Raw genomic sequence first — 56584 nt, 5'->3', positions numbered from 1 at the left:
ATGAAGACATTGCCGAATGATTCCAGCAGAGACATGTGCAGAAACGCATCGGCCGAGCGGTAGAGCATTGGCATATCCGCCGCAGCCAGGCTGAGCCGCTTGAAGCGGCCAGGAAGGAGCGCGTCAGCGAGGGCCTGGCCTTCGTCACGAAGAGGGCCATCGCCAGCGACAACAAGAAAGGCATCATCGAGTTTTGCGACCGCGCGAATGGCGTCCATCACCCGCTTGGTCGCTATGAAGGCGCTGACCATCAAGATGATCGGCCGATCCGCCGGAAGGCCAAAACGAGCACGATCAGCAGGGCCAGGGTGAAACCGCGATAGGTCGGCACCATTCGGTATCAGCGCGCAATTCCATTGCTGCTGATTGCGAGTCAAATAATCGGGATTGGTGCACACGAGACCGTCGCACGCAAAGGTGCGATATTCGGAATTCGATGCAAAGGCCGGCCAGTCCCCGTTCTGGGTGACGAAAATCTGCAAGGGCTTCGCAGCCGAAGGGCGTCTTAACGCCCAATGCGTGAACGGAAAGGAGCAGGTTACGACTGCATCGTAAGCGGCGGGCGCGTAAACCGCGAGCAACCCCGGTGCAAAACTGGCATCCTCCCAAGCTGTCTCGCTGCGGAATGGCGGCAATTGAGGGAAGCGCTCAAAGCGTTCGCGTCGTATCGCTGGCACATGCCTAAATTTATACGCGACGTCTGGTCGGTCGTCGCCAGAGCCCATAACCGTGACGTCCTCACCATCGCGTGCGAGCGCATCGGCTACTGATAGGAGGGCGACCTCCGCGCCGCGATCGTAGCGGTGGAAGCCTGGTAGTGCGAATAACAGTCTCATATCTGTTCCATACTCCGTTGGCCGCTACCGCTGTTGCACCGGGCCCGCATGAACGATCGCAACCCGTCGGCTGTCCAACCGCTTACGGCAGGCGCTCGTTTTGAAGCAGAGCGTTAATGTCGCGGGCAACAGGCGAGGGGGCAGGGTAGCCGCCCTTAGATCCGACCGTCCTGAAATCTCCACCTGTGGAGCACTCCCCAGGTCTCATTTTTTGGTCGGGCTACCCTTTGGAGCCGCCGGGGCGAAGCCGGGCTGATACTGAATTTCCGCACTGGTCCGGCTTTGTTTCAGCCGCTGCTGCATCGTCTCGCTCAACTGCTTGTTGCGAAGAGCCTGGACGGCGAGCGGACGCGCATTCGCGGCGGGAATAGGCTCGGCTCGCTCGCCGGTCACGACGCCAACCGTGACGACGCCATTCTCCGGAACCACAAATGGTTCACCCGCGGGCAAAGCGCGAATCTGTTGTAGACGTTGCTGACCGAGCGCAGCGGAATCTATCTGCGTCGTATCCCGGCGAAACTCTATCCCCCTCTGTTTGAGGCGAGCTGCGACGGCCTCCATCGAATGATCGCTCTCGAGCGCCTTCAGCTGGTCCACATTCTTCGGCATCGCGAACTGAATCCGATCGACAGTCAATATCTTCCGCTCAGAGAACATCACGGGATTTTCCGCAATGAACTTGTCGATTTCTTGCTCGCCAGGGACTTTCAGAGCGCGTTCAGCGCGCTGACCCATGAGCTGGACCAGAAGCGCGTCGCGCAATTGGCGTTCCCGCAGAAGATAATCAGAGGTCTTGTCGAGTTCGTCGTCTCGCGCGGCCTGGGCGAGCAGTCGCCGTTCGACGATCCTCTGGAGGGCAGCCTGTTGTACGACCTTCTTATCGATACCTTCCGGGATCGGAGTGCTGCCCAGTTCGGCATTGATTTCCTGAAGGGTAATTTCTTCCCCATTGACGACGGCCGCGACCTGTCCGGTCGCTTCCTTGTCGCACGCCGAGAGCGAAAGTGCGACCAATGCGCAGGTGAAGCTGATTGTCCGGTTCATTGCCTTATCCTCTTGGGTCTTGTCCCAGGAGCAAGCGCTGCATCCGTGGGTTCGAGCTTTCGATAAATTGGCTTGAGAAACCTGCCAGGAGTGGCTCCGCCTGTCGCTGGTCAATACCCAAGGCGGAGACCCGCATCATCATACCGTCGGGGACTTCTCCCGCCAGATTGGCGCGCATGACAGCTACGCGTTGCTCTATCCACTTTCGCGGATACGCAGTTCCGAGCCGGGTGAAATAGGCAACCTGTTCGACGCGACCGGGCGCCGAGGCGGTGAACATGTTGGCTGGAACGACCTGACCGGCCCCATTAAGCGTGATGTCCCGAGTGGCGCTGAGTTCGAAGCCGCCGACAGGATAACAGACTTCGGGGCGGTGAACCTGAAGCACGCCATCCTGCGCATTGTTGTAGGCAAGGAGTAGCATCACGGCTGGAAGGTTGGGCGCTACATAGACGCGGGTCACCAGATTATCGTAAAGGCGGTCGCGCAGCGTATCAGGTGGCGGGAGAACAACGCCACTTTGCGACACCGTTTTCCAGTCCCCAAACGCGGACGGAACCCAACTCTCAAAATCCTTCTCAGGAACTACGGGATGAGCGATCGCCGGCTGTCGCGCATATGCGAACCCGGAGGCGCCAGCGAGAACCGCGCCCAAAAGCATGTTACGCCGGGAGAGCTTGGGCGCGGACAAGCGTGCGTCTTCACTCATGCAGCGGCCCTTTCCGTTTTGCCGACATAACGGTCCCAGACGGGCTTCAGCAATGTATCGAGAGCGAAAATCGAAATTAGCGCTATCCCGAACATCAAGATCCCAGCAAAATTATGCAGAAACCCCTGAGCGGCGGCTTCGCCGGCATGATATGTCAGCAGAATCAGGATGAGGACGCGAAAGAAATTCGCGACCAAGGCCACGGGAATGATGAAGAGGACGAGCAACAAGGCATATTGCCAACGCGCTTGGTGACGCATGTAAATATAGAAAAGTGAGATCGCCGAAAGCGATATGATTGAGTTGATCCCGGAACATGCCGCTGCAACGAGCAACTCATACTGGCCAATATAGATTCTGACGCCTTCGCCGCCGATCGGGTAGCCGAGCAGGCTCAAAAACCAGATCGCCGCTTCAGAAAGCCACATCTTCATCGGAACCGTGACGACTGCCACAAAGGTGTCCGGCGGGGGGAATATGAAGGCGAGATAGAATAGCGGAAACCAGAGGCGCTTCATCACTTCCAGGCCGACTAGACTATAGAGCACCACGAGCAACGTGAAGTACATCAGATAGCCTTCAAGTTCGACGATCTGGGTGATGCGCGCAAATATCTCTAGAGGGACGAGGATGGCTAGGAGGACCCACACGGAGGTCGATGGCGCAGGAGTCGCTATCTCCTTGGTCTCTTTCCACTGGCGAAAGAGCAGCCACAGCCCGGTCACGAGGACGATCGGACCATGCGCCCCTTCTTCGCCCGTCCAGGACTGACGCACCACGAACATCATCGTCGGAATGCAGAACAAGGCAACGCCGAGCGCCAACGCGATCGATCCGAGCGGAATCGCTCGGGAGGCGGGCCCCGGCATGTCTGACATGATCTTGGCGTCGGCGGCAGTGGCCATTAACTACTCGATTATTGAAGAATGTAAGTCCGAATAGACGAAACTGGTCTTCATGCCAATGTCGCTGATGTTGTAAAACGTTTCACGGCGGGACAATTATGCCGGGCCGTCGAGCGACTATGGACCGCGGACTTGCTTTGGCATAGCAGCGTTTTTTTCCGTGTTTGGAACAGCCCCGGATAAGATGGACCATACAGCAAACCAAAAACGGCGGGACCGTCGCCAAGCTTTGGGCGTCCTGGCGGTTTCCGTCGCGGCGCTCGGGCTTGTGTTTGCCTTCTGGTGGCTGCTTGCGGAGGGTGCCGGGCACGGGAGATTGACGCCGGCGGACATTCGCAAGCGGGCGGAGGCAGCTAAACAAGTGCCGCCGACTGTGGCGCCCCAAGACTATAAGCCGCTTTCGCCCGACGCCGCAGTTGCCGAAAACGCTTCATTGCCTTTCTCGATGGCGCCGATCGAGAGTGCGCCGCCGCTCGTGGTGCCGCTCAATGCGTCTGCCTTCGCGGAGCGCCGGTCGGCGATGGACTGCCTGACTGCGGCAATTTACTATGAGGCGGCGCAAGAGTCCGAGACGGGCAAGCGTAGCGTCGCCCAAGTAATTTTGAATCGAGCGCGCCATCCCGCCTTTCCAGACAGCATTTGTGGGGTGGTCTATCAAGGCTCGGAACGGCGAACAGGATGCCAGTTCACTTTCACCTGTGACGGAAGCCTCGCGCGGAAGCCGTCGCGCGCAGGGTGGGATGCTGCAAGGCGTATCGCCCTTGCGGCACTGTCGGGATATGTCGAGCGCAGCGTCGGAATGGCAACCCACTATCACGCGGATTATGTCGTACCGTACTGGGCCCCGTCACTTGCAAAAATTGCGCAAGTCGACCATCATATTTTTTATCGGTGGTCCGGAGGATGGGGGCGACGCGCCGCTTTCAATCAGTCAGTGAGCCAGGAACAATTGCTGGACGACCAGCCGCAGATCGTCGGAACCGAGGATTTCGAAATGAACCCAGTGATGCCTGAACCTCTGACGGGCGTGCTGCCGTCAAAATCGCGGATCGCTGCGGACGAAGCGGCTGGCGCGCTGGCCGATGGCGATAAACCGGTCCTTCCGGCACCTGGGCCATTGCCCTCGATCAGGGCCGATGCGGCGCCCGCAAAACCTGCCGCCGATACCGCTAAGGGCAGCCTGAGGCTCGACTGACCGGTCCGGGCGATGGCGAGTGACTTCTGCAAGTCCTGCCCGAACGGGTCACGGCCTCTCACATTTCCCGGCTCGCTGTATCGACAGACAAGGATCTCCTCGCCGCCCTTATCACTTAAGCCGCAACCGACCGCGCCTGAGCGAGCCCATATGAGCTGAGTATAATGAGAAACGTCCTGTGGTCGTCCAGTCTGGCTGTTCGCCGGAAAAACGCCGCGAACAAAATGCTTCTTTTCCGAGATCCAGAGGTCAACCATGGTTTCTGGTCGAAAAGCGCCCGGTGTGCCGCCCCAGATATTCTCGCCCTCCAATGGACGACCGGGAATGTTCGGGGAATGCTCAAATTTTCCTGTTTCCGAGAGATGGTCCGCCCAAGCCTGCGCCCGCTGCGCCAAGTCCGGGCTCCAGCTCAGCGCGGGAACCCCTACGCTGGCGCGTTCGCGGTTATGACTGTCGAGTAGCCGATCATTAAGACCGCCCAGCCTTGGCTGAGCTCCACTAAGCAGCGCCATCGCGACTGCAAGAAAAGCGAGTTTCCTCGCCGTTTTGTTGAGCCGTTGCATACCAATTCCCCAAGATGCAGAGGAATGGTAACTTCGGAAGCACTAAGGCGGAGTGGTGTAATATGGTTAAAGCGCTATTAGGATTTGACGGTGGGCCGGCTCGCCGGCGTAGAAGTGGCGTCAGATCGAACGATCTGAACGACGTCGCCGATCTTGGCAGCGCTGAAAAGGAGGCGAGCGAATTCGACCGGCAAACCGACGCACCCGTGAGTGGCTCGTCGGCTCGACATCGGGCTTCCATGCAAGGCGACGCCTGTGTTGTTTATAAACATCGAGTAGGGCATCGGGGCATCATAGGCGCGCGAATGATAGTCGCGACTTTTTGTAAGAATTGGAAACCTCCCAGTCGGGGATTCCATGCTCTCAGCACCATAGACGACTACTGCCGTCCCGATTTCATGGCCGCCACGAAAGACGGAAATCATCTGGGTCCGAAGATCCACCCAGACCTTCAGCTCGCCGGCCGGGACGCCATCTTCATTCCATTTGAATTCACCGTGTCGCATGGCCCCTTCCGTCTTCAGCAGCGACTTGGTCCCAAGCGGAAGCAAGCCGGCCCTTACTGCCATGTTCAGCTCCGCGGGCGAGAGCGTTTCTCGGCCTAGTTGCAGCGACGGCGCTGAGGAAGGGATTCGCTCCTTGCCGACTGTCACCGAGGGGGCAATCAGCCCAGGAGTCGAGACGTCATTTCCAACAAACGCACCTGCAATTGCAGCAGGCACGATTAGAAATGCGACGATCAGGCTAGTTCGCATAGCGGGTTGCTCGGCGATCCCGCAGGAACGGGCTTCCTACGCCGCCGAAGAACGGCACCGCAGAAACCAAAACCGATCAACATCAGGGCCCATGTTCCCGGCTCAGGAACAGCCGCTACGGGCGGCTCTCCCCCGGGGTCTGTCGGGCCGCCAGGCGTGGGATTGCCCGGGTTAGGTCCGCCCGGAATTCCTCCCGGTCCGGAAGGCGCGACCGTGCTAATTCCGCCAGGAAAGCCAGAAGGAGTTCCGCCGCCGGGAGCGCCGATATCGCCAACAGGCAAAAGGCCGGATGGCACGGGCTCGCCTAACGCGAGCGGGCCTGGCGGATCGGGGAGGAGCTCCTTGATCGAATCTTCGGGCGGGGTATCGAATATTTTGCCAAGCGCGCGTTGATCGGGTTCGCCGTCATTGACACGGCGGCCGAAGAGCCGGTCCGCGAGCGATTTCTCTTTGCGTTCCTTGCCTTTGAGCAGGTTCGTTTCATCACGCTCGCCGGGCGAGCGATCGACAAAGCGGTTCAGCACATCCGTGGTTTGAGCGAGCAGAGCTCCACCGTCGCCACCGAACGCAGGGATCGTGATCGACATGATTGCAAGTAGGAGCAAGGCGATAGCCATAGCGCCCACGCGAAGTCTCGAGCCCAGGAATGTCGTAATCGCTGCCATGACAGTTGGTTAGCCGATATATTACAACGAGTGAAGATTTTTGTTTCGAGGTGACGATCTGTGCGTCCCGATCAGGCACAGCCTTAGTGGACCATCCGAGCAGTACGGCTCCGATAGCGTCTCTCGTCGGCGATGCCATCAAGATATGGAACCCGAAAAATGCTAGAGAAACGGTGCAAAATTGTAGGCGATTGGCAGGGAAAAGCCGGATCGGCCTGCATCGCCCATTGGGCCGGAGAGGATGGGGCCCTCCAACGTAATCTCAGCTGAGCCGCCTGGAAGGTGGATCGATGTTATAATGTGTTAATTTGTAGAACTGAATCTGCATCGAGAAAACGGAGTGGCGGCCACGGTTCCACGGCAGAGTGGCTCGAGTCGGGGCGCGAGATCGGCGGATCAATCGGGAGCGCAAACTCGTTCTGGGTAAGGTTTTTTTAACCGTAAGGTCCGACTAAGCGGAATATGGCTATTTCGGCATATCTGGATGCGCTGGCAAACGGTCGCAAACGACGCACTGCACGGCGGAGACTTCATCTCAACGCCCAAGGCGCCCGCTCAAAGGGCGCCGATATCAAAGTGCTCATCCATAATATTTCAATGAGCGGCATGCTCATCGAGTGTGATGCTGAGCTTGCCGTTGATGATCGAATCGAAGTCGAACTTCCGCATGCGGGTGCAGTCGCGACGAACATTGTCTGGACAAGCGGCAAGCTGTTCGGCTGTCAGTTCGAAGCGCCGATTTCATCGGCAGCGCTGAGTGCGGCTCAGTTGCAGAGCGCGGCGGTCGGCGACGATCCCGACCTAGGTTTAGCGGGTCCGGAGGGAATTGGCGTTGTTTCCTCTGACGCCCGTTTTGGAGCGAACCTGAAGCGGTTGCGAATTGCGAAAGGGCTAAGCCAGGCTCGGGTCGCAGCCGATTTGGGGGTAAGTGGTCCATCGATTTCAGGCTGGGAGTCTGGGCGGGCACGGCCGAAGCATGACCGGCTTACATCTCTCGCGGCTTTGCTCGGAGTTCCGGTGGCTCAACTTCTCGTAGACCTCTCTACGGATCCGTCCGAGGAATTGATAAGCCAAGGACGTGAAAAAATCGCGCGCGCGACGGGCGCCAGCCCAAACAAGATCCGGATTTTCATCGAGGTTTGATGGCTCAATGCCGGGGCGAAATCGTCGCCACTACGAGAATGCGCAGCGATATGGGGTCAACATGTGCGCCGGAGCCCACAGAACCGATTTGTGAGACAAAATTGCGCGGGAGTGGATGCGCAATGGTTGGAAAGTTGTCTGCGGGGATTGGCGGGAGCTCCCTGCACTGATCGTGTCGCCTCCAATTTGATCGGCGCACATTTGTCGGCCCCCTCCGCGCGCTCGCGCTGTGACGGGACAAAGAGATATGAGACAGCAGGCTAATTCCGCGGAGCTGGGCGCGCGTTCCGGAGCGGCGCTTAAGCTGCTAGACATAGTTCTAAAACGGCTTAGCGTCGTGTCGATGCAGTCGACCCAGAACGTTGCGCCACTAAGGCACTTACCACTGCTGGATGGATGGAGAGCGCTCAGCATTACGCTTGTGCTGGTCGGGCATCTTCTTCCAGTCGGCCCTAGTCAGTGGGCCTTCAACGCTCCCACGGCGGCCACTGGTATGGTGATGTTCTTCACACTGTCAGGTTTCCTGATAACGCGTTTCCTGATCGAGGACGGAGATATTCGACGCTTCCTCGTGCGCAGGCTAATGCGAATTGTGCCCCTGGGCTGGCTTGGCATGTTTCTCGCATTTCTTGTGGCTGGCGACGCGAGCCTCGAAAAAATTGCTGGAAATCTTCTATTCTATGCAAATCTGCCTCCGTTCTTTCTCGTCGGTCCAGGCAGCCATTTTTGGAGCCTTTGTCTGGAGGTGCAATTCTATCTGTCGATCGCCATGCTGGTCGCGATCGGCGGCAAACGCGCACTATTTGCTATCCCGCTAGCCTGTGTCGCAATCACCTGTGCACGGCTATACTGGCATGAGCCCATGTCCATTGTGAGCTGGTTTCGCGCCGACGAGATACTTGCCGGTGCGACGCTAGCGCTCATTTATGAAGGTTGGTTTGGGGACCGCGCTCGAAAATTTGTTGCCCATTTCAATTTGTTTTTATTGGCACCGCTTCTGTTTGCCAGTGCCGACCTGCGAACGGGCTTCCTCCCTTTTTTGAGACCTTATATCTCAGCCCTGATGATCGGAGCATCTTTGTACAACGCGCCGTTGTGGCTGCGGCAGATTTGTCAATGGCGCGCCGTTGTTTACACGGCTCAGACGTCTTACGCGCTGTACGTGTTCCACGGGATATTCGCAAATACCTGGCTCGGCTCGGGCGACGCTCTGATCAAATATGCCAAGCGCCCGCTACTTTTTGCCGCTACAGTGGCTTTCGCTCATCTCTCCACTTTTCGCTACGAGAGGTATTGGAACATCATGGCGAAGCGACTGACGACCCAAGCGAGAAACGCTACGGATCCCGGCCTAGTTCCGCGGTAGATGATCGCGCCTTAGCGGCACCCGGAGCAACCAAACGCCTTATCGCCGGCGTCCAACGTGCTCCGGCAGGTCATTATCACTGTCGCGACATATGCAGGCTTCGTTTATCTGGCCTTAGTCATGGACGGTTATGCCCGCTAAATCGTGGTTGGCGGGTTGGCGGGTTGGCGGGTTGGCGGCAGGGCGCATGCGAGCTTCGTCCGGAATCCCCTGCGGCGCTTCAGCCGCTCCGGCGGCACCGGCTTGCTCCTGGCTCCGGAAGCGCTATCGTTGGTGGAGCGTCACACGTACTCCGCGGCGAGGAGTACGTGTGAAGAAAATTTAGTCTGGAAACGACTGTACGGCGCGCTCGGCTATCCAAATGATCGCTATGGGGACAGATATGACGATGACCATTTTTAACCACGCGGCGTAGACGTTTTCAGAAGATGCCTTTGGAAAAATATCTTTGTGTCTCGCCATTCTATAAATAGAGGCGAGGAAGATTCCCGAAATCAGGCTAAGTATAAACGGACTCATCGGTGAACTTGTCCTGTTGCATTTTCTGAAGAATATTAAAGTATTTACATGGTGATACTTATATTGAATATCGAAAGTGTGCAAGCTGGCGCTTAATCGAAGGGCGACCGGAGCTACTCTCTAACGGTCCACAGCGGATCGTCGCATTAAAAGGCAGTTCTATTTGATTGCCTAGGGGTAAAATGGCTAGAATCCTCATAGGTGCTTCAGAGTGCAGTCTCGCGCGAACAACACAGTCTTCTAAACCCGATATCAGTGGTCGATTTGAATTCTGACGCGACTTTCGCTGACGCGAGCAGTGTTGGCGATGATTTCGCGAGCGTTCGCGATCTGGGCGAGCAAATTATTCTCTTCGGGCCGACCCAGCAATTCGGCTAGGCTGACATCCAAGAGGTGCGCCAGCGCAGTCATACGTAGCGGTTTAGGGCGTGTCCTGTTCAACTCCCAACCGCAAACTGCGGCGTCGCTAACACCCATCAGTCTGGCTAGCTCTCTCTGGGTCATGGTTTTAGCCAGGCGAAGTCGCTGCACGCGAAGACCGAAACTTTCCCTATGTCGCGCTGTTGCGGCGGCAGCGCCCGGTCCCACTGCCACAGCAGCTTGCAGGCGTGCTGCACCTAATGAAATCCGGGATATCGGGATTGCGAAATCAAATCCCGCTAAACGGCCGCTGACCCAGGCGACATGGGCTCTCGCGGCGCCGCTATGTGGAAGTTTAACGTCAACAGGATTTCCTAGTTCAAATGGCGCGTCGCCCTCCAGCACGAGACCCCATTCAGAGATATTATGTACGGTGACTTCAATCTCACCGTCCTTAGCTTTTGTACCTGGAAAACGCATGCGGGTCTCGCAGCGCTCTCTGCTAGGTTCAGCGACTCTTTCAATATAGGCAATGACGGTCATGATGCCCCATCTACGAGCGTTGACTCCGCTTTGAAACGCAGTGCTCTATCACCGTGGCATTTATGTGAGAGCCGTGTGGTGGAAATGCTGTGTGTATGTTGATATTTCATCGGCGCGGGATCCGCTCCCTTTTTACGCATCCGGATGATGTCAAAGTATAACAGGATGCGCATCTCGCGTTAAGGCCCCGCCGAACTCTAATTCGCCTTTAGGTGCTACCAAAGTGTTCCATATTGGAAAATGGAATCGACAGAAGCCGATGAACCTTGCGTCCGCGCTAACTGACGTAACGACCCGAACATTGGATCGCGGCAGCTGAGCGGGCTTTTCGGCAGGCTTCGGTGTTACGCGAAATTAGGGCAATAGATTAATGGCGGCAGCCATCGAGCCGGTAAAACGGATTGTTCGGTTCGCCGAGCTCGATTGCGCGGCCCCACTGGCGCCTGCGACGACATCTACCTCGCGGCCGCAGTCCAGAACCTCAGCAAAATGGCTAGGATCATCCCCATCCCAAAGATCGTCATGGCTGAACAGTGAGATGCTATTTTCGGACAGCTCCCATGCCGGAAGGAATTGAGTTGCGACGCGGCGGATTATCGGGCGAAGTGAGACGTGCGAGATGCGCACGTTTCCGAGGATGAGATGGCGGCCTAATTCGTGCTATCGATCCTCGCAAAATCTCGAGGAAAAGGTTGCGATAGACGTTTCATCGTTTCGCCGCATCCCGCACGCTCCGTCTCCATGCGGAAGCCGTCAAGGCATCGCGGATGGGCTTTTGAGCTATTTTGAAGACGACATGGTAACTTCTTGCGAAGACATCTGATGCCCGTCGGGCATCTCGACCATTTGGTTTGGTGGTGCGCGAGCTGAATGCAAAGAGGCCGCGCCAGTGAAGCGCGGCCTCTTTATCAGAGATCGTTCTTTCGGTTAAGCAATCGAGAGACGAGTATCTTTTTTCCGGCGGCGCATTGCGAAGCCCGCACCAGCGAAGCCAAACATCATCATCGCCCACGTCGCCGGTTCAGGAACGGCAGCAACTGCGGGGGAGGCGTTTAGCCGGAACTGCGAAACATCGGACACCGTAGCGCCATTGCCAAATGACATCGTAACGCTGGAGAATGTACCGTTGAAAGCATTGTAAAAATTGCTTCCGTTCTTATCGAGCGCAAACGGCGACGTCACCACGCCGTCGCTGTCGCCGCCAGCGAACGTGAAAAATACATTTCCGTTCGACAGAGCGTCGATGTTAAATTCGAGCGCGCTGATAAGTCCGCTATCAATAGCAAATGTTAGCGGATTGTTCAGCACGCCGTCGACGGCCGCAACTCTCGCTTGCCCATTTGCAAGTCCGATCAGCTGTTCGGTCGATGAGAAAGTTACAGTGCCAGGAGCGTTATTCAAAGTTCCCGTTACCGATGTTCCCGGAGCGCCACTGTTTATGAGGACATTTGAATCAGGCTGGGCGGAACAGCCGCCCCCCAGGCAAATCGTAACAGCGGCCGAAGCCGGAGCAGCGGCGCTGAACAACGCGGCTGAAGCAATTAGAAATGCAATTTTGCGCATGGTCACGCTCCCTGTAACAAAAACGATGCGACCCGCTTTGTAAGTTTGTAGGCAGGCTTTAACACAAAGCGTAACTTCGAGTCGAGTCACCCGCTCGATCGGCAGTCCCGCTATGGGACATTATCTATTGACTGCGCCGCGGGGCCCATCACTGGGATTTCACATGCTTCATAGACAGCGAGATCCAATCCTGAGGCGAGGCAGTGAGCTACGTTGGAGGCAGGTTAAATGGAGCGACATGCGTTCATTTGTTCGCCGAAGACGGATCGCAAACCGACCGCGACAGTCAGCGCTGCAGGCCCCGAATGACGACGGTTCAAGCCTGCGGCGCCGGGAAAATACCCGGCGGCTTTTTGGTCAAATGCCGTGTCTCTAATACCGCCCACGCCGATGCCCGGGAGTTGAGAGAGCACGGGGGCTGCGGCACCGGTACGTCGCCTTGCTGTGCGATGGTATAGGTACAAGCGCTCGAGCGAGGCATCAGCTAGGGTGCGCAGTTCGTCGAAGCAAAATTTGAGCGCGGCACACGACCATATAGTCTGATGGCACCGAGAGCGGCTACCCACTGGACCACACGCCGTCGTGCGGGCTAGAATGAATCGCACGAGACCGCAGCAATCTCGCCGCCGCTCAACGCTGCTCGCGGCCATGGCGAGGAGAGGGGCGATAGGCTTCAGGCGTTAGGGGGCACATGGGTGGGGCGATGTTCGTGCTCCGGTCGAAGCTTGAGTTCAATTCGGAAGGCTCGAGATCGACGGTGATCTGTCCCCTTGGGGACCGGCGTCAACAACGTCTCGCCGGAGCCGGCTGGTCTGCTCCGCGCTGTTCGCGGCGGGGTGCGCCCGTACGGCGGCGCCAAGGCTCGAGGAGGGCTAGGACGAGTCCAAGAAATGAAACTAGCGCGGTTCGGCGTCTCAAGAGGCTCGCCACGCGTGGGGCAATATTTCCATCTCGATGTATCCCGAGGCCAGCGGATAGTTTGACCCAGCCGACCTGTCGATATCATCGCTCACTTTAGCGTTGTTGTGGCAATGCCGCATTAAATAAGCTGTCGGCTCAGTTCTTCATCCATTGTCCCACATACCAATTTACGAAAGCCGGTATTCCCCAGGAAATTGGAGTTTTAGGGCGAAAACCAAGATCGCGACTAATGTCTTCAATGTCCGCGAATGTTTGATGAACATCGCCATCCTGCATTGGTAACAGATTGATTTTGGCTTTCCGGCCACAAGCCTTTTCGATTTTTTTAATTAAGTCGATGAGCCGCTCTGGACTGTTATTGCCAATGTTGTACAGCCGATGAGGAGTTTTGAAGCCGCCGGGTTTTTCTCGATTATCATCTACAGGGGGGTGATCAAGTGCCAAGATTACGCCGTCGACGATATCATCGATAAAGGTAAAGTCACGACGCATGTCGCCGTAATTGTAAACGTCGATTGGACGGCCCTGCAGGACTGCCTCGGTGAACTTCCATACTGCCATATCGGGTCGGCCCCATGGCCCATATACGGTAAAGAAGCGCAGGCCCGTCATCGGTATCCGGAAGAGATGGGCGTAGGTTTCGCTCATGAGTTCATCGGCGCGTTTTGTGGCTGCATAGAGCGAAATCGGCGTGTCCGCGCGATCGGAGACTCGAAAAGGCGCGTCTGAACGCATCCCGTAGACCGACGAAGACGAGGCGTACACCAGGTGCGAAATAGCCCTATGGCGTGCTAGTTCCAGAATGTTGACGTGTCCTGAAACGTTCGAGTGGATGTAGGCGGCAGGATTCTCGAGCGAGTAGCGCACGCCAGGTTGAGCGCCAAGATGAATGATCCGGTCGAAGGTCGTTGTCGAAAGCGCACGAGAGAGCGCGTTCGCGTCACCAAAATCGACGTCCAAAAATGAAAAGGATTCGCCGTGGAGTGCCTCAAGCCGAGCTATTCGTGCGCGCTTGAGGTCGAGCGAATAATATGGCGTGAAATTGTCGATGCCGACCACGCGCTCACCGCGATCCAGCAAAGCTGCAGCAATATGCATGCCAATGAAGCCAGCGGCACCAGTGATTAGCGTAGTCAACTCTTGTCCCCCTCTTGTTGCAGCGGCCTATTTCGACCTGCGCGAGCTCGTCAGCGAAGGCGGATCGTGGATCGTGGATCGGCCGCGTTCTCTGCTCATGGGGGGCAAAAGTAAATTCGCGCGAAAGACCTATGGAATTATTGCGGCTGGATGAGCCCAAAAAAAACCGGTCTTTTATGATGATCTGGGGCGCAGCAGCGGCGGTCGGATCGCGGTCATAACACCCGAGTTGTTACCTAGAGTGTTACCTAGAGCATCTCTGGATTAGGCCGTGTCAGCTAAGTCATTGAAAAATGGTGAGCCCTGCTGGGTTCGAACCAGCGACCTACTGATTAAAAGTCAGTTGCTCTACCGACTGAGCTAAGGGCCCATCGCGGCGCCGCCGAAGCGGGCTTGCGAAGTGAGCCGCCGCCCTAGTGCGCCGATGCGGTGCGGTCAACCGGCTTTGGACGCGAAAGGCGCGCGGCGAGTTGGCGGACGCTGCGGCCGTGCAGGGGATGCTGCCATTCGGGGATGATCGCGCGCAGCGGACCGAGGACGAAGGCGCGCCTTTCGATGGCCGGGTGCGGGATCGTCAGCGCAGCGTCGGACCATGTCCCGCCCGACCAGAGCAGGATATCGAGGTCGAGCGTTCGCGCGCTCCAGCGCTGGCCGGTGCGGCGGCCGAAGCTCGCCTCGATCGCCTGCAGCCGTGCGAGCATTTCGGGCGGGCTGAGCGGCGAGGCGACAAGCGCGACCGCGTTGGCATAGCGGCGGCGCGACGGGCCGAGCGGATCGCTCGCGATGATCGGGCTGGCGTCGACGGCTTCGATGTCGTCGCTCTCGAGCGCCGCGAGCGCGGCGAGCAACACCGCGCGCGGGTCGCCGAACCGCGCATGGCGCCGGTTCGATCCGAGGCCGATGGCATAGAGGGGAAGCGGCATTGCGTTGCTCATCGCGCAGCGCCTATCGCAGTTGCGTGGAGATTGACAGCCCACTGCCCGGAACCGAGCCGCCGCGCGATTGCCCGCGCTGCCCGCGGCTCGTCGCGTTTCGCCGCGAATGCCAGGCCGAGCATCCCGACTGGTGGAATGCACCAGTCCATGCGTTCGGTGATCCCGATGCGTGGCTCGCTTTTGCGGGTCTCGCGCCGGGCAAGCATGGCGCGAACCGGACGGGGCGCCCGTTCACCGGGGATTATGCGGGTGATCTGTTATTCGCGACGCTGTCGGAGTTCGGCCTCAGCAAAGGCCGATACAATGCGCGGATCGACGACGGGCTGACGCTCGACGGCGCGATTATCGTCAACAGCGTCAAATGCCTGCCGCCGCAGAACAAGCCTTCGCCCGCCGAAATTACGAATTGTCGACCGTTTTTCGAGGCGCAACTGGCGGCCTTGCCAAAGGTTCGCGTGATTATCGCGCTCGGCCGGATCGCGCATGACGCGGCTTTACGGGCTTTCGGCGAGCGGCTTGCTGCACACCCCTTTGCACACGGTGCCATCCATATGCTGCCGGACGGGCGCCATCTCGTCGATAGCTATCACTGCTCGCGCTACAACACGAACACGGGGCGGCTGACGCCGGAAATGTTCGCCGATGTCTTCCGTACCGCGATCGCGCTCCGCGATCAGACGAGCGGGCCGAATTCCTCGACGAGTCCACGGTAGAGCGCGCGCTTGAACGGGACGATCAATTTCTCGATCTTGTTCAGCTCGGCCCATTTCCACGCGCGGAATTCCTGATGCTTGGTGTGGATGTTGACATCGCTATCCTCACCCATGAAGCGCATCAGGAACCAGTGCTGGCGCTGGCCGCGATATTTGCCACCCCACAACTTGCCGATCAGATGGTCGGGCAGGTCATAGAAATATTCCTCGCGGCTGCGCGCGATAATCTCGACCAAACCGCCATGGATTCCCGTTTCCTCGCCGAGTTCGCGGATCGCCGCTTCCTCGGCATCCTCACCATCGTCGATCCCGCCCTGCGGCATCTGCCAGGCCTCGCTCGATGTATCGAGCCGCTGGCCGACGAAGACGCGGCCGTCGCGGTTGGCGAGCATCACGCCCGCGCAGGGGCGATAGGGAAGGGTGCTGTGGTCGATCATGCCGCCCCGGTAGCTTCGGCGACGATCGCTTTCAATACGGTCAATGCCCCGCGAATATCTTCTTTGGCGCTGGGGATGCCCTGCGCCAGGTTGATATAGCCGTGGATCGTGCCCGTCGCCTCGCGATAGGTGGTGGGCACCCCGGCCTCGATCAGCTTCGCCGCATAAGCGCGGCCCTGGTCGCGCAGCGGGTCGAGCCCGGCGGTGATGAGCAGCGTCGGGGGCAGGCCCCCGGCCGGGAAATCGAGCGGCGAGGCGCGGTAGTCGGCGGGGTCGGCGGCGTAATGATTGCCGAACCAGGTCATGCTGCCCTGCGTCAGCAGATGGCCTTCGCCGAAATCGCGATAGCTTTGCCAGTCGTCGTGCGTCGTCACGGCGGGATAAATCGGATGGATCGCGATCACCGGTTTCGACGCCGGCTTGTCGCGCAAGGTGAGCGCGGTGGCGATCGTCAAATTGCCCCCGGCGCTTTCGCCGGACAGGACCAGCCCGGTGCAGGGGATATTGTCGGCGACCCAGCGCGTCGCGGCCTCGCAATCGATCGGCGCGGCGGGGAAGGGGTGTTCGGGGGCGAGGCGGTAGTCGACCGCGATCACGGGCATGTCGAGCAGTCGCGCCGCCTCGGCGCAATAGGCATCATGCGTGTCGAGGTCGCCGATCACCCAGCCGCCGCCATGATAGAAGACCATCACCGGTCCGGTTTCGCGAGCCGGGCGGTCGTCATAGATGCGGATGGCGATCTCACCGGCGGGGCCGGGGATGGTCCGATCCTCGACCTTCGCGATCTCGCCGCGCGGCACATCGGCAAGCTGGCCCATTACGCGGAACATCGCGCGCGCGCCCTCGGGCGGCATCTCCTCCATTTTCGGTCCTTCCTGGGCGTTCAGGAAGGCAAGGAAAGCCGCCACGTCGGGGCGCGTATATGCGGTGGTGCCGTCGGTCATCTGCGTCTCTCCCTGATCGCTGTTTTCACCACGCTATTCGGTATCGGCGGGGCAAATTCAATCCCGAAATGAAACTCACCCTGTGCATCACCCTTTGCAGCGCACAATTTTTTCTCAATTGCGGCTTGGCGCGCACGGGCCTAGGCCGATGTCACAGGTTCGCAAGATTTGAGGCAGAAGAGAAAATGGCGACAGCGGTAGTGGACCAGGCCGACAAACGGCAGTCCCCCCTTTCGGATGCGGTAGTGGTGCGATTTGCCGGGGACAGTGGCGACGGGATGCAACTGACCGGCGGTCAGTTTACCCTTTCGTCGGCGCTTGCCGGCAACGACTTTGCGACCTTCCCCGATTTCCCCGCCGAAATCCGCGCGCCGCAGGGCACGCTGTTCGGGGTATCGGCGTTCCAGATCAATTTCGGATCGTCGGCGATCGACACCGCGGGCGACGCGCCTGACGTGCTCGTCGCGATGAACCCCGCGGCGCTCAAGACCAACGTGCCGCAATTGAAGCAGGGCGGCCTGATCATCGCCGACGAGGGCGAGTTCAACGACCGCAACCTCGCCAAGGCGAAATATGACGCAAACCCGCTCGACGACGGCAGCCTCGCCAAATGGCAGCTCCTCAAGCTCAACATCAGCCAGCTGACGATGGACGCGGTCAAGCCCTTCGGGCTCGGCAACAAGGAAGCCTTGCGCTGCAAGAATATGTGGACGCTGGGGCTCTCGCTCTGGATGTTCGACCGAGACCGCCAGCCGCTGATCGACTGGCTCAATGCGAAATTCGCCAAGGCGCCCGACCTCGCCGCCGCGAACGTCGCCGCGCTCAATGCGGGCCATGCCTATGGCGAGACCGCCGAACTCGCGGGTCCGCTCAAGCAGCATCATGTCGACCCCGCACCGGTGGCACCCGGTCTCTATCGCACGCTGACCGGTGCAGAAGGCATTGCGTTCGGGCTCGTTGCGGGCGCGCAGCTTGCCAGGCTGCCGATGTTCTTCGGCGGCTATCCGATCACGCCCGCCTCGGCGATCTTGCATCACCTGTCGCGGCTCAAGGAATATGACGTCACGACCTTCCAGGCCGAGGACGAAATCGCTGCCATCTGCTCGGCGATCGGCGCCAGCTATGCGGGATCGCTCGGCGTCACCAGCTCGTCGGGCCCCGGGATCGCCCTGAAGGGCGAGGCGATGGGCCTTGCGATCATGACCGAGCTGCCGCTCGTCATCGTCAACTCGCAGCGCGGCGGCCCCTCGACCGGCCTGCCGACGAAGACCGAGCAGTCCGATCTGTATCAGGCGGTTTACGGCCGCAACGGCGACGCGCCGATGCCCGTCGTCGCCGCGCGCTCGCCCGGCGACGCGTTCGAATGCGCGATCGAGGCGGTGCGCATCGCGGTGCAATATATGACCCCGGTGATGCTGCTGACCGACGGCTATATCGCGAACGCCGCCGAGCCCTGGGCCGTGCCGGATCTCACGACTTATGATGCCTTCCCGGTCGAATTCCTCACCGAAGCGCCCGAAGGCGGGTTCAAACCCTATGGCCGCGACGAAAATCTCAAACGTCCCTGGGTGAAGCCCGGTACGCCGGGGCTCCTGCACCGCATCGGCGGGATCGAGAAGGAACTCGACACCGGGCACATCAACTATGCCCCCGAAAATCATCAGGCGATGACCGATATCCGCAAGGACAAGATCGACGGCATCAAGGTGCCCGACCAGGTCGTCGAACTCGGCGCCGAGGGCGGCAAGCTCGCGGTCGTCGGCTGGGGCTCGACCTTTGGCCCGATCCATCAGGCGGTGCGCCGCAAGCGCGCCGAGGGTTTGGACGTCAGCCACATCCATATCCGCCATATCTGGCCGCTGCCCGCCAATCTTGGTGAGCTGCTGAAAAGCTATGACCGCGTGATCGTACCCGAGATGAACACCGGCCAGCTCAAGACCGTGCTGCGCGACCAGTATCTGGTCGACGCCAAGCCGGTGAACAAGGTGTCGGGCCAGCCCTTCACCATCGCCGAAATCGAAGCCGCCATCGAGGAGGCACTCAAGTGAACGAGATGACAACCATCGCGCGGACGACGACGCTCAAGGATTGGGAAACCGATCAGGAAGTCCGCTGGTGTCCCGGTTGCGGCGACTATGCGATCCTGAAGGCGGTGCAGCGCACGATGCCCGAAATCGGCACTGCGCCCGAGAATACCGTGTTTATCAGCGGCATCGGCTGCTCGTCACGCTTCCCCTATTATATGGAAACGTATGGCTTCCACACGATCCACGGCCGCGCGCCGGCGTTCGCGACGGGGCTGAAGCTCGCCAATCCGAACCTCGATGTGTGGATCGTTACCGGCGACGGCGACGGGCTGTCGATCGGCGGCAACCACACGATGCACCTGATCCGCCGCAATCTCGATTGCCAGATCATGCTGTTCAACAACGAGATTTACGGCCTGACCAAAGGGCAATATTCTCCGACCAGCCGCGTCGGGACGACGAGCCCGTCGACGCCTTATGGTTCGGTCGACCGCCCCGCGCAGCCCGCGGCTTTCGCGCTCGGCGCCGGGGCGCGCTTTGTTGCACGCGGCTTCGACGTGTCGAAGGAGCTCCCGAACGTGCTGAAGGCAGCACACGCCCATAAGGGGGCAGCTTTTATCGAGATTTTTCAGAATTGTATCGTCTATAACAAAGACGTGTTCGAGGATTTCGCGGCACCAAAGGGTGCCGAGGATCGCCAGCTCTGGCTCAAGCAGGGCGAGCCGATGATCTACGCCAAGGGGACCAAGGGCATAGCGCTCGACGCCGAGGCGCTGCATCTCAAGACCGTCGATGTCGTCGATGGCGACTGGCAGGCTGCGGGTGTGATTGTCCACGACGTCACCAACCGCAGCGTAGCGCACATGCTCGTTGAGATGCGCTTCGGCGAATTCCCGATGGCGCTCGGCGTCCTCTACGACGACCCGCGCCCGACTTTTGAGGCCGATGTCGTTCGCCAGAACAAGGCGGCGGCTGAAGGCAAGACGGCCGATCTCCAGAGCCTGCTCAAGAAAGGGCAGACCTGGACGGTCACCGAGGGCGGGCCCGAACTCTGATCTTGCCGCGGCACCGCGCGTCGGACCTATAGCTCGGCATGGACAATCTGACGCACAGCTTCGTCGGGGCGGTTCTTGGCCAGATGGGGCTCAAGAAAAAGACCGGCCTGGCAATGCCGACGCTGATCATCGCGGCGAACCTGCCCGATATCGACGCGGCCTGCGCGATCTATGGCATCGAATCGCTATCGATGCGGCGCGGGATCACCCACGGGCCGATCGCGCTGCTGGTGCTGCCGATCATCCTGTGGGGGCTGATGCTCACCTTCGACCACTGGCAGGGCCGGCGCGGCAAAAGACCGGCGGAGCGGCTTCCGGTCGACAAGGGCTGGCTGCTCGCGCTCGCCTATGTCGGTTGCTTCAGCCACCCCGCGCTCGACTGGCTCAACAATTACGGCATCCGGCTGCTCGAACCGTTCAGTCACCGCTGGTTCTATGGCGACAGCATCTTCATCATCGACCTGTGGATTTGGATCGCACTCGCTATGTCGGTCTGGCTGTCGCTGCGCGGCGAACGGCGCGCAGCGGCGAACTGGCGGCGCCCGGCATGGATCGGATTCACCGCCGTATGCGCCTATATCTTCGCCAATGGCCTCATCACCGGCGCTGCCGAGCGCATGGCGTCGCGCGCGCTTGAGGCGGGTGGTCAGAAGGATGCGCTCGTCGTCGCGAGCCCGCCGCCGTTCGCCTTCTGGAAACGCGATATCTTCTGGCGGACCGCCGACCGCTACGGCACCGCAAGCTTCGTTCCGGGCGCCGGCGGCGAAGTCGATCTGACCGGTGCACCGACCGGCATGGACGATCCGCGCCTCGCGACGTGGGTCAAGGCCGATCCCGCGGCGCGCGCTTTCCTGTTCTGGTCGCGAATGCCCGTGGCGCAAAGGGATGGCGATGCGATCCTGCTGCGCGACCAGCGTTTCATGCACCCGCTCGCGCGCGACCGGTTCCAGGTCCGCCTGACCGCGCCCGACACCGCCAGCCATCCCGAATGAGCGGGTCCGCGCGACGTCATGGCGCCGCGTGTTTCAACCGATTGTCAGCGCGATGCGTTTGAGGCAGGAAGATGTCAATGAACACGCATGTCAGCCCGCGCCGCGGTAAGGAACTGCTCCGCGCCGACCGTGCCTATCGCTCGGGCGGCGGCATGGCGCGGCTGATCGCGCTGGCGCCCGCGAGCCTCTTTCACCGCATGCTCGACCGGATCGACGCCGGGCTCGCCCAGGGAACGATCGAGAGCCATTTGCCTGACGGCAGCGTGCGTCTGCTAGGCGGGCGCGGCAAGGGGCCGGTCGCGGTCGTCCATCTCCACAGCTGGGCCTCGCTCGCGAGGCTGGCGCTGTCGGGTTCGGTGGGCTGGTATCGCGCTTGGGAAGCCGACGAATGGTCGTCGCCCGATCCGGTGCCTTTGTTCGACCTGTTCATGCGCAATGGTGAAGCCCTGGGCAGTGTCGCGCGCGCGCATGGTCCGTGGCGCTGGCTGAACAAGGCGATCCACGCGCTCCATCACAACGATCGGCGTGGTGCGAAGCGGAACATCCATGCCCACTATGATTTGGGCAATGATTTCTACCGGTTGTGGCTCGATCCGAGCATGAACTATTCGAGCGCCTTATTCACCGATCCCGGCCAGTCCCTCGAGGAGGCGCAGGCGGCAAAGGTCGATGCGATCCTCGATCGGCTAGACCTGCGTTCAGGAAGCCGGCTGCTTGAGATCGGCTGCGGCTGGGGGGCGCTCGCTGAGCGTGCGGTCGAACGCCACGACGTGCTCTATACTGGCATCACTTTGTCGCCCGCGCAGGCCGAAATCGCCGATGCGCGGCTCGCTGCGGTCGATCTGTCGGATCGCTCGCGCATCGAAATCTGCGATTATCGTGACGCGCAGGGACCGTATGACGCCATCGCCAGCGTCGAAATGGTGGAGGCAGTCGGCGAGGCTTATTGGCCCACCTATCTCGACGCGATCGCGCGGCTGCTGCGTCCCGGCGGCAAGGCGGCGATCCAGTATATATTGATCAACGACGCGCTGTTCGAACGCTATGCGGCGAGCAGCGATTTCATCCAGGCCTATATCTTCCCGGGCGGCTGCCTGATCTCGGAAAGCCGCTTCCGCGTGCTGGCCGAAGCACGCGGCCTCGCGTGGCGCGATGTGCATCGGTTCGGCGGCGACTATGCCGAAACGCTCCGCCGGTGGCGCGAAAGCTTCGACGCGGCGGTCGCGGCCGATCAACTGCCGCCGGGGTTCGACGCGCGGTTCGTGCGGCTCTGGCGTTATTATCTGCAATATTGCGAGGGGGGCTTTCGCGGCGGCGGCATCGACGTCGCGCAAGTCACGCTTGAAAAGACAGCCTGAAAACAGGGGGGAGAGAGGCATGCGAAGATTATTGGCGGCGGTGCTGCTGTGCACCGCGGCGGCGGGGTGCAGCGCGCCCGCACCCACCGAGACCGCCGATAAACTGCCAAAGGATCTGAATGTGCTGTTCTGGACCCAGGATCAACGCGACGCTGCCTTCCGCACGATGGAGACGGTCCCCAAGGTCGTGGTCAACACGGTCGCGGCCGGCGGCACCGTCTATCCGCTGCCGCAGGGCAAGCCGATCGACCTTGGCGATGTCGACGCTCATATGGCGAAGCAGCGCAACGCGGGGCTGATCATCGTTCAGGACGGCAAGATCCGCCTCGAAAAATATGCACTCGGCTATGGCGCCGCGGGGCGCTGGACGAGCTTCTCTGTTGCGAAAAGCTTCACCTCGACGCTTGTCGGCGCCGCGGTGAAGGACGGCTATATCAAGAGCCTCGACGATAAGGTCACCGTCTATATCCCTGGCCTCAAGGGCTCGGCCTATGACGATGTGTCGGTGAAGCAGTTGCTCACCATGACCTCGGGCGTCAAATGGAACGAGGATTATACCGATCCCAAGTCCGACGTCGCGCTGTTCAATATGCAAAAGCCGGTTGCCGGCGAAGACATAACGGTCAGCTATATGAAAACCTTGCTGCGCGAAGCGCCCGCGGGGTCGAAGTGGGTCTACAAGACCGGCGAGACCAATTTGATCGGCGTGCTCGTGTCAAGCGCGACGGGCAAGACTCTATCGCAATATCTGTCCGAAAAGATCTGGAAACCCTTCGGCATGGAGCAGGACGCGGTGTGGATGCTCGGCGCGACGGGGCATGAGATCAGCGGCTGCTGCATGTCGGCAAGCCTCAGGGATTATGCACGCTTCGGCCAATTCATCCTGAACGGCGGGGTCGCGGGCGGCAAGAAGGTGCTACCCGACGACTGGTTGCCCGCGGCGACGACGAAGCAGGCGGGCATCGACCTGCCGGGCCGCGGCTATGGCTATCAATGGTGGACGAACGACGATAGCAGCTTCGCTGCACAGGGCATTTTCGGGCAGGGCATCTTCATTGATCCCAAGCGCAAGCTGGTGATCGCCTCGAACGGCAACTGGCCGACCGCGACCGATCCGGAAGGTGTCGGAGCGGCGCGCGAGGCGTTCTACAAGAGTGTGCAGGTCGCTGTGGACAAGGAAGCGAGGCGCTAAGCCCCGTTTCCGGTCAGTCGACGGCAGTTGCCGTTGCTCGCTGGGCCAGCCACACCGCGACAAGCGGGACGGCTACGCCCAGCCCCATGATCCACCAGGTGTCGGCCAGCGTGACGGCGCGGTACAGCGCCGCGCCGATCACCGCGCCGGCGACGATCCAGCCTGCGCCGGTGCCCGCCGAAATGCGCATCGCGAACCAGCCGCCGCCAAAGGTGCCGATGAACCAGCCGACAATCAGCGCGATCGTCGATCCGATCGGGATCAGGACTTCGCCGCTGTTCGGGTCGTAAACGTCGGGCGAAATCTCGCTGCCGGCATATTGCGCGAGCCAGATCAGCCCGAACGCGACGACAATACCGATCACCGCGGCAATTGCCGTTCGCAAAATATCCTTGGTCATTCCCGCGCCCTTGCAAACCCTCTTATGCGAGCGTCTTAGCGCAGGAAAACAAAGATGGCGTTAAGCTTTTTCCATGACCTTGGGCAGCGCGTGAAAGGCGGTGCTATCGAAACCTTCGACCATCAGCTTGGCGACAAACTCGCCGACCGCCGCCGGATCCTTGATGCTCTGTGGGTCTTCACCCGGATAGGCGCGCGCGCGCATCTGCGTCCGCGTGCCGCCGGGATCGAGGATCGCCGTGCGCACGGTCGAGATATTGCGCATTTCGGCGCCATAGCTGGTGACGAGCGTTTCGAACGCCGCCTTCGATGCCGCATAGGCGCCCCAATAGGCGCGCGGCTCGCGCGCGACGCCGCTCGACAATGCGACCAGCCGGCCGTTTGCGGCGCGGCGCAGCAGCGGATCGAAATTGGCGATCAACGCCTGCTGCGCGATCAGGTTCAGCGTCAGCAGCTTGTTGAACTCCTTGCCGTCGATTGCCGCAACCGGAGTCAGCGTGCCGAGCATAGCGGCGTTGAGCACGAGCATGTCGAGCTGCTGCCAGCGTTCGGCGATCGCGCTTGCGAGGCGCGCGATGCTGTCGCCATCGGTCAGGTCGAGCGGGGCGATCGTGGCGCTGCCGCCGGCTTCGTGGATTCGGTCTTCGAGGTCCTCGAGCCCGCCCGCGGTGCGCGCGGTGATCACGACATGCGCGCCGCGTGCAGCCAGCGATTCGGCGATCGCTTCGCCGATCCCACGGCTCGCCCCCGTGACGAGCGCGACTTGGCCCGCCAGTTCTTTAGACGTCGTATTCATTGCGTCAGACAACCCGTTCGGCAAGCAGCGAAAATTGATCTTCCAGTCCATGCTCGTCGAAATCGGTCAGCGTGGTCGGATAGTCGCCGGTGAAGCAGGCGTCGCAATATTTCGGCGCGTCGTTGCTGCGCTTCTCTTCACCCAGTGCGCGATAGAGGCCGTCGATCGAGATGAAGGACAGGCTGTCGGCGTTGATGAAATTCGCCATCTGGCCAACGCTCATCTGCGCCGCGAGCAATTTGGCGCGTTCGGGGGTGTCGACGCCATAGAAGCAGCTGTGCTGCGTCGGCGGACTCGCGATGCGCATATGCACCTCGGTCGCACCTGCATCGCGCATCATCTGCACGATTTTCAGGCTGGTGGTGCCGCGCACGATCGAATCGTCGATCAGCACGATGCGCTTGCCCGCGATCAGCGCGCGGTTGGCGTTATGCTTCAATTTCACGCCGAGGTGGCGGACCTTGTCGCCCGGCTGGATGAAGGTACGTCCGACATAGTGCGAGCGAATGATGCCGAGTTCGAACGGAATGCCCGATTCCTGCGCATAGCCGATCGCCGCGGGCGTACCTGAATCGGGAACCGGGATGACCAGGTCGGCATCGACCGGATTTTCGCGCGCCAGTTCGGCGCCGATCGCCTTGCGCACCGAATAGACGCTCGTTCCGTCGACGATCGAATCGGGGCGCGAGAAATAGACATATTCGAAAATGCACGGCCGCGCCGACTGTTCGGCGAAGGGGCGGTGCGAGGTGAGCTGGCCGTCACGGATGATGACAAGCTCGCCCGGCTCGACCGAACGCACGAATTCGGCGCCGACGACATCGAGCGCGACGGTTTCCGACGCGAGGATATGCGCATCGCCGAGCTTGCCGATCACGAGCGGGCGAATGCCGAGCGGATCGCGGCAGCCGATCATGCCTTCTGCGGTCAGGCAGATCAGCGAATAGGCGCCCTCGACCTGCTTCAATGCGTCGATGAACCGGTCGAGCAGCGAGCGGTATGCCGACGTCGCGACGAGGTGGATGATCACCTCGGTATCGCTGGTCGACTGAAAGATCGAACCGCGGCGGACGAGCACCTTCTTGAGCGCCGTCGCGTTGGAAATATTGCCGTTATGCGCGACCGCGAACCCGCCCGTCGACAGGTCGGCGAACAGGGGCTGGACGTTGCGGAGCGCGGTTTCGCCGGTGGTCGAATAGCGGACATGGCCGACCGACGATCCGCCTTGCAGCTGGCGCATGATGTCGTCGCGGTCGAAATTGCCCGCGACATGGCCCATCGCGCGGTGGGTGTGGAACTCCTTGCCGTCGAAGGCAGTGATGCCCGCGGCTTCCTGTCCACGGTGCTGCAGAGCGTGAAGCCCCAGCGCGACTACCGCGGCGGCGCTATCGGCGCCATGAATACCAAATACGCCGCACTCCTCGCGGAGCTTGTCGTCATCAAAAGGGTGGGTCGTCAGCATGTCATTCCAGGGGCAGGGGGGCAGTGACTGGGGCGCATATAGGGACGGCAATCGCAAATGTCGCCCCCCTAATCACCGATTTGTCATAGTGCGCGTGAACAACGGCGTGACAGTGGCTCCAAACCTGCTCTAAAGCGCACTTTATGGATGATCAGCGCGACACGACCGACCGATTTTCTCCGCGTTTCGACGCCGCCGGACTGGTAACCGCAATCGTCACCGACGCCGATACGCATATCCTGCTGATGGTAGCGCATATGAATGCCGAGGCGATCGAGCAGACTCGCGCGACGGGACAGGCGCATTTCTGGTCGCGGTCGCGGGCTGCGTTGTGGCGCAAGGGCGAGACGTCGGGCAACGGCCTGACCGTCGTGGAGATGCGGGTCGATTGCGACCAGGACGCGCTGCTGCTCCGCGTCAAGCCCGCGGGGCCGGCATGTCATACCGGGCGTCGGTCCTGCTTTTATCGCCGTGTCGAGGCCGATGGCGGCCTGATCTTTCTGGCGGACGATGCGCAGGGTTGACGCCGCCGCGCTCGCGGTTCTGCTGCTCGCCGGGTGCGGGCGACCCGCGCCGGATGAGCGCGCGAAAGGGATCGACTCCAGCAACCCGCTGGAAGTGGCGGCACGCGAGCGCGGCGTCGTCCACCCCGAAGCCGCAAGCCCGGTCGGCGTGTTCGAGCGCGCGCACGATCTCGGCCGCGATGCAATGTGCGTCGTTCCCGATGGCGCCGGAAAATGGCGCTTCGCCGTCACTGCCGCCTTTGGCCCCGGCCTCTCGTGCGCCGCCAACGGAACGATGGTTCGCGAGGGCGGCGGCTGGCGGATGCGCTTCGCCGGCGCGGATGGTTGCGAAGCCCTTGTGCATGAGGAAGAGGATGAGCTCCGCTTGCCCGGAAAGCTGCCACCACAATGCCGCAGCCTGTGTCCCGGCCGCGCCTCGCTTGCGGGGCTCAGTCTGCCGCGCGCGAGCTGGTCGGCGAGCGACGCGGGGGGCTTGCGGATCGCCGATCGAGGCGGCAATATGCAGCATCCGTGCGGGGGCTGAACTGCCCCGAATTGACCCGCTTTGCCGGGCTTGACGTTCACGTCAACGGAAACTAGTTTCACCGGCATGACCGAACAATATGGCCACGCCCATATCGATACGCCCGACCATCTGGGGCGCGAACAATTCAGTATCACCGACTTGTCGACCGAGTTCGGGGTCACTGCCCGCGCGCTGCGTTTTTACGAGGATGAAGGGCTGATCAGCCCGTCGCGCAAGGGATTGTCGCGCATCTATTCGAAACGCGACCGCGCGCGGCTGGCTTGGATACTTCGCGCCAAGCGCACGGGCTTCAGCCTCGCCGACATTCGCGAGATGATCGACCTTTACGACGTCGGCGATGGTCGAAAGCTGCAGCGTCAGGTGACGATCGAGAAATGCGAGCAGCGCATCGGCCTGCTGCAACGCCAGCGCGACGATATTGACAGTGCTGTAGATGAGCTGTCACGTTTCATCGACATGGTGAAGAAAGTCGACGCCGGCCAATAAGCCGACCTGAGCCTCTCCCCAGGCAAGTTTGACATTGTTAGCTGCTTTTCAGAAGGATACCCCATGCCCGTCTATCGCGCTCCCGTGCAGGACACGCTCTTTCTTCTCAACGATGTGCTTGGGATCGAACGTTATTCGAACCTGCCCGGTTTCGCGAGCGCGACTCCCGACATGGTCGAAGCGGTGCTGACCGAGGCCGGCAAATTCTGCGAGGAAGTGCTGTTCCCGATCAACCAGTCGGGCGATCTCGAAGGCTGCACACGCCACGAAGACGGGTCGGTGACGACGCCAAAGGGCTTCAAGGAAGCGTATAAGGCCTATTCCGAAGCCGGCTGGGGCCTTCTCACCGCGCCCGAGGAATTCGGCGGGCAGGGACTGCCGCACGTCATCGGTTTCCCGGTAGAGGAATATCGCAACGCCGCCAATCAGGCGTTCGCCATGTATCCCGGGCTGACGCAGGGCGCGACCGCGGCGATCCTCGTCAAGGGTTCGGACGAGCAGAAAGCGACCTATGTCCCCCGGATGATCGCGGGCGAATGGGGTGGGACGATGAACCTGACCGAGCCGCATTGCGGCACCGACCTTGGCCTCATCCGCACCCGCGCGGTGCCGAACGGCGACGGCAGCTATGCCATTACGGGTACGAAAATCTTCATCTCGTCGGGCGAGCACGACCTGACCGACAACATCATCCACCTCGTGCTGGCAAAGACCCCCGACGCCCCCGACAGCGTCAAGGGTATCTCACTCTTCATCGTGCCCAAGTTCATCGTCAACGACGACGGCTCGCTCGGCGACCGTAACACGCTGTCGTGCGGGTCGATCGAGCACAAGATGGGTATCCACGCCAATTCGACCTGTGTGATGAATTACGACGGTGCCAAGGGCTGGATGGTCGGCGAGGAGAATAAGGGCCTCGCCGCGATGTTCGTGATGATGAACGCCGCGCGCCTCGGCGTCGGCATCCAGGGGCTCGGGCAGGCCGATGTCGCGTACCAGAATGCGGTTCAATATGCGCAGGACCGCCGTCAGGGCCGCGCGCTCACCGGGCCCAAGGATCCGCAGGAAAAAGCCGATCCCCTGTTCGTTCATCCCGATGTCCGCCGCATGCTGATGGACGGCAAGGCGACGGTCGAAGGGCTGCGCGCGCTCTGCACCTGGGGGGCGCTGCAAGTCGATCTTGCGCATGTTGCCGAGAGCGAGGAGGAGCGCCAGCGCGCCGACGACCTCGTGAGCCTGCTGACGCCGGTGATCAAGGGCTTCGGCACTGACAAAGGCTATGACGTCGCGACCAACGCGCAGCAGGTGTTCGGCGGCCACGGCTACATCGAAGAACAGGGCATGTCGCAATATGTCCGCGATGCGCGCATCACGATGATCTATGAAGGCGCGAACGGCGTGCAGGCCATGGACCTTGTCGGTCGCAAGCTCGCACAGAATGGCGGGCGCGCGATTCAGGCCTTTTTCGCGATCGTCGACGAGGAATGCGGGCGCGCTAAGGGCGACGAAGCGCTCGCCGATTTCGCGACGCGCCTCGAAAAGGCGAATGGCGAACTCAAGGCCGCGACGATGTGGTTCATGCAGAATGGCATGGCGAACCCGAACAATGTCGGCGCCGGCGCGCACCATTATATGCACATCTTGGGGATCGTCGCGCTCGGCTCGATGTGGCTGATGATGGCCGAAGCGGCGCAGAAGGCGCTCGCCGAAGGCCGCGGCAACAAGGCGTTCCTCGAGGCCAAGCTCGTCACCGCGCGCTATTTCTCCGAACGCTTCCTGCCCGACGCGGGCTCGCTGCGCCGCAAGATCGAGGCGGGCAGCGAGGCGATGATGGCGCTGACGCCCGAGCAGTTCGTCGCCGCCTGACCCGCGCCCTTGCAACCATCGCCGCTGTCATGCGTGTCGGCGGCGATGAGCAAAGGGGACCTGAAACCGATCGTCGTCGAGGGCCGCAATTGCTGGCGCATCGAGCGCGCCGAGAAGGCGCGGATGATCGTCGACGCCGCCGACTATTATGCGCTGCTCGAGCGGCTGATGGCAGAAGCGAAGCAGCGCATTTTGCTCATCGGCTGGGACTTCGACCCGCGCATCGCGCTCAAGCCCGACAAGGATGGCAAGGGCGAACCGCTCGGCAATTACCTGCTGCGGCTCGCGAAGGAAAAACCCGATCGCGACATCGATATATTGCGCTGGAATTTCGGCGCGCTGAAGCAGTTCGCAATGCCGCGCATCCTGTCGATGGTCGCGCGCTGGAAACTCACGCGCTCGATCAGCTTCCGCCTCGATAGTGCGCATCCGGTCGGGTGCAGCCATCATCAGAAGGTTGCCGTATTCGACGACCATCTCGCGGTGTGCGGGGGGATCGATGTCGGATCGCGCCGCTGGGATACGCGCGATCACAAGGACGACGATCCGCACCGCACCGCACCCGATGGCAAGGCCTATATGCCGTGGCACGATAGCACGATGATCCTGGCCGGCCCCGTCGGCAACGCGCTCGCCGATCTCGGCAACGAACGCTGGCAGCGGGCGACCAAAAAACCGCTGCGCGATCTGGAAGGCCAGGGCGAGAATTGGCCCGACGACCTCGAACCCGATTTCGAGGGCGTGGATGTCGCCATTTCGCGCACCCGCGCCGAATATGACGGTTGCGAGGAAATCCGCGAAATCGAACAGCTCTACCTCGACATGATCGCCGCGGCCGACCGCTTCATCTATTTCGAAAATCAATATTTCACCTGCGGCAAGATCGCCGCCGCGATCGCCGAGCGGCTGAACGAGGATGATGCGCCCGAATTCGTGATGGTGATGCCGAAGACCGCCGATGGCTGGCTCGAGCAGATGGCGATGGACGCCGCGCGCGTGCAACTGGTCCGCGAAATTGCCAAGTCGAAGCATGGCGACCGGCTGAAGGTCTATTATCCGCGCACCAGGCGTGGCGAGCCGATCTATGTCCATGCGAAGACTGCCATCGTCGACGACCGCATGATCCGCGTCGGCTCGGCGAACATGAACAACCGCTCAATGGGGCTCGACAGCGAATGCGACGTGACGATCGATGCCGCGCTGCCCGCGAACAAAGGCGTCAAACCCGCGATCGTGCGGCTGCGCACATCGCTGATCGCCGAGCATCTCGATGTGAAGGAAGATGAGGTTGCGGCCGCATTCAAGCGCACCGGCTCGCTGATCGACACGATCGAGGCGCTACGCGGCAAGGGGCGTTCGCTGGAACTGCTCGATCTCGTTCCGCCGGGTCCGATGGACGAATTCATCGCCGAGAATGAGGTGCTCGATCCGACCAGTCCCGATGCCATGTTTGAAGGCTTCACCGAACGCGGCCTCAAGAAGAGCTGGCACCGCGGGCGCAGCTGGATGGGGCGCCACCGGCCATTTCGGCGCAAAACATCCTGATTGCCCTGTGCGCTTAGTCACTTGCGGTCGCGGGTCATGCTCATATGATGGCCGCAATGACCGACGCCGGACCACCGCCGATCAAGCCAAAGCGGCTTTCCGCTTTCATCAGCCATCACAGCTCGCAGGTTGAGACCGCTCGGCGATTAAAACGCCTGCTCGCGGTGCGTGGGATCGATGGCTGGCTCGCGCCTGACGACATCGCCGCCGGCACTGCCTTCGACCAGTCGATTGTCGACCAGATCGACCGATCGGACGCGATCGTGCTGCTCTTCTGCCCCCAGTCTGACCAGTCGCGCCATGTGAAGCGTGAACTGATGTTGGGCGAGGACAGCAACAAGATCATCCTGCCGGTGCGGCTGGAGGATGTGCGCGCGCAGGGGCTCGCATACTGGCTAAAGGATTATCAGTGGATCGACTGGTTCGCGGGTGAGGAGCAGGCGGTCGAGCGGATCGTCGCCGCGATGAGCCCGGGCACAGCGCCTGCGGTGTCGCCCGGCACGACCGCGCGGCAAATGTCCGCACCGCTCGCGCCGCGGCGTAAGCGGTTATGGATGGTCATTGCGGCGGGCGTTGCGCTCGTCGGGCTGATCGGGGGCGGCATCTGGTGGCAAAGCCGTACCCCGACGGCGGGCGATCCGGGCGCGGCGGTCGCCGACAATCCGATCGAAGCCGGTATCTGGACCACCAAGCGCGAGGTCGTCGAAATTCTCTTCCCCGAAATGGCGCCCGAATTCGTCGCGCAATTCAAACAAGTGCTGGAAACCGACCCCGATCCCGAAGATTGCATTGCACCGAAAGTTGCGGCGAAACCCGGCGTGCTGCTGTTCGATCCGGACCATGAAGCCAAATGCACGATCGGCGCGTTCAAGATGAACGGCGGCCGGATCAGCGGCTACCTCAACTGCAAGCCCGCGGGCGAAGACCCGAACGCCAATTTGCAGATAACGATGCGGGGCACCTACACACGCACCAGCATGGAGTTCGACAATCTCGTCACCATGCAATCGAGCCAGGGCATGGTGCGGTTCCGCAGCCATGAAACGCAACGCTGGCTGCGCGGTCCTGCCTGCAGTTGATCAGTCCGCGAGCGAAAGGATGTGCTTCGCCTGTTTGAGGTGCGGCGCGTCGACCATCTTGCCGTCGACCTGCAACACGCCAACGCCGGGATTGGCGGCAAAGGCATCGACGATCGCCTGCGCGCGCGCGGTTTCGTCCGCGCTGGGGGTGAAGGCGGCGTTGATCGGTTCGACCTGCGACGGATGGATCGCCATCATGCCGGTAAAGCCGTCGCGCCGCGCGCGGGCGGCATAGGCGGCGAGACCCGTTTCATTCTTGATCGCCGGAAATACCGTATCGATTGCGGCGGCGCCCGCAGCATGGGCCGCGAACAGCGTCATCGCGCGCGCGACCTCATAGGGCGAGGTATAGCTGCCATCGGCTTCGCGGCTCGTCGTCGCGCCAATCGCGGCTGGCAGATCCTCGGCGCCCCACGTCAGGCCCAGCAGGCGGTCTTTCGCCTCGCGATAGCTGCCGAGCGTGAAGATCGCCGCGGGGGTTTCGGTGGCGATCGGCAGGATCGGTGGCAGCGAGGCATCGCGTGCAGCTTCGCTGCGCAGGATCGTGTCGAGCTGCGCGATGCTCGGTGCGCCTTCGGCTTTGGGCAGCATGATCGCGTCGGGCCCGGCGCCAAGGATTGCGGCGACGTCGGCGGCGGTCAGATGCCCGTCGAGCGGATTGACGCGCACCAGCGTCACAACTTCGCGGGTTCCCGCCAGATAGTCGGCGATCGCGTGACGCGCCGCATCCTTGTTCGCGAGCGATACCGAATCCTCGAGATCGAGGATGATCGCATCGGCGCCCGACGCCGCGGCCTTGGCGAAACGCTCGGGGCGGTCGCCGGGAACGAAGAGGAGGGAACGTAGTCGCATTAGCTGGCCTTCCGCTGGACAAGGGCAGAACGCTCGCACTGGCAAACAAGTTCATCGCGCTGGTTGATCGCGCGGTGGAGGAAGGTGACGATCCCGGCATTCGGCCGCGATTTCGATTCCTTGAGGCCAATGATTTCGCTCTCGGCCCGAAGCGTGTCGCCGATAAACACCGGTTTCGGCATGACGAGCTTGTCGTAACCGAGGTTGGCGACGAGAGTGCCGAGCGTTGTGTCGCCAACCGACAGCCCGACCATCAGGCTGAAAGTGAAGGTGCCGTTGACGAGGATCTGGCCGAACTCCGACGCCTTCGCTGCCTCGATGTCGAGGTGGAGCGGCTGCGGATTGTGCGTCATCACGGTGAACAGCAGATTGTCGGTCTCGGTCACCGTGCGGCGGATGTCGTGGGTCAGCGTATCGCCGATGGCCCATTCGTCGAAAAAGCGTCCTGCCATGTTCAGTCCCTTAAATGGAGTTTCATGCCGACATGGCTTTGGACAAAGCCGAGCCGGGCGTAAAAGCGGTGCGCGTCGGTGCGGGCCGCCGACGATGTGAGCTGGACGAGCTTGCAATCGCGCGCGCGGCATTGCTCGACGGCCCACAGGATCATGTGTTCGCCGAGCTTCTGCCCGCGCAGGTCGGCCACGATGCGGACCGCTTCGATCAGCCCGCGCCAGCTGCCGATGAAGGACAGCCCGGGAAGGAAGCTCAATTGCATCGTCCCGACGATGCGCCCGTCGAGTTCTGCGGCGATCAGATGCTGGTTCGGGTCGGTGTCGATCGCCTCGAAGGCGGCAAGGTAGCGCGGGTCCGACGGATCGGCTTCACGCCCCGGCGGGATCGTCTCCTCCGCGAGCATCGCGAGGATGGCGGGAAGGTCCGCCACCGTCGCGTCGCGAAGGACGAGTTCGCTCACTCCGCCGCCTCGATCCGCGCGAGCAGCGCCTCGACCTGAACTTGCGCGCCCGCCGTCGCGTTGAGTTCGGCGACGACGCCGTCGAACGGCGCGGTCAGGCTATGCTCCATCTTCATCGCTTCGAGCGTCAGCAATTTCTGTCCCTTGGTCACCTTGTCGCCCGCGGCGACCTCGACCGCGATGACCTTGCCCGGCATTGGCGAGAGGATCGCGCCGTCGCCCGCGGCTGCGCCAGCGCTGCCTTCGGCACGCCAGGGCGTCAATTGCCAAACCGAACCACCCTCGGCAACGAGCATCGCGGGAGACGGCTCCTCGGCGCCAGGACCGTGCAGTTCGACTTCGACGCGCTTGCCGTCGAGCAGGAAGGGCGCGTTCCGCACATCTGGCGCGTTCAAGCGGAAGCCCGATTGCAGCGACCGCGGAACCATCGCCATCGCGGCGTTGGTCAGCGCCTGCACGGTCGGCACAGGTTCTTCGGTCATCGCATCACCGTCGCGGCCGATCAGCCCGGTATCGACGGTACCCGCCACAAAATCGGGATGATCGAGCGCGTTGATGAGGAAGGCCGAGTTGGTCTTCACCGGCCAGATCGCGCTGTCCTCCAGCATCTCGGACAGCAATTCGCGTGCTTCCTCGCGGTCCTCGCCCCAGGCGATGACCTTGGCGATCATCGGGTCATAGAAGGGCGAGACTTCGGCGCCTTCATAGACGCCGGTATCGACACGGCCGATATGTTCGGGAAGCTGGAACAGTTCGAGCGTACCGATCGAGGGCAGAAAGCCCTTCGCCGGATCCTCGGCATAGAGCCGCGCTTCCATCGCCCAGCCGTTGATCGCTAGTTCGTCCTGAGCGAGCGGGATCGGCTCGCCCGACGCGACGCGGAGCTGCCATTCGACCAGGTCGACGCCGGTGATCTCTTCGGTCACCGGATGCTCGACCTGCAGGCGCGTGTTCATTTCCATGAACCAGATGCGATCGGCGCGGAGGCCCTCCGATGCGTCGGCGATGAACTCGATCGTGCCGGCGCCGACATAGTCGACCGCCTTCGCTGCGCGGACGGCAGCGGCGCAGAGATCGGCGCGCGTCGCTTCGTCCATGCCGGGGGCCGGGGCCTCTTCGATCACCTTCTGGTGGCGGCGCTGCAGCGAGCAGTCGCGCTCGAACAGGTGGACGACATTGCCGTGCGTATCGCCGAACACCTGCACCTCGATATGGCGCGGGGTCAGGATATATTTCTCGATCAGCACATGGTCGTTGCCGAACGACGCCGCCGCCTCGCGCTGGCACGACGCCAGCGCGTCGATGAAATCGCCTGCGGCATCGACCTTGCGCATCCCCTTGCCGCCGCCGCCGGCGACGGCCTTGATCAGCACCGGATAGCCGATTTCGCCTGCCTGTTCGGCAAGGAACGCCGGGTTTTGGTTCTCGCCCATATAGCCCGGCGTCACTGGCACACTGGCAGCGGCCATCAGCTTCTTCGCTGCGTCTTTCAACCCCATCGCAGTGATGGATGCGGGCCTCGGCCCGACCCACACGAGCCCGGCATCGGCCACCGCCTGCGCGAATTCGGCATTTTCCGACAGGAAGCCGTATCCCGGGTGGATCGCCTCGGCGCCAGTCGCCTTCGCGGCGGCGATGATCTTCTCGCCGATCAGATAGGATTCGCGCGCCGGCGACGGCCCGATATGCACGGCCTCGTCGGCCTCGCGCACATGCAGCGCTTTGGCGTCGGCGTCCGAATAGACCGCAATTGTGCGGATACCCATCTCGCGCGCGGTGCGGATGATGCGGCAGGCGATTTCGCCGCGATTGGCGATAAGCAGGGACTGGATCATAGGGTTCCGTTCACTTCGAAATGCAGGACATGCGCTTCCTTTTCGATCAGGAAGTCATCGTCGAAATCATAATATTTGGCGACGTCGACCGGCGTGCCGGCAAAGCCCTCGATCACGTCGAGATTGTCCCAGAAGGTCAGCATCTCGAAATGAACGACATCGCCGTCGGGGCGCTGCAGGCACCACGCACCGCGATTGCCCGCGACCGACCGGTAGTCGGGAATGGCGACCTCGAGCATCAGCTTGAGATAGGCCTCTGCCTTGTCCTTGGGGACGATCCCGTGCCATCGCCGCGCGATCATGGATGCGCCTCCGGAAAGCCGTGCCGGACATGCAGCGCGTGGAGCAGTCGCTTGAAGTCGCCCACAAAGCGCGTGCCTTGATGCTCGCCGTCGGCAAGCTCGGCCGGTGCATCGTCGCCAAGCACCAGAACCGGCAGATTCTGGTTCGCCTCGCCAACCGCGGCGATCACTGCATTGCGCGGGCGCGGAAAGGCGATGCGGATGACCTCGATCTTTGCGGCCTGCTCGGGATAGTTCGCCAGCAACCCGTCGATGGCGATGCAATCGCGGCAATAGAAATTCCGTCCGGGCAGCGCGGGGTCTTCGAACAGCGGATCGAGGAGATAAAGACGGTCGTTCATGATCACACCACCAACATGATCGCGTTGCCGAAATTGTGCACCGCAACGGGAAGAAGCAGGCTGCCGGTGCGTTCGCGGAGCCAGACCGCCAGAAAGGATGGAATGGCGGTGAGCGCCATCGTGATGACGTCGAACTGAAACCCATCGCCGGCGGAATAGCTCAAAGCATGCGCCAGACCGAACAAGGCGCACGACAGCACGGCGCCCCAGCCCCAATCGATGCCGAGCAGCCTGATCCGGCCCCGGAACGCTTCGTTCAGCGCCAAAAGAAGTATGCCGCGATAGAAGGGTTCTTCCTCCAGCCCCGGCAGGGTGAGCTGGAACGCCAAGGTTTCGCCGGAGGCGGGCTCGTTCGGAAACGACAAGGCGAGCGCCAGAAAGAAAAGGCAATAGAGGACCGCGACCGGCACCGCCGCACGTAGCGAGCCCGCGTTCTGCTTGAGCGTCAATCCTGAGCGCCGCCAGCCGAAAGCCGGGTGCGATGCGATCGCCAGCGTCGCCGCCAGCGCGAGCAGCTTGCCCTGCCAATTCCAGTCGCTCGCGCCGAACAGGTCGGGCAGGGCGCCATAGAAATTGGTCAGCAGCGCGTCGTTGATCACGGCCAGTCCCGCCGCGACAAACAGCCAGCGCGGCGAAAATCCGCCGCGATTGGCTAGGCCCAGCGCAAAGCCTGCCGCCACCAGCATCGCCACGACGGCGATTATGAAAACGACCGCATCGGGCATCGTCACATCCGGAACACGCCGAAGCCGCGTTCCTCGACCGGGGCGTTCAACGTCGCGGCGAAGGCGAGCCCGAGCACATCGCGCGTCTGCGCCGGGTCGATGATGCCATCGTCCCACAGGCGCGCCGTGGCGTGATAGGGATTGCCTTCATCCTCATATTTCTGGCGGATCGGCGCCTTGAAAGCCTCGGCCTCCTCGGGCGTCCATTTTTCGGCGTCGCGGTGGACGGTTGCAAGCACGCTCGCCGCCTGCTCGCCGCCCATCACGCTGATCCGGCTGTTGGGCCAGCTGAACAGGAAACGCGGAGAATAGGCGCGGCCGCACATGCCGTAGTTGCCGGCGCCGAAGCTGCCGCCGATCAGCACGGTGATCTTCGGCACTGTCGCGGTTGCCACCGCGGTCACCAGCTTGGCGCCATGCTTGGCGATGCCTTCGGCCTCATATTTGCCGCCGACCATGAAGCCGCTGATGTTCTGGAGGAAGAGCAGGGGGATGCGCCGCTGCTGCGCCAGCTCGATGAAATGCGCGCCTTTGACCGCGCTTTCGCTGAACAGCACGCCGTTGTTGGCAAGGATTGCGACCGGAATGCCCCAGATATGCGCAAAGCCGCACACGAGCGTGCTGCCGTAATTCGCCTTGAACTCGTGAAACTCGCTGCCGTCGATGATGCGCGCGATCACTTCATGGACGTCATAGGGCGCACGGACGTCGTCGGGGACGACGCCGTACAGCTCTTCGCCGGCATATTTGGGCGGGCGCGGGGCTTTTAACGGAACTTGGAAGCCCGTGTTTTCGCCAAGATGGCTGACGATGTCGCGGACGATCGTCAGCGCATGTTCGTCATTCTCGGCGAGATGGTCGACGACACCCGACTTCTTCGCATGCAGATCGCCGCCGCCAAGGTCCTCTGCGCTGATCTCCTCGCCCGTCGCGGCTTTCACCAGCGGCGGGCCGGCGAGGAAGATCGTGCCCTGATTGCGCACGATCACCGTCTCATCTGACATCGCGGGGACATAAGCGCCGCCCGCGGTGCAGCTTCCCATTACGCAGGCAATCTGCGGGATGCGCTTCGCCGACATATTCGCCTGATTGAAGAAGATGCGCCCGAAATGGTCGCGGTCAGGAAAAACCTGATCCTGATGCGGCAGGTTTGCGCCGCCGCTGTCGACGAGATAGATGCACGGCAGGCGGTTCGCCTCGGCAATCTCCTGCGCGCGGAGGTGCTTCTTCACAGTCATCGGGTAATAGGTGCCACCCTTCACCGTCGCATCGTTGCACACGATCATGCACTGGCGCCCCGACACCTGCCCGATCCCGCAGATCAGCCCCGCGCCCGGCACTTCACCGTTATAGAGGTCGTTCGCGGCGAGCTGGCCGATTTCGAGGAAGGGCGCGCCCGGGTCGAGCAGCCGTTCGACGCGCTCGCGCGGCAGCAATTTGCCGCGGCTCGTGTGCCGGTCGCGCGACTTTTCGTTGCCGCCGAGCGCCGCTTCGGCGACCGCCGAGCGCAGCGCGTCGGTCAGCGCACGGTTATGCGCGCTGCGGGTGCGATATTCGTCGCTGTCCGCGTTGATGCTGGTGCCTAGAACCGGTGCGCTCACTGTACAGTCTCTCCCTGAAATCGGTTCGGAACTAACCCGTCGCTCGTCGATTGAAAAGCGCAGCAGGCCGAAAATGGTTGGCGTTGAAACCAGTTTTTCGCACGCGTCGGCCGCCTGCCTATCCGTGACAAAACAAGGTCATTTCCATGAAAAAAGCTGTCTTTGCCGTTCTTCTGTCTACCGCCGCGGTTCTCGCGGGCCCCGTCGCTTGTAGCAGCGGCAAGGACAGCTCCGCCGCCTACACCGTCGGCACTGAAATCGGGATCAGCAAGGCCGCGATGGACACCGCCGCAAAGCCCGGCGATGACTTCTACGCCTACGCCAATGGCAATTGGGACAAGACGACCGAAATCCCCGCCGACCGCTCGTCGATCGGTGGTTTTTACGTCGCGCAGCTCGAAACCGAAAAGCGCAATCGCGAACTCGTCGATGCGATCGTCAAGGGCGATGCCGCCGCCGGCACGAACGAGGGCCGCATCGCCGCTTTCTATAAAGCTTACACAGACACCAAAGCGATCGATGCCGCGGGCATGAAGCCCGTCGCCGCCGACCTCGAGCGCTTTGCCGCGATCGCCGACAAGGCTGCGCTGTCGAAGGTCCTCGGCGAACAGCTCCGCGCCGACGTCGACCCCTTGAACGCGACCGATTTCGGCACCGAGAATCTCTTCGGCGTCTTCGTGACGCAGGGGCTCGCGACCCCGGGCGACGTCATTCCCTATCTGCTGCAGGGCGGGCTCGGTATGCCCGAACGCGAATATTATCTGTCGGCCGACCCCAAGATGGCGAGCATCCGCACCGCCTATCAGGCCTATATCGCCAAGCTGCTGACCGCCGCGGGCCAGAGCGACGCCGCCGCGAAGGCGAAGCGCATCTACGACCTCGAGGTCAAGATCGCCAAGGCGCATGCGACCCGCGAGCAGAGCGAGGACTTCACCAAATCGGCCGACGTCTGGGCGAAGGCCGATTTCGCCAAGAAGGCGCCCGGCATCGACTGGCCGGCGTTCATGAGCGCTGCGAAGCTCGACAGCGCGGCCAAGTTCGGCGCTTATCACGCGAACGCGATCACCGGCCTGTCGGCGCTCGTCGCCTCCGAGCCGCTCGATGCGTGGAAGGACTGGCTCGCCTTCCATCAGATCAACAGCCACGCCGACGTGCTGCCGAGCGCGATCGATGGCGCGCACTTCGCCTTCTACGGCACGACGATGGCGGGCACGCCGCAGCAACGCAGCCGTGACAAGCGCGCGCTCGACGCACTCGACACCTATCTCGGCGATGCGGTGGGCAAAGCCTATGCCGACAAATATTTCCCCGCCTCGGCCAAGGCAGAGGTCGGCGACATGGTGAAGAACATCAAGGCCGCCTTCGCGACGCGCGTGAACACGATCGACTGGATGGCGCCCGAGACCAAGAAGGAAGCGATCAAGAAGGTCGAAACGATCGCGGTCGGCGTCGGCTACCCCGACAGCTGGCGCGATTATGGCAGCTACACCGTCGGCGCCAACCCCTATGCGAACGAGGTCGCGGGACAGCAGGCCGAATATGCGCACCAGCTCGCCAAGATCGGCAAGCCGATGGACAAGGGCGAGTGGTGGATGGTTCCGCAGACCGTCAACGCGGTGAACCTGCCCGTCCAGAACGCGCTGAACTTCCCCGCCGCGATCCTTCAGCCGCCCTTCTTCAACGCCAAGGCTGACCCCGCGTTTAACTATGGCGCGATCGGTGCGGTGATCGGGCATGAAATCAGCCACAGCTTCGACAATAATGGCGCGGCGTTCGATTCCACCGGGGCACTGCGCAACTGGTGGACCCCGGCGGATCTGGCGAAGTTCAACGCGGCGGGCGACGCGCTCGCGGCGCAGTTCGACACCTACAAGCCGTTCCCCGACCTTGCGGTCAACGGCAAGCTGACGCTGGGTGAGAATATCGCCGACGTGGCGGGGCTTCAGGCTTCGTACGACGCCTATCGCGCCTCGCTCGGCGGCAAGGAAGCGCCGGTGATCGACGGCTTCACCGGCGACCAGCGCTTCTTCATCGCCTTTGCGCAGACCTGGGCGACCAAGATGCGCGCCGAGGCGCTGCGCGCGCGTGTCGCGACCGACGGCCATGCGCCGGGCATGTACCGCGCGCTGACGGTGCGGAACCTCGACGCGTGGTACAAGGCGTTCAACGTCCAGCCGACCGACAAGCTGTATCTCGCACCCGACAAGCGCGTCCGCGTCTGGGGATAATGTCAGGGGAGGGCGGGGCAATTACTTTGCCTCGTCCTTGCCCGATGGCTCGCCGGGCTTTTCCTTCAGGATCAGGTAGCGATAGACGCCGATCGCGTTGATGACGAGCAGCGCGATATTCTGCCACCCGATGCCTTCGCTGTCGGGCTGGAGAAAACCCCAGGCGATCAGCGCGATGCTGCTCGTCACGAAAACGACAAACGCCCAGCCGGTCCAGCGTCGCCCGAGATTAAGCGACACGACCAGCGCCGCGAGCGTTGCCGCGCCCGCACCATAATATTGCAATACGGTGAGCAAAGTGTCGTTCATCGCGGTTCGATAAGGTTGCTGACTTCGACGAGGTTGCCGTCGGGGTCATGGAAATAGAGCGAGTTGATTGTGCCCGTAGCGCCATCGCGCAATCCCGCGTCGACGATCGCAACGTCCTGTGCCTCCAGATGCGTGCGCCATTCGGCAACCGGCGTATCGCTGAGCAGGCAAAAGTTCCCGCTGCCCGGCACCGTGTCGCGGGCGATGCTCGGGCTGGTTGCGGCATCCTGCAGGCTGATCTTGTGAACGCCGAACTGCAGCGAATATTTGCCCGGCCGCTCCTCGCGTGCAGTCATGCCGAGCACGCGTTCATAGAAGGCGCGCGTCTCCGCGACGTCGCGCACGCACAGCACGATATGGTCGAAGCCGGAGACACGAAACCCGCTCATCGCCCGTTCGCCGTCGCGCCATGCACATATTCGGGCTTCAGCCCGCGCGCGCTCATGCCGCCCCCAGCAGCGCGAAGACGCCCGAGGCGGAGAGAAAGGGCCAGCCGATATGGCGTCCGCGCGTATAGATCGCGTCGAACAATCCAGTTGCAGTCCAGGCCGCGCCGATCAGCAGGATCAGGCCGCGCGGCGTTCCCGGCCAGACGACCGACGCCGCCGAAACGAGCATCAACAGGGAAAGCGCATGCCATGCAAGACGGAACACCTTGCGGGCGAGATCGATGCTCATCACCCCTTGGTCGAGCGTCATCAGCGGACCCATCAGCCTGCGCTCACCCAGATAGCCATGAATCCCGGCCGTCGTCACCATGAAGGCGGCCGACAGCCAGAGCCAGATCACGCGCCGGCGCCGATCAGTTCGCGGCCGATCAGCATGCGGCGGATTTCGTTCGTGCCCGCGCCGATGTCGAGCAGCTTGGCGTCGCGCCAGTAACGCTCGACCGGCCAGTCCTTCGTATAGCCCGCGCCGCCCAAAGCCTGGATCGCTTCGCCCGCGACCTTCACCGCATTCTCACTGGCGAGAAGGATACAGCCCGCGGCGTCGAAGCGGGTCGTCTGACCAGCGTCGCACGCCTTGGCGACGTTATAGACATAGGAGCGCGCCGATTGGAGCATGACATACATGTCGGCGACCTTCGCCTGCATCAGCTGGAACGATCCGATCGGCTTGCCGAACTGCTTGCGTTCGCGGACATAGGGAATGACCGTGTCGAGGCACGCCTGCATGATCCCGAGCTGGAGCCCGGCGAGCACGACGCGCTCATAGTCGAGTCCCGACATCAGCACGCCGACGCCGCCATTTTCGGGGCCCATGACCTGCTCTTCAGACACTTCACAATCGGTGAACACCAGTTCGGCGGTCGGCGAGCCGCGCATGCCGACCTTGTCGATCTTCTGCCCGATGCTGAACCCCGGCATGTCCTTCTCGATCAGGAAGGCGGTGATCCCGCGCGACCCGGCTTCGGGGCTCGTCTTGGCATAGACGACCAGCGTGTCGGCGTGCGTCGCATTGGTGATCCAGAATTTGGTGCCGTTCAGAACGTAACCGCTGCCCTTGCGCTCGGCCTTCAACTTCATCGACACGACGTCACTGCCGGCGCCGGCTTCGGACATCGCCAGGCTGCCGACATGCTCGCCGCTGATCAGCTTGGGCAGATATTTCGCCTTCTGTTCGGCATTGCCCCAGCGGCGGATCTGGTTGACGCAAAGGTTCGAATGCGCGCCGTAGGAGAGGCCGATGGCGCCCGATGCGCGGCTGACTTCCTCGACCGCGATGACATGCTCGAGATAGCCGAGGCCGAGCCCGCCGAACTCTTCCTCGACGGTGATGCCGTGCAGCCCGAGGTCGCCCATCTGCGTCCACAGCTCGTCGCGCGGGAACCAGTCGTCGGCGTCGGCCTTCGCGGCGAGCGGAGCGATCTGTTCGTCGGCGAAGCGGGCGGTGGTGTCGCGGATCATGTCGGCGGTTTCGCCGAGCGCGAAATCGAAATCGGGGGTGGCGCGCATGGATTACCTATCGATCGAGGGGGCGGGACTGCGCGCGAGTGTGCATCAAAATATCACCATAGGGAAATTGAAATGAAGTGAGATTTGGCATAAGAAAAATTTATGATAAAGCGCACGCATATCCGCCAGTTCCTCGCCGTCGTCGACGCCGGCAGCTTCACGCAGGCGGCGCTGCGCATCCGCGTGACCCAGCCGGCGCTGTCGACGGGCATCGCCGAACTCGAAAAGCTGGTCGGCACGCCGCTGTTCATCCGCAACCGCCGCCAGATCCGGCTGACCGAGGCGGGTGGGCGTTTCCTGCCCATTGCGCGCGATCTCGAGCGCGGCTTTCGCGCCGCCGACAGCTTCGAGCGTGAGAGCGACCGCCGGTCGAGCGAACTCAAGCTCGGCGTGATCCGCTCGGCGCCCGCAGAATTGCTGCAAGCGATCGCCGCCGCGCTGCGGCCGGGCTTCGCGATCGAACTTGTCGAGAACAGCGACTCCGAACTCCGCGCCGCGCTCGGCAGCGGCCGCATCAACATGGCGCTCGTCCCGCTGCGGCCGGGCGAGCGCGGCGATCATGTCATGCCGCTTTATGAAGAGCCGCTCGTGATGTTCATCGCATCGGATCATCCGCTCGCCGGACGGATCGAGGTCGGGCCCGAGGAACTCGCCGCCGAAACGATGATCGCGCGCCGGTCGTGCGAATTTCTCGACGCGACGAGCCGTTTCTTTACGCGCCACGGGGTCCGCCCGCGCTTCGCGCTGCGCAGCGAGAGCGACGAGCGCTGCCTGCGCATGGTCGCGGCGGGGATCGGGATCACCACAGCACCCGTCTCGCTCGCAATCGACGGCATCGTTCCGCTCAAGGTCGCGGGCTATGATTTCCGCCGTGAACTCGGCCTGATCGCCGACCCCGCGTGGCGCACGCTCCCCGAAATCGCGCCGCGGCTCGCGCACGCGCTCGAAACGATCGGCGCAATCGCAGCCGAGTGGCGGCAGATGAAAGTCGACATCGCTGCATAACCTGCACCCCAAGCCTGGCTTGCAGCGTCAAAAGGCCATAACGTTTGCTCGCTCACATAACGCAGCGGTACGGGGACGTCCTTCACCCCGTCCATTTGGACGTATGCCCAGATGAAAAATGTCCTATTCCGCTCTCCGTGGCGGAAGCGCGAGGAGGCGAGTTTGTTGTCGTCTGATTTACAGACAAAATCACTGGAGCTGACCCATCTCGACCGGCTCGAGGCCGAGAGCATCCATATCATGCGCGAAGTGATGGCCGACGCCGCCAAGCCCGTGATGCTGTACAGCGTGGGCAAGGACAGCGCGGTCATGCTGCACCTCGCGCGCAAAGCCTTCTATCCCTCGCCGCCTCCGTTCCCGCTGCTCCACGTCGACACGACGTGGAAATTTCAGGCGATGTACGAGTTGCGCGACCGCATGGCGGCCGAGAGTGGGATGGACCTCATCGTCTATCAGAATCCCGAGGCCAAAGAGCGCGGGATCAATCCGTTCGATCATGGTCCGCTGCACACCGATATGTGGAAGACCGAGGGGCTGAAGCAGGCGCTCGACCTCCACGGCTTCGACGTCGCCTTCGGCGGTGCGCGCCGCGACGAGGAAAAGAGCCGCGCGAAGGAGCGCATCTTCTCGTTCCGCACCGCGACGCATGGCTGGGATCCGAAAAAGCAGCGGCCCGAGCTCTGGAACCTCTATAACGCCCGCAAGGCGAAGGGCGAAAGTATCCGCGTCTTCCCGATCTCGAACTGGACCGAGCTCGACATCTGGCAATATATCGCGCGCGAAAATATCCCCATCGTGCCGCTCTATTTCGCCGCGCCGCGTCCCACCGTCGAGCGCGATGGCCTGCTGCTGATGGTCGACGACGACCGCTTCCCGCTGCTGCCGGGTGAGACGCCGGTGGAACGTTCGGTGCGCTTCCGTACCCTTGGTTGCTACCCGCTCACGGGTGCAGTCGAGAGCGAGGCCAGCACGCTGTCCGAGGTAATCCAGGAAATGCTGCTGACCACGACCAGCGAACGGCAGGGCCGCATCATCGACAAGGATGGCGGTGATGCCAGTATGGAGAAGAAGAAACAGGAGGGGTATTTCTGATGACCGACCCCATCTACGTCACCGACGCCCTCATCGCCGAGGACATCGACGCCTATCTCGAACAGCATCAGCAAAAATCGCTGCTGCGCTTCATCACTTGCGGATCGGTCGACGACGGCAAGTCGACGCTGATCGGCCGACTGCTCTATGACTCGAAGATGATCTTCGAGGACCAGCTGGCCGCGCTCGAAGCCGACAGCAAGCGCGTCGGCACGCAGGGACAGGAGATCGACTTCGCGCTGCTCGTCGACGGCCTCGCCGCCGAGCGCGAGCAGGGGATCACGATCGACGTCGCCTACCGCTTTTTCACGACCGAGAAGCGCAAGTTCATCGTCGCCGACACCCCGGGCCATGAGCAGTACACGCGCAACATGGTCACGGGCGCCTCGACCGCCGACCTCGCCGTCATCCTCATCGACGCGCGCAAGGGCGTGCTGACGCAAACGCGCCGCCACAGCTTCCTCGCGCATCTGATCGGCATCAAGCATATTGTGCTCGCGGTGAACAAGATGGACCTTGTCGGCTACGACAAGACCGTGTTCGATCGTATCGCGCTGGCCTACCGGGCGTTCGCGAGCGAGATCGGCATCACCAACTTCACCGCGATCCCGATCTCGGGCTTCAAGGGCGACAATATCACCGCGCTCTCGGACAACACGCCCTGGTTCAAGGGGCCGGCGCTGATCGAACATCTCGAAACTGTCGAGATCGGCAGCACCGCCGACGAGGCGAAGCCGTTCCGCCTGCCGGTGCAATGGGTCAACCGCCCGAACCTCGATTTCCGCGGCTTCTCGGGCCAGCTTGCGAGCGGCAAGGTCAAGCCCGGCGATGCTGTGCGCATCCTGCCGAGCGGCAAGATGACCACCGTCGACCGCATCGTCACCCTCGACGGCGATCTCGATGAGGCGGTGGCCGGCCAGTCGGTAACACTGACCCTTGCCGACGAGGTCGACTGCTCACGCGGGGACGTCATCTCCGCCGCCGACGCGCCGCCCGAAGCGGCCGACCAGTTCGAGGCGACGCTTGTGTGGATGGCCGACGAGGCGATGATCGCGGGCCGCGCTTATTGGCTCAAGCTCGCGACGCAGAGCGTCTCGGCGACGATCCAGCAGCCTAAATATGAGATCAACGTCAACACGCTCGACCATCTTGCGGCGAAGACGCTCGAACTCAACGGCATCGGCGTGGTGGAACTATCGACAGACAAGCCGATAGTGTTTGAAACCTATGGCGACAACCGCACTCTCGGCGGCTTCATCCTGATCGACAAGCTCACCAACGCGACCGTCGCGGCGGGCATGCTGCACTTCAGCCTGCGCCGCGCGCAGAATGTCCATTGGCAGGCGACCGACATCGACCGCGACATGCGCGCCAGCCTCAAGAACCAGCGTCCCGCGCTCCTCTGGTTCACCGGCCTTTCGGGGTCGGGCAAATCAACGATCGCAAACCTCGTCGAGAAAAAGCTGCACCGGATGAACCGCCACAGCTTCCTGCTCGACGGCGACAATGTCCGCCACGGCCTCAATCGCGACCTCGGCTTTACCGAGGCCGACCGGATCGAGAATATCCGCCGCGTCGGCGAGGTCGCGAAATTGATGAGCGACGCCGGCCTCATCGTCATCACCGCCTTCATTTCGCCCTTCCGCGTCGAGCGCGAAATGGTGCGCAGCATGTTGCCCGAGGGTGAGTTCATCGAAGTCTTCATCGATACGCCGCTGGCCGAGGCCGAAAAGCGCGACGTCAAGGGCCTCTATAAAAAGGCGCGAGCGGGTCAGCTCAAGAATTTCACCGGCATCGACAGCCCTTATGAGGCGCCGGAGAATCCCGAAATTCGTATCGACACGACCGCGATGACGCCTGAAGAGGCGGCGGACCTGATCATCGATCGCTTGTTGGGATAGACATGACTACGGGGGAAAGTGACGAACAGCTTGCCGAACGGCTCGCAACGGCAGCGGGAACGATATTGCTCGACCTGCGCGAACGGGGCGATCTCGAAGGCAAGGCGCTGGGTCAGGCGGGCGATAAGCAGGCCAACGCCATGCTGTGCCGCGAGATCCGCGCCGCGCGGCCAGACGACGCGCTTCTTTCCGAAGAGGAAAAGGACAATCCTGTCCGCTGCGGCCAGTCGCGCGTCTGGATCGTCGATCCGCTCGACGGCACGCGCGAATATGGCGAAGGCAGGGACGATTGGGCGGTGCATGTCGCGCTCGCGGTCGATGGCGTCGCTACGGTTGGCGCGGTCGCGCTGCCCGGACTTGATGTTACATTGACCTCGGGCGCTCCGCTCTCGCTTCAGCCGGCAAACGAGCCGCTCCGCATGCTCGTCAGCCGCACGCGTCCCGCCGCCGAAGCGGTCTTCGTTGCCGGAAAGCTCGGCGCCGAACTCCTCGCCATGGGTTCGGCGGGGGCCAAGGCGATGGCGGTGGTGCGAGGGGAGGCCGACATCTATCTGCACACCGGCGGGCAATATGAATGGGACAATTGCGCGCCGGTCGCGGTGGCGCAGGCGGCAGGCCTGCATGTCAGCCGCGTCGATGGATCGCCGATCCGCTACAACAATCCCGACACCTATTTGCCCGACCTGCTAATCTGCCGGAAAGAGTTTGCCGCCGAGGTGCTTCGCCTCGCCGCACAATATTCACCGGGCTGACGGGCAGGGCATTGCCAGCGGCGCGGCTGCGTCTTAATCCGTTGCATCGAAAAACCGAAAACGGGAGATGCGCCATGACCGACCTGCCTGAAACCAACCTCACCATGCTGACACTCGTGAAGCCCGAAGGGCAGCTCGAAGTTTCGCTCGAGCGCCGTCCGATGCCGACGCCGAAGCCGCACGAAGTGCTGGTGAAAGTGCTCGCCGCGCCGATCAACCCGTCCGACCTTGGCCTGCTGTTCGGCGGTGCCGACATGTCGACCGCGCGCGCGTCGACCAGGGACGGCCAGCCACTGATCGTAGCCGACGTGCCGCCGGCGGGCATGCGCGCGATGAGCGGCCGTATCGGCGACGCGCTCGCGATCGGCAACGAAGGCTGCGGCACCGTCGTCGCGGCGGGCGACACGCCCGAGGCGCAGGCGCTGCTCGGCAAGACCGTCGCGCTGCTCGGCGGCGAGATGTACGCCGAATATCGGTGCCTGCCGGTACAGATGGTGATGCCACTCCCCGACGGCACCGATCCCGCCGATGGCGCTTCCTGCTTCGTCAATCCGCTGACCTCGCTGGCTTTCACCGAGACGATGCGGATGGAGAACCACAGCGCCATCGTCCACACTGCCGCGGCGTCGAACCTCGGCCAGATGCTCGTCAAGATTTGCGCGAAGGACGGCATCCCGCTCGTCAACATCGTGCGCAGTGACGCGCAGGTCGAGATACTGAAGGGCATCGGCGCGAAATATATCGTCAACAGCAGTGCCGACGATTTCATGGAGCGACTGATCGACGCGATCGTCGAGACCGGCGCAACGCTCGGTTTCGATGCGACCGGTGGCGGCAAGCTCGCGGGTCAGGTGCTCACCGCGATGGAAGCCGCTGCGGTCAAGCGCATGACGACCTACAGCCGCTATGGTTCGGACACGTTCAAGCAGGTCTATATCTATGGCGCGCTCGACCTGTCGCCGACGACCTTTTCGGCGCGCAGCTTTGGCCTGACCTGGGCGCTCGGCGGCTTCCTGCTGACGCCCTTTATGGCGAAGGCGGGGATGGAAACCGTCGGCCGCATGCGGAAGCGCGTCGTCGATGAACTGACGACCACTTTCAAGAGCCACTACAGCCACGAAATTTCGCTGACCGAGGCCCTGAATGTCGACACCGCGCAGGCGTACAACGCGAAGCGCACGGGCGAGAAATATCTGATCAAGCCGCACGGCTAAGGATGGCGTCGCCCCCGCGAAGGCGGGAGCCGCTATCGTCCTAGCGCAAGGTTGCTAGCGGGCCCCGCCTTCGCGGGGGCGACGGCTTCTCGTTACCGCTTCATGCACTGGCGGACGTCATCGCGCTTATATTCGCTGCAATTCCACAGGGCCTTTTCGAACCCCGCCTTGTCGTCGCGAAGGTAAGAAAAAGTCATCGCCGCACGCTGCGTATCGCTCATCGCGTCGCTGTCGGGTTTCAGCACCGGGTTGGTCCAGCCCATGAACTTGCAATAGGGCTTGTCGCCGCACAGCCGCAGCGCGGTGGTGACGAAGCTTTCGGGGGCCGCCTTGCGGTCGAGCTGGGTGTAGATGGTGTCGCGACCCGCGCTCTCACCCGCGCCGGCGACGACGCGCGCTTCGCCGACGGCGGCATTGGCATCGACACCCGTCGCCAGATCGGTCGGTAACCCCAGCGCCATTGCATGCAGCGGCGATATCGCCGCGAGCTTCGCCACCGGGCCATCGCTTCCCGATACCGCGCCGCGGAAAGCGCCGGGCGTGCCCCAATAGCCCGGCCAGCGGAAAAACAGGTGCGTATCGACGATCGCGATCTTCTCGAGGCTGTCGCTCCAATAAGGACGCACCCAGTCTGTGTGATAGTGGGTGGCGAGGCCAACGGGCGGATAGGTCCCGCCCGACAGCATCATGTCGGCATTGTTGCGTGCGCGCTGCCACGCCGCGTCCGAATAGCGGCGGTTCAATGCCCCGTCGCAGGTGAAGGTAAACTGGCAGCCCGTTGTGCGTTCCGACCCCTGGAATACGACGCCGCAGATCGATTTCGGGAAGGCGGGATGCCGGGCACGGTTGATTACGACCTGGCCGACCGCCTGCTGCCCTTTCGCGTCGTCGCCCGCCTCGTAAATCATCGCCGCGGCAAGGCAATCACGCGCGCGGGCTTTCGCGTCGCCGCCACCTGCATACACGAAGGGCCGCGCCGCGATGAAGCCCTTCGTGATCAGCGCGACTTCAGCGTTTTGCGCGCGCGCGTCGTCTTCGGTGACTGGCGCCAGCTCCATCGGCGCGACTTCGGGTACGATATTGGCTGGCGGCGCAATGGGTTGTCGATGCGCGACATGCGTTCCCGTGCGGGTCGAATGGCTCGCGAAGAGCACCGCCACCACCGCCGCGGCCACGATCAGGACGAACAGCCAGCCCGTCCAGTCGCGCCGCAAGGGCAACGCCGTTTGATCATCTTGGGGGGGCACGAGCGTCCTCAGATCTCCGGGAGGAAATCGGGAACCGACAGGTAACGCTCGCCGGTGTCATAGTTGAAGCCGAGCACGCGGCTGCCTGCGGGAAGCTCCGCGAGCTTCTGTGCGATGGCGGCGAGGGTGGCGCCCGACGAGATGCCAACCAGCATGCCTTCCTCGGTCGCGGCGCGACGCGCGAAATCCTTCGCGGCGGCGGCATCGACTTTGATTACGCCGTCGAGCAGATCGGTGTGGAGGTTGCGCGGGATGAAGCCGGCACCGATGCCCTGGATCGGGTGCGGCGCAGGCTGGCCGCCGGAAATGACCGGCGAGGCTTCGGGTTCGACCGCATAGACTTTGAGGTTCGGCCAATGTCCTTTCAGAAACTGCGCAACCCCAGTGATATGGCCGCCGGTGCCGACGCCGGTGATCAGCGCGTCGATCGGCGTGTCCTTGAAATCGGCGAGGATTTCGGGGCCGGTGGTGCGGACATGGACGTCGATATTGGCTTCATTTTCGAACTGCTGCGGCATCCAGGCGCCGGGGGTCGTCTCGACGAGTTCGATTGCGCGCTCGATTGCGCCCTTCATGCCCTTTTCGCGCGGCGTCAGGTCGAAGGTTGCACCATAGGCCAGCATCAGCCGGCGGCGTTCGACCGACATGCTTTCGGGCATGACGAGCACGAGCTTGTAGCCCTTGACCGCGGCGGCCATCGCGAGGCCGATACCGGTGTTACCCGACGTCGGCTCGACGATGGTGCCGCCGGCTTTCAGGCTGCCGTCCTTTTCGGCGGCTTCGATCATGGCGAGGCCGATTCGATCCTTGATCGATCCACCGGGATTGCTGCGTTCCGACTTCACCCAGACTTCGGCGTCGGGGAACAGCTTGGCGACACGGATGTGCGGCGTGTTGCCGATTGTCTCGAGGATCGAATTGGCTTTCATGATCGGTGCGCTCTTTCCTTGAATTCGAATCGCGGGTCGCGGCGGACACGATTTGGCCAGTCTCCGGCGCGCAGCCAGAGTGCCTCGTCCGCCAGCGCCGGCGTGGTCGCGGGTTGTAACGATGCGAGCAGATACTGTCCATAAGGCCAGTCGGCGACGCCCGAGTCCGCATTGATATGGCCGAACGGTCCGGCATTGACGAAACGAGCGTCCCAGTGCCGCGACAGGCGCCAGACATAGGAGGTTTTGGCATAAGGATCATCATCGCTGGCCACGACGATCATCGGCGTCTGCGACGACAGCGCCGGCGAGTCGGTGAAGCTTTCGACCCGTGTATCGCGCCGGAGCTGCGTCAGGTCGGGCGGTGCGACGAGCAGCGCGCCGGCGATACGGTCGCGCGCGACGCTGCTGGCGGCGGCGAACCAATGGGCGAAGGCATGGCAGCCAAGGCTGTGAGCGGCAATGAGGACGGGTTCATGTTCGGCGTCGATCGCGGTCGCGATCTTCTCGACCCATTCGTCCTTCACCGGCTCGTCCCAGCCGCCGAGCTCAATTCGCTCGCAGCGGTTGAAACGTCGCTCCCACAGGCTTTGCCAATGGGTCGGGCCGCTGTTGTAGAGCCCGGGAATGGTCAGGATTTTGTGGCGGATATTCGAATTGTGCATGGCGGTCGCTCCATCGGGGGAGTGAGGGGGAACCGCGGTGACGGGTGCGTCTTTTTAACTCAACTGATTAAATTGACAATAGCCTTTTGACGAAATGAGCGCGAGGTACGGTGAATGGTTTGATACTATCCGCCGGTATGCCTGAACTGCGGCTCGAATGTGCGCGCACGTCGCAGCTCGGGAAATATCCAGGCCCAGAGCGCGGTCACACCGACCGCCGCAGCGCCGCCTATGACAACAGCGCCGACCGGGCCAAGCGCGGCAGCCATCGCCCCGGCACGCATTTCGCCAAGCTCGTTCGAGGCGGAAATGGCAAGCCCCGACGCGGCGCTGACGCGGCCGCGCATATGGTCGGGGGTGTTGAGCTGGATCAGCGTGCCGCGCACGAAGACCGAGAACATGTCGGCAGCGCCCATGAGGACAAGGACCGCGAGCGACAGGAGCAGGTTGGTCGAGAGGCCAAACACCACGGTGCCTACGCCGAAGGCGGCGACCGCCCACAGCATCTTCACCCCGACGTTGCGTTCGATCGGGCGGATGGCAAGACCTACGGCTACGCCGACCGATCCGAAGGCGACGGCGGCACGCATCAATCCTGCGCCTTCGGGCCCCGCGTGCAATATATCGCGGGCGAACACCGGGAACATCGCGGTCGCGCCCGCCAGCAGAACGGCGAACAGGTCGAGCGTGATCGTCCCGAGCAGGAAGCGCTCGACCCATACGAAGCGCAAACCGTCGACCATCTCGCGTAGGGGGTGGCGGCGCACTTCCGCGGGCGGCGGCTGGACCGGCCGCACACGGCTGAGGGTGAAGGCCGATATGGCGAGGAGGATGGCAGAGAAAACATACACCGCGCCCGGATGCGCGGCATAGATGAGGCCGCCCGCCGCCGGGCCGATCACCGACGCCGACTGCCAGGCAATGCTGCTCATCGCGATGGCACGTGGGAGCACCGCGGGCGGGACGATATTGGGCGCAATGGCGCTCATTGCTGGCCCCGAAAAGACGCGTGCGACGCCGTGGAGCGCGGCGAGGGTGAAGAGCAACGGCAGCGTCAACTGGTCGTGCCAGGTGAACCAGCCGAGGGTGGCGGCAATGAGGAGGTCGATGAGGTTCGAAAAGATCGCGACGCTACGCCGCTCGAACCGGTCGGCCGCCCAGCCCGCGACGGGGGTCAGGATAGCGAGCGGAACGAACTGGAACAGGCCGAGCAGTCCGAGCTGGAACGAGGCTTCCTTGATCGACATGCCATAGTCGGTGCGCGCGGTGTCGTAGAGCTGATAGCCGATCACGACGACCATCGCGATCGTCGCCATCACCGCCGTGAAGCGCGCGAGCCAGAAATAGCGAAAGTCGGGAAAGCTGAGCGGGGAAGGGGCTTTGGGCGTTGCGTCCGGCATCACCGGTTCTTCGCCTTCGGGTGGGGGGATCGTTGCCATCGCCGTCCGCCCTATCGTGCTTTTCGTCGCTGTCCAGTCACCCTTGTGTATGCCGTTCGTCGATTATGGGATGCCATCGGCCAGACGCAGTGGCAGAAACCCGCGATCGATTGAGGGAGACTATCGAATGACAAGCAAATTTGCCCGCTTCGGCGGCGCGGCGATGGCAGCGACGCTGTTGGTACTGACCGCATGCAACGCGTCGGAAAACAAGTCGGCGGCTGCGTCGAGTGCGAAGAACTGGACCGAATTTCGCGATAATTTCCTGAAGGGCTATTTCCCGCTCAATCCGAATTTCGCGGTCTATCAGGGCAAGCATGAGTTCGACGGGCAACTTCCAGACTGGTCGCCCGAGGGTATCGAGAAGCAGGCCGCGTATCTCGAAAAAGCGATCGCCGACGCGAAGGCTTTCGACGGCGAGATGACCGATGCCGAAAAGTTCGAGCGCGATTATCTGATCCATGTTGCACAGGGGCAGCTCTTCTTCCTTCGCGATACCGATTTTGCGCAAAAGAACCCGTCCTTCTACACCGGCGCGCTCGATCCCAACGTCTATATCGCGCGCCCCTATGCAGATGCGACGACGCGGATGAAGGCATTCATCGCTTATGCCGAAAAAGTCCCCGCCGCTGCCGCGCAGATCAAGGCGAACCTTAAGCTTCCGCTACCCGCGACCTTCGTCAAATACGGAACCGCGGGCTTTGGCGGCTTTGCCGATTATTATAAGGGCGATGCCAAGGCGGCCTTTGCCTCGGTCAAGGACGAGGCGCTGCAGAAGCAGTTCGACGACGCCGTAGCAAAGGCCGGCGCGGCGATGACCGATCTTGCCAAATATGTCGGATCGCAGCCGGGCACGCCCGACGGCTATGCGCTCGGCGCCGACAAGTTTGCGAAGATGATCCTGACCAATGAAGGCGTCGATACGCCGATCGCCGAGCTCGAACGCATCGGTCAGGCCGACCTCAAGCGCAATCAGGACGCGCTGAAGGCGGCTTGCGCGACTTACGCCGCGGGCATGACGATCGCCGACTGCATGAAGAAGATGAACTCGGACAAGCCCGCCGACGGCCCGGTGGCCGAGGCGCGGCGCCAGTTGCCGACGCTGCGCGCCTTCCTGATCGAAAAGGACATTGTGACAATCCCCGGCACCGAGCAGGCGCAGGTCGAGGAATCACCGCCGTACAACCGGCAGAACAGCGCCTATATCGACATCCCCGGACCGTATGAGAAGGGCCTGCCGTCGGTCTATTATATCTCGCCGCCCGACCCGACGTGGGACAAGCAGACGCAGGCCGATTTCGTACCTGGGCGTAAGGATCTGATGTTTACGTCGGTCCACGAGGTATGGCCGGGCCACTTCCTGAATTTCCTCCACTCGAACCGCGCCGAAAGCATCTTCGGCAAGCTGTTCGTCGGCTATGCCTTCGCCGAGGGCTGGGCGCATTATACCGAGGAAATGATGTGGGATGCGGGGCTGGGCGAGGGCGATCCCGAGACGCATATCGGCCAGCTGTCGAACGCGCTGCTCCGCGATTGCCGCTATCTGTCGGCGATCGGTCTGCACACCAAGGGTATGACCGTCGCCGACAGCGAAAAGCTGTTCAAGGAACAATGCTATCAGGACGAAGGCAATGCGCGACAGCAGGCGGCGCGCGGCACCTATGATCCCGCCTACCTCAATTACACGATGGGCAAGCTGATGATCCGCAAGCTGCGCGAGGACTGGACGAAGGGCGACAAGACGAAGTGGAAGGCATTCCACGACGAGTTCCTGTCGTACGGCGGCCCGCCGATCCCGATGGTACGCGCGGCGATGATGAAGGAAGCGACGCCCAGGGCGGTCTTCTGAGGCTGGCGAATCGAACGGCCGGCGGCTAGCCTCTTCAAAACAGGGGGCTAGCCGATGGTTGACGTGTTCATTTCCTATTCGCGCGACAACAAGGCGCGCGTCGCCGACATCGCGGCCGCGGTCACTGCGGCGGGTTATGATGTCTGGTGGGATGCCGAACTGCCGCCGCACCGGTCGTACGGCGACGTGATCACCGAAAAGATCGGCAGCGCGAAGGCGGCGATCGTCGTCTGGTCGCACACATCGGCGCAGTCCGAATGGGTGCGTGCCGAAGCCGACGTCGCGCGAAACCAGAAGAAGCTGGTGCAGACCGCGATCGATGATGTGATGCCGCCGCTGCCATTCAACCAGATCCAGTTCGCCGATTTGCGCGACTGGAACGGCGATCCGGCGCACGGAGCCTGGCGCAAGGTCCTGATGAGCCTTGAGGAGCTTTGCGGCCGAGAGGCCGTCGCGGCGTCCCCGTCGAGACCGACGCCAGCGCCCGTTGCGCCGCCCCCGCCGCCGGGAGATTTGCAGGCCGTCCCGCGGGAACGGAAGTCCTCTCTGGCTTTGACACTCGCCTGGGCGCTTGTAGCGCTCGCCGCGATCGCGATAGCCTTGCTCGCGTGGAAACTGCTTCAACCGCCCGCAGAACCCGCTCCTTCAACGACCGAAGCTGCCATCCTGCCAGATGAAAAGAAAGTCGCGGAAACGCCCGGAATAGCAAGTGATGGCCCGGCCGAAGCCTTCACGCTCGCAGCGGTCATCGACGATCCCGAGGGCTTCACCAATATCCGCTCGGAGCGCAGCGCAAAAAGCAAGATCATCGGCAAGGTGCTCGATGGCGAGAAATTCCTGACTTACAAGCAGTCCGGCACGTGGTGGCGC

Annotated in this window: 54 protein-coding genes, 1 tRNA gene and 1 pseudogene (2 of these 56 only partly in view); 23 read left to right on the top strand and 33 right to left on the bottom strand. The window is 62.2% G+C overall.

Annotated features, from left to right (window positions below; translation table 11 throughout):
• From ASD73_RS19590 to xrtV, 4 genes are all read right to left on the bottom strand, one after another.
• Positions 1–836: the 5' portion of a glycosyltransferase family 4 protein gene (locus ASD73_RS19590; RefSeq protein WP_056375091.1), read on the bottom strand. It extends 259 nt beyond the left edge of the window; only the first 836 of its 1095 coding nucleotides appear in the window; the start codon lies at positions 834–836; the stop codon falls past the left edge of the window.
• A gap of 204 nt (positions 837–1040) precedes the next feature.
• Positions 1041–1880 carry a hypothetical protein gene (locus ASD73_RS19585; protein WP_056376131.1) on the bottom strand — a complete coding sequence of 280 codons (840 nt, stop codon included), beginning with the start codon at positions 1878–1880 and terminating at the stop codon, positions 1041–1043.
• 4 nt (positions 1881–1884) lie between these two features.
• A complete protein-coding gene (gene epsI / locus ASD73_RS19580) occupies positions 1885–2589 on the bottom strand; it encodes an exosortase-associated protein EpsI, V-type (protein ID WP_056375087.1) in 705 nt (234 codons plus the stop codon).
• The gene (xrtV, locus tag ASD73_RS19575) at positions 2586–3494 is read right to left on the bottom strand and encodes an exosortase V (protein ID WP_082521696.1); all 909 of its coding nucleotides are present in this window, start codon (positions 3492–3494) and stop codon (positions 2586–2588) included. Before xrtV ends, epsI begins: the two co-directional genes overlap by 4 nt.
• A gap of 184 nt (positions 3495–3678) precedes the next feature.
• Here xrtV and ASD73_RS23335 point away from each other — a divergent pair, with 184 nt between their 5' ends.
• A complete protein-coding gene (locus ASD73_RS23335; protein WP_082521695.1) occupies positions 3679–4689 on the top strand; it encodes a cell wall hydrolase in 1011 nt (336 codons plus the stop codon).
• Between the two features lie 89 nt (positions 4690–4778).
• On the opposite strand, the pseudogene ASD73_RS23330 reads toward ASD73_RS23335, so the two are convergent.
• The 3 genes and pseudogenes from ASD73_RS23330 to ASD73_RS22485 all read right to left on the bottom strand — a co-directional run.
• Positions 4779–5201, bottom strand: a pseudogene (locus tag ASD73_RS23330) (CAP domain-containing protein); the annotation flags it as partial.
• 128 nt (positions 5202–5329) lie between these two features.
• The gene (locus tag ASD73_RS23325) at positions 5330–6007 is read right to left on the bottom strand and encodes a L,D-transpeptidase (RefSeq protein ID WP_082521693.1); all 678 of its coding nucleotides are present in this window, start codon (positions 6005–6007) and stop codon (positions 5330–5332) included.
• The gene (locus ASD73_RS22485) at positions 5992–6594 is read right to left on the bottom strand and encodes a PEPxxWA-CTERM sorting domain-containing protein (protein ID WP_162256178.1); all 603 of its coding nucleotides are present in this window, start codon (positions 6592–6594) and stop codon (positions 5992–5994) included. Before ASD73_RS22485 ends, ASD73_RS23325 begins: the two co-directional genes overlap by 16 nt.
• A 540-nt stretch (positions 6595–7134) precedes the next feature.
• On the opposite strand from ASD73_RS22485, the gene ASD73_RS19555 reads away from it, so the two are divergent.
• Complete coding sequence (locus ASD73_RS19555) at positions 7135–7815, top strand: helix-turn-helix domain-containing protein (RefSeq protein WP_082521692.1); 681 nt, start codon at positions 7135–7137, stop codon at positions 7813–7815.
• Positions 7816–8158: 343 nt separating this feature from the next.
• The gene (locus ASD73_RS19550) at positions 8159–9181 is read left to right on the top strand and encodes an acyltransferase family protein (RefSeq protein WP_162248174.1); all 1023 of its coding nucleotides are present in this window, start codon (positions 8159–8161) and stop codon (positions 9179–9181) included.
• Positions 9182–9952: 771 nt separating this feature from the next.
• Here the strand turns inward: ASD73_RS19550 and ASD73_RS22480 are convergent.
• The 5 genes from ASD73_RS22480 to folK all read right to left on the bottom strand — a co-directional run bounded on the left by ASD73_RS22480 (position 9953) and on the right by folK (position 15159).
• Complete coding sequence (locus ASD73_RS22480) at positions 9953–10603, bottom strand: helix-turn-helix domain-containing protein (RefSeq protein WP_082521691.1); 651 nt, start codon at positions 10601–10603, stop codon at positions 9953–9955.
• Positions 10604–11530: 927 nt separating this feature from the next.
• A complete protein-coding gene (locus ASD73_RS22475) occupies positions 11531–12166 on the bottom strand; it encodes a PEPxxWA-CTERM sorting domain-containing protein (protein ID WP_082521690.1) in 636 nt (211 codons plus the stop codon).
• A gap of 1056 nt (positions 12167–13222) precedes the next feature.
• Positions 13223–14224 (bottom strand): NAD-dependent epimerase/dehydratase family protein, encoded by a 1002-nt coding sequence (locus ASD73_RS22470; RefSeq protein WP_082521689.1) that lies wholly within the window; start codon positions 14222–14224, stop codon positions 13223–13225.
• Positions 14225–14518: 294 nt separating this feature from the next.
• Positions 14519–14594, bottom strand: a tRNA-Lys gene (locus ASD73_RS19530).
• Between the two features lie 43 nt (positions 14595–14637).
• The gene (gene folK / locus ASD73_RS19525; protein ID WP_156377458.1) at positions 14638–15159 is read right to left on the bottom strand and encodes a 2-amino-4-hydroxy-6-hydroxymethyldihydropteridine diphosphokinase; all 522 of its coding nucleotides are present in this window, start codon (positions 15157–15159) and stop codon (positions 14638–14640) included.
• 23 nt (positions 15160–15182) lie between these two features.
• Between folK and ASD73_RS19520 the strand changes: the two genes are divergently transcribed.
• Positions 15183–15872 (top strand): uracil-DNA glycosylase, encoded by a 690-nt coding sequence (locus ASD73_RS19520; RefSeq protein ID WP_056375069.1) that lies wholly within the window; start codon positions 15183–15185, stop codon positions 15870–15872.
• Here the strand turns inward: ASD73_RS19520 and ASD73_RS19515 are convergent.
• Entirely contained in the window at positions 15833–16309 is a 477-nt protein-coding gene (locus ASD73_RS19515; RefSeq protein ID WP_056375067.1) for an RNA pyrophosphohydrolase, read from the bottom strand. The genes ASD73_RS19520 and ASD73_RS19515 overlap by 40 nt on opposite strands.
• A complete protein-coding gene (locus ASD73_RS19510; protein WP_056375065.1) occupies positions 16306–17253 on the bottom strand; it encodes an alpha/beta hydrolase in 948 nt (315 codons plus the stop codon). The genes ASD73_RS19515 and ASD73_RS19510 overlap by 4 nt, the downstream gene beginning before the upstream one ends.
• A 185-nt stretch (positions 17254–17438) precedes the next feature.
• Here ASD73_RS19510 and ASD73_RS19505 point away from each other — a divergent pair, with 185 nt between their 5' ends.
• From ASD73_RS19505 to ASD73_RS19485, 5 genes are all read left to right on the top strand, one after another.
• Positions 17439–19301, top strand: a complete 1863-nt coding sequence (locus ASD73_RS19505; RefSeq protein WP_056375063.1) for a 2-oxoacid:acceptor oxidoreductase subunit alpha — start codon at positions 17439–17441, stop codon at positions 19299–19301.
• Complete coding sequence (locus ASD73_RS19500) at positions 19298–20335, top strand: 2-oxoacid:ferredoxin oxidoreductase subunit beta (protein ID WP_056375061.1); 1038 nt, start codon at positions 19298–19300, stop codon at positions 20333–20335. The genes ASD73_RS19505 and ASD73_RS19500 overlap by 4 nt, the downstream gene beginning before the upstream one ends.
• Before the next feature lie 38 nt (positions 20336–20373).
• Positions 20374–21327 (top strand): metal-dependent hydrolase, encoded by a 954-nt coding sequence (locus tag ASD73_RS19495; protein WP_056375060.1) that lies wholly within the window; start codon positions 20374–20376, stop codon positions 21325–21327.
• A 77-nt stretch (positions 21328–21404) separates the two neighbouring features.
• Positions 21405–22685 (top strand): SAM-dependent methyltransferase, encoded by a 1281-nt coding sequence (locus tag ASD73_RS19490; RefSeq protein WP_056375058.1) that lies wholly within the window; start codon positions 21405–21407, stop codon positions 22683–22685.
• A gap of 19 nt (positions 22686–22704) precedes the next feature.
• Positions 22705–23877 carry a serine hydrolase domain-containing protein gene (locus ASD73_RS19485; protein ID WP_056375056.1) on the top strand — a complete coding sequence of 391 codons (1173 nt, stop codon included), beginning with the start codon at positions 22705–22707 and terminating at the stop codon, positions 23875–23877.
• A 13-nt stretch (positions 23878–23890) separates the two neighbouring features.
• Here ASD73_RS19485 and ASD73_RS19480 read toward each other — a convergent pair whose 3' ends face one another.
• The 3 genes from ASD73_RS19480 to purF are packed head-to-tail and all read right to left on the bottom strand — an operon-like array spanning position 23891 to position 26534.
• The gene (locus ASD73_RS19480) at positions 23891–24277 is read right to left on the bottom strand and encodes a hypothetical protein (RefSeq protein WP_056375054.1); all 387 of its coding nucleotides are present in this window, start codon (positions 24275–24277) and stop codon (positions 23891–23893) included.
• Between the two features lie 60 nt (positions 24278–24337).
• Positions 24338–25072, bottom strand: coding sequence for an SDR family NAD(P)-dependent oxidoreductase (locus tag ASD73_RS19475; RefSeq protein ID WP_056375052.1), 735 nt, complete (start codon positions 25070–25072; stop codon positions 24338–24340).
• Positions 25073–25076: 4 nt separating this feature from the next.
• Positions 25077–26534: an amidophosphoribosyltransferase gene (purF, locus tag ASD73_RS19470; RefSeq protein ID WP_056375051.1), complete on the bottom strand. Its 1458-nt coding sequence runs from the start codon at positions 26532–26534 to the stop codon at positions 25077–25079.
• Positions 26535–26677: 143 nt separating this feature from the next.
• Between purF and hisI the strand changes: the two genes are divergently transcribed.
• The 6 genes from hisI to ASD73_RS19440 all read left to right on the top strand — a co-directional run bounded on the left by hisI (position 26678) and on the right by ASD73_RS19440 (position 32560).
• Positions 26678–27058, top strand: coding sequence for a phosphoribosyl-AMP cyclohydrolase (hisI, locus tag ASD73_RS19465; RefSeq protein ID WP_056375048.1), 381 nt, complete (start codon positions 26678–26680; stop codon positions 27056–27058).
• Positions 27045–27581 (top strand): hypothetical protein, encoded by a 537-nt coding sequence (locus ASD73_RS19460; RefSeq protein WP_056375046.1) that lies wholly within the window; start codon positions 27045–27047, stop codon positions 27579–27581. The genes hisI and ASD73_RS19460 overlap by 14 nt, the downstream gene beginning before the upstream one ends.
• Positions 27582–27647: 66 nt before the next feature.
• Positions 27648–28070 (top strand): MerR family transcriptional regulator, encoded by a 423-nt coding sequence (locus ASD73_RS19455; RefSeq protein WP_056375045.1) that lies wholly within the window; start codon positions 27648–27650, stop codon positions 28068–28070.
• A gap of 63 nt (positions 28071–28133) precedes the next feature.
• On the top strand, positions 28134–29936 hold the full coding sequence (locus ASD73_RS19450) for an acyl-CoA dehydrogenase C-terminal domain-containing protein (protein ID WP_056375042.1): 1803 nt from the start codon (positions 28134–28136) through the stop codon (positions 29934–29936).
• Between the two features lie 45 nt (positions 29937–29981).
• Positions 29982–31481 carry a phospholipase D-like domain-containing protein gene (locus tag ASD73_RS19445; protein ID WP_056375040.1) on the top strand — a complete coding sequence of 500 codons (1500 nt, stop codon included), beginning with the start codon at positions 29982–29984 and terminating at the stop codon, positions 31479–31481.
• Positions 31482–31537: 56 nt separating this feature from the next.
• Positions 31538–32560, top strand: coding sequence for a TIR domain-containing protein (locus tag ASD73_RS19440; protein WP_162248173.1), 1023 nt, complete (start codon positions 31538–31540; stop codon positions 32558–32560).
• Here the strand turns inward: ASD73_RS19440 and ASD73_RS19435 are convergent, their stop codons facing one another.
• The 8 genes from ASD73_RS19435 to ASD73_RS19400 are packed head-to-tail and all read right to left on the bottom strand — an operon-like array spanning position 32561 to position 39129.
• Positions 32561–33412, bottom strand: a complete 852-nt coding sequence (locus ASD73_RS19435) for an HpcH/HpaI aldolase/citrate lyase family protein (RefSeq protein WP_056375037.1) — start codon at positions 33410–33412, stop codon at positions 32561–32563.
• Positions 33412–33864 (bottom strand): MaoC family dehydratase, encoded by a 453-nt coding sequence (locus tag ASD73_RS19430; protein WP_056375036.1) that lies wholly within the window; start codon positions 33862–33864, stop codon positions 33412–33414. The genes ASD73_RS19435 and ASD73_RS19430 overlap by 1 nt, the downstream gene beginning before the upstream one ends.
• Positions 33865–33866: 2 nt before the next feature.
• Positions 33867–34325 carry a GNAT family N-acetyltransferase gene (locus ASD73_RS19425; protein ID WP_056375034.1) on the bottom strand — a complete coding sequence of 153 codons (459 nt, stop codon included), beginning with the start codon at positions 34323–34325 and terminating at the stop codon, positions 33867–33869.
• Positions 34322–36160 (bottom strand): acetyl/propionyl/methylcrotonyl-CoA carboxylase subunit alpha, encoded by a 1839-nt coding sequence (locus ASD73_RS19420; protein WP_056375033.1) that lies wholly within the window; start codon positions 36158–36160, stop codon positions 34322–34324. Before ASD73_RS19420 ends, ASD73_RS19425 begins: the two co-directional genes overlap by 4 nt.
• On the bottom strand, positions 36157–36462 hold the full coding sequence (locus ASD73_RS19415; protein ID WP_056375031.1) for a hypothetical protein: 306 nt from the start codon (positions 36460–36462) through the stop codon (positions 36157–36159). The genes ASD73_RS19420 and ASD73_RS19415 overlap by 4 nt, the downstream gene beginning before the upstream one ends.
• Positions 36459–36803 (bottom strand): DUF3088 domain-containing protein, encoded by a 345-nt coding sequence (locus tag ASD73_RS19410; protein ID WP_056375029.1) that lies wholly within the window; start codon positions 36801–36803, stop codon positions 36459–36461. Before ASD73_RS19410 ends, ASD73_RS19415 begins: the two co-directional genes overlap by 4 nt.
• A 2-nt stretch (positions 36804–36805) precedes the next feature.
• Positions 36806–37528, bottom strand: coding sequence for a CPBP family intramembrane glutamic endopeptidase, BDIM_20840 family (locus ASD73_RS19405; RefSeq protein ID WP_056375028.1), 723 nt, complete (start codon positions 37526–37528; stop codon positions 36806–36808).
• 2 nt (positions 37529–37530) lie between these two features.
• The gene (locus ASD73_RS19400; RefSeq protein ID WP_056375026.1) at positions 37531–39129 is read right to left on the bottom strand and encodes a carboxyl transferase domain-containing protein; all 1599 of its coding nucleotides are present in this window, start codon (positions 39127–39129) and stop codon (positions 37531–37533) included.
• A 146-nt stretch (positions 39130–39275) separates the two neighbouring features.
• Here ASD73_RS19400 and ASD73_RS19395 point away from each other — a divergent pair, with 146 nt between their 5' ends.
• Positions 39276–41357, top strand: a complete 2082-nt coding sequence (locus tag ASD73_RS19395; protein WP_056375024.1) for a M13 family metallopeptidase — start codon at positions 39276–39278, stop codon at positions 41355–41357.
• 21 nt (positions 41358–41378) lie between these two features.
• Here the strand turns inward: ASD73_RS19395 and ASD73_RS19390 are convergent, their stop codons facing one another.
• The 4 genes from ASD73_RS19390 to ASD73_RS19375 are packed head-to-tail and all read right to left on the bottom strand — an operon-like array spanning position 41379 to position 43621.
• The gene (locus ASD73_RS19390) at positions 41379–41666 is read right to left on the bottom strand and encodes a hypothetical protein (RefSeq protein WP_056375022.1); all 288 of its coding nucleotides are present in this window, start codon (positions 41664–41666) and stop codon (positions 41379–41381) included.
• Complete coding sequence (locus ASD73_RS19385) at positions 41663–42055, bottom strand: VOC family protein (protein WP_056375020.1); 393 nt, start codon at positions 42053–42055, stop codon at positions 41663–41665. The genes ASD73_RS19390 and ASD73_RS19385 overlap by 4 nt, the downstream gene beginning before the upstream one ends.
• A gap of 52 nt (positions 42056–42107) precedes the next feature.
• On the bottom strand, positions 42108–42455 hold the full coding sequence (locus tag ASD73_RS19380) for a hypothetical protein (RefSeq protein WP_056375018.1): 348 nt from the start codon (positions 42453–42455) through the stop codon (positions 42108–42110).
• The gene (locus ASD73_RS19375) at positions 42452–43621 is read right to left on the bottom strand and encodes an isovaleryl-CoA dehydrogenase (protein ID WP_056375016.1); all 1170 of its coding nucleotides are present in this window, start codon (positions 43619–43621) and stop codon (positions 42452–42454) included. Before ASD73_RS19375 ends, ASD73_RS19380 begins: the two co-directional genes overlap by 4 nt.
• A 102-nt stretch (positions 43622–43723) precedes the next feature.
• On the opposite strand from ASD73_RS19375, the gene ASD73_RS19370 reads away from it, so the two are divergent.
• The 5 genes from ASD73_RS19370 to ASD73_RS19350 all read left to right on the top strand — a co-directional run bounded on the left by ASD73_RS19370 (position 43724) and on the right by ASD73_RS19350 (position 49585).
• A complete protein-coding gene (locus ASD73_RS19370; protein ID WP_056375014.1) occupies positions 43724–44626 on the top strand; it encodes a LysR family transcriptional regulator in 903 nt (300 codons plus the stop codon).
• A 165-nt stretch (positions 44627–44791) separates the two neighbouring features.
• Positions 44792–45718 (top strand): sulfate adenylyltransferase subunit CysD, encoded by a 927-nt coding sequence (cysD, locus tag ASD73_RS19365; RefSeq protein ID WP_082521688.1) that lies wholly within the window; start codon positions 44792–44794, stop codon positions 45716–45718.
• Positions 45718–47619 (top strand): sulfate adenylyltransferase subunit CysN, encoded by a 1902-nt coding sequence (gene cysN, locus ASD73_RS19360; RefSeq protein WP_056375012.1) that lies wholly within the window; start codon positions 45718–45720, stop codon positions 47617–47619. Before cysD ends, cysN begins: the two co-directional genes overlap by 1 nt.
• A gap of 2 nt (positions 47620–47621) precedes the next feature.
• The gene (locus tag ASD73_RS19355) at positions 47622–48371 is read left to right on the top strand and encodes a 3'(2'),5'-bisphosphate nucleotidase CysQ (protein WP_056375010.1); all 750 of its coding nucleotides are present in this window, start codon (positions 47622–47624) and stop codon (positions 48369–48371) included.
• 74 nt (positions 48372–48445) lie between these two features.
• Entirely contained in the window at positions 48446–49585 is a 1140-nt protein-coding gene (locus tag ASD73_RS19350; RefSeq protein WP_056375008.1) for a zinc-binding dehydrogenase, read from the top strand.
• A gap of 92 nt (positions 49586–49677) precedes the next feature.
• Here ASD73_RS19350 and ASD73_RS19345 read toward each other — a convergent pair whose 3' ends face one another.
• The 4 genes from ASD73_RS19345 to ASD73_RS19330 all read right to left on the bottom strand — a co-directional run bounded on the left by ASD73_RS19345 (position 49678) and on the right by ASD73_RS19330 (position 53865).
• A complete protein-coding gene (locus tag ASD73_RS19345) occupies positions 49678–50799 on the bottom strand; it encodes a cell wall hydrolase (protein WP_235534608.1) in 1122 nt (373 codons plus the stop codon).
• A gap of 41 nt (positions 50800–50840) precedes the next feature.
• The gene (cysK, locus tag ASD73_RS19340) at positions 50841–51761 is read right to left on the bottom strand and encodes a cysteine synthase A (RefSeq protein ID WP_056375003.1); all 921 of its coding nucleotides are present in this window, start codon (positions 51759–51761) and stop codon (positions 50841–50843) included.
• Positions 51758–52426 carry an RBBP9/YdeN family alpha/beta hydrolase gene (locus ASD73_RS19335; protein WP_056375001.1) on the bottom strand — a complete coding sequence of 223 codons (669 nt, stop codon included), beginning with the start codon at positions 52424–52426 and terminating at the stop codon, positions 51758–51760. The genes cysK and ASD73_RS19335 overlap by 4 nt, the downstream gene beginning before the upstream one ends.
• A gap of 125 nt (positions 52427–52551) precedes the next feature.
• Positions 52552–53865 carry an MFS transporter gene (locus ASD73_RS19330; protein ID WP_082521687.1) on the bottom strand — a complete coding sequence of 438 codons (1314 nt, stop codon included), beginning with the start codon at positions 53863–53865 and terminating at the stop codon, positions 52552–52554.
• Between the two features lie 127 nt (positions 53866–53992).
• Here ASD73_RS19330 and ASD73_RS19325 point away from each other — a divergent pair, with 127 nt between their 5' ends.
• Both ASD73_RS19325 and ASD73_RS19320 read left to right on the top strand, forming a co-directional pair.
• On the top strand, positions 53993–55714 hold the full coding sequence (locus tag ASD73_RS19325; RefSeq protein ID WP_082521686.1) for a DUF885 domain-containing protein: 1722 nt from the start codon (positions 53993–53995) through the stop codon (positions 55712–55714).
• Between the two features lie 54 nt (positions 55715–55768).
• Positions 55769–56584 carry the 5' portion of a YARHG domain-containing protein gene (locus tag ASD73_RS19320; RefSeq protein WP_056374999.1) on the top strand. 366 nt of this gene lie beyond the right edge of the window, so 816 of the gene's 1182 nt are visible here — the first part of the coding sequence; its start codon is at positions 55769–55771; the stop codon falls past the right edge of the window.

The sequence above is a fragment of the Sphingopyxis sp. Root154 genome, from assembly GCF_001427105.1.
Classification (GTDB): Bacteria; Pseudomonadota; Alphaproteobacteria; order Sphingomonadales; family Sphingomonadaceae; genus Sphingopyxis.
This window is presented reverse-complemented; position numbering and strand designations above follow the sequence as displayed.

Coding starts and splice junctions, on each gene's coding strand:
- ASD73_RS19585 (WP_056376131.1), bottom strand. CDS start 1,880: ATGAACCGGACAATCAGCTTCACCTGCGCATTGGTCGCACTTTCGCTC.
- epsI (WP_056375087.1), bottom strand. CDS start 2,589: ATGAGTGAAGACGCACGCTTGTCCGCGCCCAAGCTCTCCCGGCGTAAC.
- xrtV (WP_082521696.1), bottom strand. CDS start 3,494: ATGGCCACTGCCGCCGACGCCAAGATCATGTCAGACATGCCGGGGCCC.
- ASD73_RS23335 (WP_082521695.1), top strand. CDS start 3,679: ATGGACCATACAGCAAACCAAAAACGGCGGGACCGTCGCCAAGCTTTG.
- ASD73_RS23325 (WP_082521693.1), bottom strand. CDS start 6,007: ATGCGAACTAGCCTGATCGTCGCATTTCTAATCGTGCCTGCTGCAATT.
- ASD73_RS22485 (WP_162256178.1), bottom strand. CDS start 6,594: ATGTCGATCACGATCCCTGCGTTCGGTGGCGACGGTGGAGCTCTGCTC.
- ASD73_RS19555 (WP_082521692.1), top strand. CDS start 7,135: ATGGCTATTTCGGCATATCTGGATGCGCTGGCAAACGGTCGCAAACGA.
- ASD73_RS19550 (WP_162248174.1), top strand. CDS start 8,159: ATGCAGTCGACCCAGAACGTTGCGCCACTAAGGCACTTACCACTGCTG.
- ASD73_RS22480 (WP_082521691.1), bottom strand. CDS start 10,603: ATGACCGTCATTGCCTATATTGAAAGAGTCGCTGAACCTAGCAGAGAG.
- ASD73_RS22475 (WP_082521690.1), bottom strand. CDS start 12,166: ATGCGCAAAATTGCATTTCTAATTGCTTCAGCCGCGTTGTTCAGCGCC.
- folK (WP_156377458.1), bottom strand. CDS start 15,159: ATGAGCAACGCAATGCCGCTTCCCCTCTATGCCATCGGCCTCGGATCG.
- ASD73_RS19515 (WP_056375067.1), bottom strand. CDS start 16,309: ATGATCGACCACAGCACCCTTCCCTATCGCCCCTGCGCGGGCGTGATG.
- ASD73_RS19510 (WP_056375065.1), bottom strand. CDS start 17,253: ATGACCGACGGCACCACCGCATATACGCGCCCCGACGTGGCGGCTTTC.
- ASD73_RS19505 (WP_056375063.1), top strand. CDS start 17,439: ATGGCGACAGCGGTAGTGGACCAGGCCGACAAACGGCAGTCCCCCCTT.
- ASD73_RS19495 (WP_056375060.1), top strand. CDS start 20,374: ATGGACAATCTGACGCACAGCTTCGTCGGGGCGGTTCTTGGCCAGATG.
- ASD73_RS19490 (WP_056375058.1), top strand. CDS start 21,405: ATGAACACGCATGTCAGCCCGCGCCGCGGTAAGGAACTGCTCCGCGCC.
- ASD73_RS19485 (WP_056375056.1), top strand. CDS start 22,705: ATGCGAAGATTATTGGCGGCGGTGCTGCTGTGCACCGCGGCGGCGGGG.
- ASD73_RS19480 (WP_056375054.1), bottom strand. CDS start 24,277: ATGACCAAGGATATTTTGCGAACGGCAATTGCCGCGGTGATCGGTATT.
- ASD73_RS19475 (WP_056375052.1), bottom strand. CDS start 25,072: ATGAATACGACGTCTAAAGAACTGGCGGGCCAAGTCGCGCTCGTCACG.
- purF (WP_056375051.1), bottom strand. CDS start 26,534: ATGCTGACGACCCACCCTTTTGATGACGACAAGCTCCGCGAGGAGTGC.
- hisI (WP_056375048.1), top strand. CDS start 26,678: ATGGATGATCAGCGCGACACGACCGACCGATTTTCTCCGCGTTTCGAC.
- ASD73_RS19460 (WP_056375046.1), top strand. CDS start 27,045: ATGCGCAGGGTTGACGCCGCCGCGCTCGCGGTTCTGCTGCTCGCCGGG.
- ASD73_RS19455 (WP_056375045.1), top strand. CDS start 27,648: ATGACCGAACAATATGGCCACGCCCATATCGATACGCCCGACCATCTG.
- ASD73_RS19450 (WP_056375042.1), top strand. CDS start 28,134: ATGCCCGTCTATCGCGCTCCCGTGCAGGACACGCTCTTTCTTCTCAAC.
- ASD73_RS19445 (WP_056375040.1), top strand. CDS start 29,982: ATGAGCAAAGGGGACCTGAAACCGATCGTCGTCGAGGGCCGCAATTGC.
- ASD73_RS19440 (WP_162248173.1), top strand. CDS start 31,538: ATGACCGACGCCGGACCACCGCCGATCAAGCCAAAGCGGCTTTCCGCT.
- ASD73_RS19435 (WP_056375037.1), bottom strand. CDS start 33,412: ATGCGACTACGTTCCCTCCTCTTCGTTCCCGGCGACCGCCCCGAGCGT.
- ASD73_RS19430 (WP_056375036.1), bottom strand. CDS start 33,864: ATGGCAGGACGCTTTTTCGACGAATGGGCCATCGGCGATACGCTGACC.
- ASD73_RS19420 (WP_056375033.1), bottom strand. CDS start 36,160: ATGATCCAGTCCCTGCTTATCGCCAATCGCGGCGAAATCGCCTGCCGC.
- ASD73_RS19415 (WP_056375031.1), bottom strand. CDS start 36,462: ATGATCGCGCGGCGATGGCACGGGATCGTCCCCAAGGACAAGGCAGAG.
- ASD73_RS19410 (WP_056375029.1), bottom strand. CDS start 36,803: ATGAACGACCGTCTTTATCTCCTCGATCCGCTGTTCGAAGACCCCGCG.
- ASD73_RS19405 (WP_056375028.1), bottom strand. CDS start 37,528: ATGCCCGATGCGGTCGTTTTCATAATCGCCGTCGTGGCGATGCTGGTG.
- ASD73_RS19395 (WP_056375024.1), top strand. CDS start 39,276: ATGAAAAAAGCTGTCTTTGCCGTTCTTCTGTCTACCGCCGCGGTTCTC.
- ASD73_RS19390 (WP_056375022.1), bottom strand. CDS start 41,666: ATGAACGACACTTTGCTCACCGTATTGCAATATTATGGTGCGGGCGCG.
- ASD73_RS19385 (WP_056375020.1), bottom strand. CDS start 42,055: ATGAGCGGGTTTCGTGTCTCCGGCTTCGACCATATCGTGCTGTGCGTG.
- ASD73_RS19375 (WP_056375016.1), bottom strand. CDS start 43,621: ATGCGCGCCACCCCCGATTTCGATTTCGCGCTCGGCGAAACCGCCGAC.
- ASD73_RS19370 (WP_056375014.1), top strand. CDS start 43,724: ATGATAAAGCGCACGCATATCCGCCAGTTCCTCGCCGTCGTCGACGCC.
- cysN (WP_056375012.1), top strand. CDS start 45,718: ATGACCGACCCCATCTACGTCACCGACGCCCTCATCGCCGAGGACATC.
- ASD73_RS19355 (WP_056375010.1), top strand. CDS start 47,622: ATGACTACGGGGGAAAGTGACGAACAGCTTGCCGAACGGCTCGCAACG.
- ASD73_RS19350 (WP_056375008.1), top strand. CDS start 48,446: ATGACCGACCTGCCTGAAACCAACCTCACCATGCTGACACTCGTGAAG.
- cysK (WP_056375003.1), bottom strand. CDS start 51,761: ATGAAAGCCAATTCGATCCTCGAGACAATCGGCAACACGCCGCACATC.
- ASD73_RS19335 (WP_056375001.1), bottom strand. CDS start 52,426: ATGCACAATTCGAATATCCGCCACAAAATCCTGACCATTCCCGGGCTC.
- ASD73_RS19330 (WP_082521687.1), bottom strand. CDS start 53,865: ATGGCAACGATCCCCCCACCCGAAGGCGAAGAACCGGTGATGCCGGAC.
- ASD73_RS19325 (WP_082521686.1), top strand. CDS start 53,993: ATGACAAGCAAATTTGCCCGCTTCGGCGGCGCGGCGATGGCAGCGACG.